General features: G+C 72.1%; 60 protein-coding genes and 2 pseudogenes. 26 read left to right on the forward strand and 36 right to left on the reverse strand.

Going from position 1 to position 53307, the window contains the following annotated elements:
- Window positions 1–124 precede the first annotated feature (124 nt).
- Entirely contained in the window at window positions 125–847 is a 723-nt protein-coding gene (locus ACIQIB_RS12695) for a GntR family transcriptional regulator (protein ID WP_400757877.1), read from the reverse strand.
- Window positions 848–1404: 557 nt separating this feature from the next.
- On the opposite strand from ACIQIB_RS12695, the gene ACIQIB_RS12700 reads away from it, so the two are divergent.
- From ACIQIB_RS12700 to ACIQIB_RS12730, 7 genes are all read left to right on the forward strand, one after another.
- On the forward strand, window positions 1405–2577 hold the full coding sequence (locus ACIQIB_RS12700; RefSeq protein ID WP_363615229.1) for an ABC transporter substrate-binding protein: 1173 nt from the start codon (window positions 1405–1407) through the stop codon (window positions 2575–2577).
- Window positions 2578–2615: 38 nt separating this feature from the next.
- The gene (locus ACIQIB_RS12705; RefSeq protein WP_400757790.1) at window positions 2616–3587 is read left to right on the forward strand and encodes an ABC transporter permease; all 972 of its coding nucleotides are present in this window, start codon (window positions 2616–2618) and stop codon (window positions 3585–3587) included.
- Entirely contained in the window at window positions 3575–4420 is an 846-nt protein-coding gene (locus ACIQIB_RS12710; RefSeq protein ID WP_363615233.1) for an ABC transporter permease subunit, read from the forward strand. Before ACIQIB_RS12705 ends, ACIQIB_RS12710 begins: the two co-directional genes overlap by 13 nt.
- 89 nt (window positions 4421–4509) lie before the next feature.
- Complete coding sequence (locus ACIQIB_RS12715) at window positions 4510–5589, forward strand: ABC transporter ATP-binding protein (RefSeq protein ID WP_363615235.1); 1080 nt, start codon at window positions 4510–4512, stop codon at window positions 5587–5589.
- Window positions 5590–5665: 76 nt separating this feature from the next.
- Window positions 5666–6340 (forward strand): HAD family phosphatase, encoded by a 675-nt coding sequence (locus ACIQIB_RS12720; protein WP_363615237.1) that lies wholly within the window; start codon window positions 5666–5668, stop codon window positions 6338–6340.
- A 5-nt stretch (window positions 6341–6345) separates the two neighbouring features.
- Window positions 6346–6666 (forward strand): multidrug efflux SMR transporter, encoded by a 321-nt coding sequence (locus tag ACIQIB_RS12725; RefSeq protein ID WP_363615239.1) that lies wholly within the window; start codon window positions 6346–6348, stop codon window positions 6664–6666.
- A gap of 38 nt (window positions 6667–6704) precedes the next feature.
- On the forward strand, window positions 6705–7154 hold the full coding sequence (locus tag ACIQIB_RS12730; protein ID WP_400757792.1) for a hypothetical protein: 450 nt from the start codon (window positions 6705–6707) through the stop codon (window positions 7152–7154).
- 96 nt (window positions 7155–7250) lie between these two features.
- Here the strand turns inward: ACIQIB_RS12730 and ACIQIB_RS12735 are convergent, their stop codons facing one another.
- From ACIQIB_RS12735 to ACIQIB_RS12765, 7 genes and pseudogenes are all read right to left on the reverse strand, one after another.
- The gene (locus ACIQIB_RS12735) at window positions 7251–7715 is read right to left on the reverse strand and encodes a hypothetical protein (protein WP_400757793.1); all 465 of its coding nucleotides are present in this window, start codon (window positions 7713–7715) and stop codon (window positions 7251–7253) included.
- A gap of 564 nt (window positions 7716–8279) precedes the next feature.
- Window positions 8280–8429 (reverse strand): GNAT family protein, encoded by a 150-nt coding sequence (locus tag ACIQIB_RS12740; protein ID WP_363613561.1) that lies wholly within the window; start codon window positions 8427–8429, stop codon window positions 8280–8282.
- 6 nt (window positions 8430–8435) lie between these two features.
- Window positions 8436–8654: pseudogene (locus ACIQIB_RS12745) on the reverse strand (GNAT family N-acetyltransferase); the annotation flags it as partial.
- 18 nt (window positions 8655–8672) lie between these two features.
- Window positions 8673–8867 carry a GNAT family N-acetyltransferase gene (locus tag ACIQIB_RS12750; RefSeq protein ID WP_400757795.1) on the reverse strand — a complete coding sequence of 65 codons (195 nt, stop codon included), beginning with the start codon at window positions 8865–8867 and terminating at the stop codon, window positions 8673–8675.
- A 169-nt stretch (window positions 8868–9036) separates the two neighbouring features.
- Window positions 9037–9717: a phosphonatase-like hydrolase gene (locus ACIQIB_RS12755; protein ID WP_363613557.1), complete on the reverse strand. Its 681-nt coding sequence runs from the start codon at window positions 9715–9717 to the stop codon at window positions 9037–9039.
- A 12-nt stretch (window positions 9718–9729) separates the two neighbouring features.
- Window positions 9730–10851: a TIGR03364 family FAD-dependent oxidoreductase gene (locus ACIQIB_RS12760; protein ID WP_363613555.1), complete on the reverse strand. Its 1122-nt coding sequence runs from the start codon at window positions 10849–10851 to the stop codon at window positions 9730–9732.
- A 146-nt stretch (window positions 10852–10997) separates the two neighbouring features.
- Window positions 10998–12239, reverse strand: coding sequence for an alpha/beta hydrolase (locus ACIQIB_RS12765; RefSeq protein WP_363613553.1), 1242 nt, complete (start codon window positions 12237–12239; stop codon window positions 10998–11000).
- Between the two features lie 96 nt (window positions 12240–12335).
- Between ACIQIB_RS12765 and ACIQIB_RS12770 the strand changes: the two genes are divergently transcribed.
- Entirely contained in the window at window positions 12336–12830 is a 495-nt protein-coding gene (locus tag ACIQIB_RS12770) for a MarR family transcriptional regulator (RefSeq protein WP_363613551.1), read from the forward strand.
- Window positions 12831–12956: 126 nt separating this feature from the next.
- On the opposite strand, the gene ACIQIB_RS12775 is transcribed toward ACIQIB_RS12770, so the two are convergent.
- From ACIQIB_RS12775 to ACIQIB_RS12785, 3 genes are all read right to left on the reverse strand, one after another.
- Entirely contained in the window at window positions 12957–13469 is a 513-nt protein-coding gene (locus tag ACIQIB_RS12775; RefSeq protein ID WP_363613549.1) for a pyridoxamine 5'-phosphate oxidase family protein, read from the reverse strand.
- A 144-nt stretch (window positions 13470–13613) separates the two neighbouring features.
- The gene (locus ACIQIB_RS12780) at window positions 13614–14279 is read right to left on the reverse strand and encodes a phosphatase PAP2 family protein (protein WP_363613547.1); all 666 of its coding nucleotides are present in this window, start codon (window positions 14277–14279) and stop codon (window positions 13614–13616) included.
- On the reverse strand, window positions 14279–14950 hold the full coding sequence (locus tag ACIQIB_RS12785; protein ID WP_363613545.1) for a DedA family protein: 672 nt from the start codon (window positions 14948–14950) through the stop codon (window positions 14279–14281). Before ACIQIB_RS12785 ends, ACIQIB_RS12780 begins: the two co-directional genes overlap by 1 nt.
- A gap of 114 nt (window positions 14951–15064) precedes the next feature.
- Between ACIQIB_RS12785 and ACIQIB_RS12790 the strand changes: the two genes are divergently transcribed.
- The 3 genes from ACIQIB_RS12790 to ACIQIB_RS12800 all read left to right on the forward strand — a co-directional run bounded on the left by ACIQIB_RS12790 (window position 15065) and on the right by ACIQIB_RS12800 (window position 18553).
- Complete coding sequence (locus ACIQIB_RS12790; protein WP_400653891.1) at window positions 15065–15541, forward strand: BlaI/MecI/CopY family transcriptional regulator; 477 nt, start codon at window positions 15065–15067, stop codon at window positions 15539–15541.
- Entirely contained in the window at window positions 15538–16719 is a 1182-nt protein-coding gene (locus tag ACIQIB_RS12795; protein WP_400757799.1) for a M56 family metallopeptidase, read from the forward strand. The genes ACIQIB_RS12790 and ACIQIB_RS12795 overlap by 4 nt, the downstream gene beginning before the upstream one ends.
- 253 nt (window positions 16720–16972) lie before the next feature.
- Complete coding sequence (locus tag ACIQIB_RS12800) at window positions 16973–18553, forward strand: GAF domain-containing protein (protein ID WP_363613539.1); 1581 nt, start codon at window positions 16973–16975, stop codon at window positions 18551–18553.
- On the opposite strand, the gene ACIQIB_RS12805 is transcribed toward ACIQIB_RS12800, so the two are convergent.
- The gene (locus ACIQIB_RS12805; RefSeq protein ID WP_363613537.1) at window positions 18475–18972 is read right to left on the reverse strand and encodes an SsgA family sporulation/cell division regulator; all 498 of its coding nucleotides are present in this window, start codon (window positions 18970–18972) and stop codon (window positions 18475–18477) included. The genes ACIQIB_RS12800 and ACIQIB_RS12805 overlap by 79 nt on opposite strands.
- Before the next feature lie 372 nt (window positions 18973–19344).
- Between ACIQIB_RS12805 and ACIQIB_RS12810 the strand changes: the two genes are divergently transcribed.
- The 4 genes and pseudogenes from ACIQIB_RS12810 to ACIQIB_RS12825 form a co-directional block, all read left to right on the forward strand.
- Window positions 19345–20571, forward strand: a complete 1227-nt coding sequence (locus tag ACIQIB_RS12810; protein WP_400757802.1) for a hypothetical protein — start codon at window positions 19345–19347, stop codon at window positions 20569–20571.
- 178 nt (window positions 20572–20749) lie between these two features.
- Window positions 20750–21991, forward strand: a complete 1242-nt coding sequence (locus ACIQIB_RS12815; RefSeq protein WP_400654044.1) for a TerD family protein — start codon at window positions 20750–20752, stop codon at window positions 21989–21991.
- Window positions 21992–22167: 176 nt separating this feature from the next.
- Window positions 22168–22656: a GNAT family N-acetyltransferase gene (locus tag ACIQIB_RS12820; protein WP_400653881.1), complete on the forward strand. Its 489-nt coding sequence runs from the start codon at window positions 22168–22170 to the stop codon at window positions 22654–22656.
- Window positions 22657–22687: 31 nt separating this feature from the next.
- A pseudogene (locus ACIQIB_RS12825) lies at window positions 22688–22885 on the forward strand (Uma2 family endonuclease); the annotation flags it as partial.
- A 74-nt stretch (window positions 22886–22959) separates the two neighbouring features.
- Here the strand turns inward: ACIQIB_RS12825 and ACIQIB_RS12830 are convergent.
- Both ACIQIB_RS12830 and pruA read right to left on the reverse strand, forming a co-directional pair.
- Window positions 22960–23889: a proline dehydrogenase family protein gene (locus ACIQIB_RS12830; protein WP_363613531.1), complete on the reverse strand. Its 930-nt coding sequence runs from the start codon at window positions 23887–23889 to the stop codon at window positions 22960–22962.
- Between the two features lie 92 nt (window positions 23890–23981).
- The gene (gene pruA / locus ACIQIB_RS12835) at window positions 23982–25610 is read right to left on the reverse strand and encodes an L-glutamate gamma-semialdehyde dehydrogenase (RefSeq protein WP_363613529.1); all 1629 of its coding nucleotides are present in this window, start codon (window positions 25608–25610) and stop codon (window positions 23982–23984) included.
- 300 nt (window positions 25611–25910) lie between these two features.
- Between pruA and ACIQIB_RS12840 the strand changes: the two genes are divergently transcribed.
- On the forward strand, window positions 25911–27515 hold the full coding sequence (locus ACIQIB_RS12840; protein ID WP_400757804.1) for a PucR family transcriptional regulator: 1605 nt from the start codon (window positions 25911–25913) through the stop codon (window positions 27513–27515).
- A gap of 61 nt (window positions 27516–27576) precedes the next feature.
- Here the strand turns inward: ACIQIB_RS12840 and ACIQIB_RS12845 are convergent, their stop codons facing one another.
- Window positions 27577–29058: an alkaline phosphatase PhoX gene (locus ACIQIB_RS12845; RefSeq protein ID WP_363613525.1), complete on the reverse strand. Its 1482-nt coding sequence runs from the start codon at window positions 29056–29058 to the stop codon at window positions 27577–27579.
- A 251-nt stretch (window positions 29059–29309) separates the two neighbouring features.
- A complete protein-coding gene (locus ACIQIB_RS12850) occupies window positions 29310–30461 on the reverse strand; it encodes a hypothetical protein (protein ID WP_363613523.1) in 1152 nt (383 codons plus the stop codon).
- A 351-nt stretch (window positions 30462–30812) separates the two neighbouring features.
- Here ACIQIB_RS12850 and ACIQIB_RS12855 point away from each other — a divergent pair, with 351 nt between their 5' ends.
- The gene (locus tag ACIQIB_RS12855; protein ID WP_400757806.1) at window positions 30813–31256 is read left to right on the forward strand and encodes a VOC family protein; all 444 of its coding nucleotides are present in this window, start codon (window positions 30813–30815) and stop codon (window positions 31254–31256) included.
- Between the two features lie 70 nt (window positions 31257–31326).
- Here ACIQIB_RS12855 and ACIQIB_RS12860 read toward each other — a convergent pair whose 3' ends face one another.
- Window positions 31327–32946, reverse strand: a complete 1620-nt coding sequence (locus ACIQIB_RS12860; RefSeq protein WP_400757808.1) for a hypothetical protein — start codon at window positions 32944–32946, stop codon at window positions 31327–31329.
- 365 nt (window positions 32947–33311) lie between these two features.
- On the opposite strand from ACIQIB_RS12860, the gene ACIQIB_RS12865 reads away from it, so the two are divergent.
- On the forward strand, window positions 33312–34634 hold the full coding sequence (locus ACIQIB_RS12865; protein WP_400757810.1) for an MFS transporter: 1323 nt from the start codon (window positions 33312–33314) through the stop codon (window positions 34632–34634).
- Here the strand turns inward: ACIQIB_RS12865 and ACIQIB_RS12870 are convergent.
- The 9 genes from ACIQIB_RS12870 to ACIQIB_RS12910 all read right to left on the reverse strand — a co-directional run bounded on the left by ACIQIB_RS12870 (window position 34631) and on the right by ACIQIB_RS12910 (window position 42241).
- A complete protein-coding gene (locus ACIQIB_RS12870) occupies window positions 34631–35290 on the reverse strand; it encodes a Uma2 family endonuclease (RefSeq protein ID WP_400757812.1) in 660 nt (219 codons plus the stop codon). The two genes, ACIQIB_RS12865 and ACIQIB_RS12870, sit on opposite strands and share 4 nt — an antisense overlap.
- A gap of 144 nt (window positions 35291–35434) precedes the next feature.
- On the reverse strand, window positions 35435–35845 hold the full coding sequence (locus ACIQIB_RS12875; protein ID WP_400757814.1) for a metal-sulfur cluster assembly factor: 411 nt from the start codon (window positions 35843–35845) through the stop codon (window positions 35435–35437).
- 22 nt (window positions 35846–35867) lie between these two features.
- On the reverse strand, window positions 35868–36320 hold the full coding sequence (gene sufU / locus ACIQIB_RS12880; RefSeq protein ID WP_363613511.1) for a Fe-S cluster assembly sulfur transfer protein SufU: 453 nt from the start codon (window positions 36318–36320) through the stop codon (window positions 35868–35870).
- Window positions 36321–36338: 18 nt separating this feature from the next.
- The gene (locus ACIQIB_RS12885; protein WP_363613509.1) at window positions 36339–37598 is read right to left on the reverse strand and encodes a cysteine desulfurase; all 1260 of its coding nucleotides are present in this window, start codon (window positions 37596–37598) and stop codon (window positions 36339–36341) included.
- Window positions 37595–38359: a Fe-S cluster assembly ATPase SufC gene (sufC, locus tag ACIQIB_RS12890; protein ID WP_363613507.1), complete on the reverse strand. Its 765-nt coding sequence runs from the start codon at window positions 38357–38359 to the stop codon at window positions 37595–37597. Before sufC ends, ACIQIB_RS12885 begins: the two co-directional genes overlap by 4 nt.
- Before the next feature lie 6 nt (window positions 38360–38365).
- Window positions 38366–38683, reverse strand: a complete 318-nt coding sequence (locus ACIQIB_RS12895; RefSeq protein ID WP_188303622.1) for a bifunctional 3-phenylpropionate/cinnamic acid dioxygenase ferredoxin subunit — start codon at window positions 38681–38683, stop codon at window positions 38366–38368.
- A complete protein-coding gene (sufD, locus tag ACIQIB_RS12900; protein WP_363613505.1) occupies window positions 38683–39915 on the reverse strand; it encodes a Fe-S cluster assembly protein SufD in 1233 nt (410 codons plus the stop codon). The genes ACIQIB_RS12895 and sufD overlap by 1 nt, the downstream gene beginning before the upstream one ends.
- Before the next feature lie 58 nt (window positions 39916–39973).
- The gene (sufB, locus tag ACIQIB_RS12905; protein ID WP_363613503.1) at window positions 39974–41389 is read right to left on the reverse strand and encodes a Fe-S cluster assembly protein SufB; all 1416 of its coding nucleotides are present in this window, start codon (window positions 41387–41389) and stop codon (window positions 39974–39976) included.
- 9 nt (window positions 41390–41398) lie between these two features.
- Window positions 41399–42241, reverse strand: a complete 843-nt coding sequence (locus tag ACIQIB_RS12910; RefSeq protein ID WP_400653863.1) for a helix-turn-helix transcriptional regulator — start codon at window positions 42239–42241, stop codon at window positions 41399–41401.
- A gap of 164 nt (window positions 42242–42405) precedes the next feature.
- Here ACIQIB_RS12910 and ACIQIB_RS12915 point away from each other — a divergent pair, with 164 nt between their 5' ends.
- Complete coding sequence (locus ACIQIB_RS12915; protein WP_400757817.1) at window positions 42406–43332, forward strand: ABC transporter ATP-binding protein; 927 nt, start codon at window positions 42406–42408, stop codon at window positions 43330–43332.
- Window positions 43333–43382: 50 nt separating this feature from the next.
- Window positions 43383–44102, forward strand: coding sequence for an ABC transporter permease (locus ACIQIB_RS12920; RefSeq protein WP_400757879.1), 720 nt, complete (start codon window positions 43383–43385; stop codon window positions 44100–44102).
- Between the two features lie 87 nt (window positions 44103–44189).
- On the opposite strand, the gene ACIQIB_RS12925 is transcribed toward ACIQIB_RS12920, so the two are convergent.
- The 4 genes from ACIQIB_RS12925 to ACIQIB_RS12940 are packed head-to-tail and all read right to left on the reverse strand — an operon-like array spanning window position 44190 to window position 45344.
- The gene (locus ACIQIB_RS12925; protein ID WP_400757819.1) at window positions 44190–44477 is read right to left on the reverse strand and encodes a hypothetical protein; all 288 of its coding nucleotides are present in this window, start codon (window positions 44475–44477) and stop codon (window positions 44190–44192) included.
- Window positions 44474–44713: a hypothetical protein gene (locus ACIQIB_RS12930; protein ID WP_400757821.1), complete on the reverse strand. Its 240-nt coding sequence runs from the start codon at window positions 44711–44713 to the stop codon at window positions 44474–44476. The genes ACIQIB_RS12925 and ACIQIB_RS12930 overlap by 4 nt, the downstream gene beginning before the upstream one ends.
- A complete protein-coding gene (locus ACIQIB_RS12935; protein ID WP_400756299.1) occupies window positions 44710–44970 on the reverse strand; it encodes a hypothetical protein in 261 nt (86 codons plus the stop codon). Before ACIQIB_RS12935 ends, ACIQIB_RS12930 begins: the two co-directional genes overlap by 4 nt.
- A complete protein-coding gene (locus tag ACIQIB_RS12940) occupies window positions 44967–45344 on the reverse strand; it encodes an ATP-binding protein (protein WP_400757823.1) in 378 nt (125 codons plus the stop codon). The genes ACIQIB_RS12935 and ACIQIB_RS12940 overlap by 4 nt, the downstream gene beginning before the upstream one ends.
- 329 nt (window positions 45345–45673) lie before the next feature.
- On the opposite strand from ACIQIB_RS12940, the gene ACIQIB_RS12945 reads away from it, so the two are divergent.
- Window positions 45674–46537: a helix-turn-helix domain-containing protein gene (locus ACIQIB_RS12945; protein ID WP_400757881.1), complete on the forward strand. Its 864-nt coding sequence runs from the start codon at window positions 45674–45676 to the stop codon at window positions 46535–46537.
- Window positions 46530–46733 (forward strand): DUF397 domain-containing protein, encoded by a 204-nt coding sequence (locus ACIQIB_RS12950; RefSeq protein WP_400757825.1) that lies wholly within the window; start codon window positions 46530–46532, stop codon window positions 46731–46733. Before ACIQIB_RS12945 ends, ACIQIB_RS12950 begins: the two co-directional genes overlap by 8 nt.
- A gap of 44 nt (window positions 46734–46777) precedes the next feature.
- Here ACIQIB_RS12950 and ACIQIB_RS12955 read toward each other — a convergent pair whose 3' ends face one another.
- Window positions 46778–46969, reverse strand: a complete 192-nt coding sequence (locus ACIQIB_RS12955) for a hypothetical protein (RefSeq protein WP_400757827.1) — start codon at window positions 46967–46969, stop codon at window positions 46778–46780.
- A 190-nt stretch (window positions 46970–47159) separates the two neighbouring features.
- Between ACIQIB_RS12955 and ACIQIB_RS12960 the strand changes: the two genes are divergently transcribed.
- The gene (locus ACIQIB_RS12960) at window positions 47160–47969 is read left to right on the forward strand and encodes a hypothetical protein (RefSeq protein WP_400757829.1); all 810 of its coding nucleotides are present in this window, start codon (window positions 47160–47162) and stop codon (window positions 47967–47969) included.
- Between the two features lie 196 nt (window positions 47970–48165).
- Here ACIQIB_RS12960 and ACIQIB_RS12965 read toward each other — a convergent pair whose 3' ends face one another.
- The 4 genes from ACIQIB_RS12965 to ACIQIB_RS12980 all read right to left on the reverse strand — a co-directional run bounded on the left by ACIQIB_RS12965 (window position 48166) and on the right by ACIQIB_RS12980 (window position 50298).
- Complete coding sequence (locus tag ACIQIB_RS12965) at window positions 48166–48441, reverse strand: hypothetical protein (protein ID WP_400653824.1); 276 nt, start codon at window positions 48439–48441, stop codon at window positions 48166–48168.
- Window positions 48442–48638: 197 nt separating this feature from the next.
- Window positions 48639–49184 carry a DUF6879 family protein gene (locus ACIQIB_RS12970; RefSeq protein WP_400757831.1) on the reverse strand — a complete coding sequence of 182 codons (546 nt, stop codon included), beginning with the start codon at window positions 49182–49184 and terminating at the stop codon, window positions 48639–48641.
- A gap of 87 nt (window positions 49185–49271) precedes the next feature.
- On the reverse strand, window positions 49272–49631 hold the full coding sequence (locus tag ACIQIB_RS12975) for a DoxX family protein (RefSeq protein WP_400757833.1): 360 nt from the start codon (window positions 49629–49631) through the stop codon (window positions 49272–49274).
- A gap of 172 nt (window positions 49632–49803) precedes the next feature.
- Entirely contained in the window at window positions 49804–50298 is a 495-nt protein-coding gene (locus ACIQIB_RS12980) for a cupin domain-containing protein (protein ID WP_400757835.1), read from the reverse strand.
- 81 nt (window positions 50299–50379) lie between these two features.
- On the opposite strand from ACIQIB_RS12980, the gene ACIQIB_RS12985 reads away from it, so the two are divergent.
- Window positions 50380–51231: a LysR substrate-binding domain-containing protein gene (locus ACIQIB_RS12985; protein WP_363612000.1), complete on the forward strand. Its 852-nt coding sequence runs from the start codon at window positions 50380–50382 to the stop codon at window positions 51229–51231.
- 216 nt (window positions 51232–51447) lie between these two features.
- On the opposite strand, the gene ACIQIB_RS12990 is transcribed toward ACIQIB_RS12985, so the two are convergent.
- Complete coding sequence (locus ACIQIB_RS12990) at window positions 51448–52005, reverse strand: DUF3291 domain-containing protein (RefSeq protein WP_400757838.1); 558 nt, start codon at window positions 52003–52005, stop codon at window positions 51448–51450.
- 279 nt (window positions 52006–52284) lie between these two features.
- Here ACIQIB_RS12990 and ACIQIB_RS12995 point away from each other — a divergent pair, with 279 nt between their 5' ends.
- Both ACIQIB_RS12995 and ACIQIB_RS13000 read left to right on the forward strand, forming a co-directional pair.
- On the forward strand, window positions 52285–52794 hold the full coding sequence (locus tag ACIQIB_RS12995; RefSeq protein WP_400757840.1) for a helix-turn-helix domain-containing protein: 510 nt from the start codon (window positions 52285–52287) through the stop codon (window positions 52792–52794).
- 9 nt (window positions 52795–52803) lie between these two features.
- Window positions 52804–53127, forward strand: a complete 324-nt coding sequence (locus tag ACIQIB_RS13000; protein ID WP_363611994.1) for a hypothetical protein — start codon at window positions 52804–52806, stop codon at window positions 53125–53127.
- Window positions 53128–53307 lie beyond the last annotated feature (180 nt).

Raw genomic sequence — 53307 nt, forward strand, 5'->3', positions numbered from 1 at the left:
GCTTGGCCGGGGGGGCCGGGCGTTTGTAAAAAAAACCCCGCCGGGGGGGGGGGGGGGGCGCGCGGGGGGGGGGGGGGGGGGGGGGGGGGGGGGGGGGGGGCGGGCCCCCCCCCGGCCCGGCCGCTCAGTCGGTCTCCCGCGCGTGCCGCGAAAGCGCCGACGTGGCCAGCGAGTTGTGCACGCTGAACGCCACCGTCCCGGGCAGGTAGCGGTCCTGGGACCACTCCACCGGCGTCCCCGTCGGGTCGGTGGTCCGGCGCCGCTCGCGCAGCAGCGGGCTGCCGCGCCGGCAGCCGAGCAGCCGGGCGTCCTCCGCGTTGGCGGCGACGATGTCGATGGTGTGGTCGGCGTCCGTGAACAGGATGCCGTGCTCGCGCAGCACTTCGGTGTGCGAGACCACGTCGGGCGGCAGCTGGGCGACGATCTCGCCGACCCGCGGCGGGTAGACGGTCCGCTCGACCATCACCGGCGCCCCGGACAGGGTGCGCAGACGGACCGTCAGATAGACCTCGGCGCCCGGCTCCAGGCGCAGCTGCTCACGCTCGGCGGCGTCGGCGGGGCGGTGGACCAGCGAGTCCAGGATGCCGCCGGGCTCCTCGCCCATCGAGTACGCCCAGTGCGTGAAGCTGAGCAGCTCGGAGAAGCTCTGCACCCGCGCGGTGCCCAGCACCACCCGCCGGGTGCCGCGCCGGGAGGTAACCAGCCCGTCCGAGCGCAGCACGGCCAGCGCCTGGCGGACGGTGCCGCGCGAGACGCCGTACTGCTCGGCCAGCGCGCCCTCGGCGGGCAGCCGGCCGGCCTCGCCGTACGCGCCGGTGGTGATCGCCTCGCGCAGGTCGGCGGCCACCTTGCGGTAGAGGGCGCCGGCGGCGCGGTCCTCGGCCGGTGCGGCGGCGGCACGGCCACGGCCCGGCGGCGGGGCGGGCTCCGAGGCCGTCGTGAGGTCCTCACCCGGCGCGGCCGAGCGGTCCTGGCCCGGCGCGGTTCCTGCGGCCGCGGGGCGGTCGGGCTCCAGTGCCACGTCAGTCAATGTCCCTCCTGGGGCGGTGTCCTGCGCAACCGTACCGGCGCGGACAGCCCGACCTTATCCCGCTGCGCCCTCGAAGCATCGCACTCGGCCGATCGCTCCCGGACGGCCCGATTCGACCGTTCCCGCAGCCGACCCCGGTTCTGGGCCGTCCGTTCACCTTCCCGTCACCGGGCTCCGGCGTACTTACCCCCGTCAGCGAAGTTGGCTAGTCAACTCGGCCCCGTCCGAACCTCCTCTCCGCCCGACTCCGCCCTCGCGAAGGCCACTCTCAGGACCCCCGGGCCCCCTGAGGCCCCTCGCGAAGGCAGCCCTCGCGAACCTCCCCCTCGCGACCGGCACCCCTCGCAGTACGCCCCCGATCAGGAGACTGACCCGTGACCGTGCACCGTGCCCGCGCCGCCGCCTTCGCGGCCGTACTGACCGCCGCCGCGCTCTCCCTCACCGCCTGCGGCTCCGCCGGTTCGACCACCGCGAAGTCCGGCGACGCCGCCAAGGCCGGCACCAAGGACGCCAAGGACGCCACCTCGCTCGCCGACTTCGGCGGCATGGACGGCCTGGTCGCCGCCGCCAAGAAGGAGGGCAAGCTGCACGCCATCACGCTGCCCCGGGACTGGGCGAACTACGGCAAGCTCATGGACTCGTTCAAGGCCAAGTACGGCATCGAGATCGAGGACGAGAACCCGGACGGCTCCAGCCAGGACGAGATCAACGCGATCACCTCCCGCAAGGGCCAGGACCGCGCCCCCGACGTGGTCGACCTCGGCAGCGCCTTCGCGCTCCAGGCGGTCAAGGACGGCCTGCTCGCCCCCTACAAGGTCGCCACCTTCGACAAGGTGCCGGACACCATGAAGGACGCGAACGGCGCCGCCGTCAACGACTACGGCGGCTACGTCTCCATCGGCTGCGACGCCAAGAAGATCGCCAACTGCCCGAAGACCTTCGCCGATCTGCTCAAGCCGGAGTACAAGGGCCAGGTCGCCCTCAACGGCAACCCGACCAAGTCCGGTTCCGCCTTCGGCGGCGTCTACGCGGCCGCGCTCGCCAACGGCGGCTCGCTGGACAACATCCAGCCCGGCATCGACTTCTTCGGCAAGCTGAAGCAGTCCGGCAACTTCAACCCGGTCGAGTCCACCCCGGCGACCGTCGAGAAGGGCGAGACCCCGATCTCGATCGACTGGTCCTACCTGAACGCCGGCTACACCGACGAGTTCAAGGAGAAGGGCGTCGACTGGAAGGTCTCCGTCCCCAGCGACGGCAGCTACGCCCAGTTCTACAACCAGGGCATCAACAAGTGGGCCCCGCATCCGGCGGCCGCCCGCCTGTGGCAGGAGTACCTGTTCAGCGCCGAGGGCCAGAACCTCTTCCTCGGCGGCTACGCCACCCCGTCCACCTTCGAGGCCCTGAAGAAGGACGGCACCCTGGACACCGCGGCCGCCGCCAAGCTGCCGGCCATCGAGAAGCCGTTCACCACCTTCCCGACCCAGGACCAGATCACGGCCGCCAAGAAGGTCGTCACCGAGAACTGGACCAAGGCCATCGCGGGCTGACATACCGTCACCTCACCTCGAACGGGCTGATCCCACTCATGACCACGGCTCCCACCCCGGTGCCGACCACCCCCGCCGCCACCGTTCCCGGTGGCGGCGCGGGGGCGTCCGCCACCGACACCGCCACGACCACCACCCCCACCCCGCGCCGCGGCCCGGCGCTGCGCCTCGGCGGCGGCTCCTGGCTCGCCACCGTGCCGCTCTTCGTCTTCTTCGCGATCGGCTTCGGCCTGCCGGCCGTCGCGATCGTGATCGGCGCCTTCACCACCTCCAGCGACGCGGAGGGCGGCGGCGGCCGGTTCACCCTCGACAACGTCACCGCCTCGGTCCAGGGGGCCTACTGGACGGCGATGGTCAGCAGCCTCAAGCTTTCCGCGCTCACCGCGCTGCTCTCCACCGTGATCGGCCTGCCGATCGCCCAGGCCGTGGTGACCTCCCGGTTCACCTGGCTGCGCCAGGCGGTGCTCACCGCCTCCGGCGTCCTGGCCAACTTCGGCGGACTGCCGCTGGCCTTCGCCTTCGTCGCCACCCTCGGCAACGCCGGCGAGATCACCAAGCTGCTCCACCTCACCGACCACGGCTGGTCGCTCTACTCCTTCACCGGCCTGACCGTCGTCTACCTGTACTTCCTCGTCCCGCTCATGGTGCTCACCATCACCCCGGCCCTGGACGGCCTGCGGGTGCAGTGGCGCGAGGCGGCCCACAACAACCGGGCCACCACCGTGCAGTACTGGCGCCACGTCGCGCTGCCGATCCTGCTGCCCTCGCTGCTCGGCGGGTTCGTCCTGCTCTTCGGCAGCGCCTTCGCCGCGTACGCCACCGCCGCCGCCATGGTCGGCGCCACCGTGCCGCTGGTCAGCCGCTCGATCGCCGACGCGCTCTCCGGCAACGTCCTGGTGGGCCAGGGCAACCTCGCCCTCGCCCTCAGCCTCAACATGATCGTGGTGGCCGTCCTGGTGATGGCCGTGTACCTCCCCCTCCAGCGCCGGAGTGCCCGATGGCTCAGCTGACCTCCGCCCGCACCTCGTCCGGGCGCCCGAAGGTGCGCTGGTGGCGCGGTGCCGTCCTGCTCCTCGCGGGCGTCTACTTCGTCGTCCCGCTCGCCGCCTCCGGATACTTCTCCATCGACGACCCGAAGGGCTACTCCTTCGAGGCGTACACCGGCCTGCTGAGCGCCCCCGGCTTCCTCGACAGTCTCTGGCTGACCCTCCAGCTCGCCGTCGTCACCGTCCTGGTGCTGCTGCTCCTGCTGGTGCCCGCGCTGATCGCGGTCCGGCTCGGCGCGCCCCGGCTGCGCCCGGTGATCGACGTGCTCTGCACGCTGCCGCTGGTCGTCCCGCCGGTCGCGCTCACCGCCGGCCTGATCGGCGTGCTGCGCTGGGGCCCGGACTACCTGATGGACACGCCGTTCTTCCAGACCTTCGTGTTCATCCAGGACCCGGACTTCCCGCTGGTCCTGGTCATCGCGTACGTGCTGATGTCGCTCCCGCTCGCCTACCGGGCGCTGGACGCGGGCCTGCGCGCGGTGGACGTCCGCACCCTGGTCGAGGCCGCCCGCAACTGCGGTGCGAGCTGGCCGCGCGCGGTGTTCACCGTCGTCCTGCCGAACCTGCGCGGCGCGCTGCTGAACGCCTCCTTCCTCACCCTGGCCCTGGTGCTCGGCGAGTTCACCGCCGCCTCGATCCTCGGCTACCAGCCCTTCCCCGTGTGGATCTACTCGGTCGGCAACAGCCAGGCCCACATGTCGGTCGCGGTCTCCATCCTGAGCCTGCTGATCACCTGGCTGCTGCTGCTCCTGCTGGCCGCCGTCGGCCGCGAGCGCCGGCACAGGACCACGTCCTGACGTCCGCACCGCTCGGCCGCACCGTTCGGCCTCACTGTTCGACCTCCCGACGTCCCGAGCTCCTGAATTCCACGGAGAAACGAACCCCCATGACTTCCCTCGCAGTTGAGAAGACCGCCACCGCCCCGGGCGGCGCCACCGTCGAGTTCCGCACCCTGCGCCGGGCGTTCGGCACCACCACCGCGCTGGACGGCCTGGATCTCACCGTCCGGCCGGGCGAACTCCTCGCCCTGCTCGGCCCGTCCGGCTGCGGCAAGACCACCGCGCTGCGCATCCTGGCCGGCTTCGAGCAGCACGACTCCGGCCAGGTGCTGGTGGACGGCGAGGACATCACCCGGATCCCCGCGCACCGGCGCGACGCCGGCATGGTGTTCCAGTCCTACAGCCTCTTCCCGCACCTTACCGCCGCCGACAACGTCGCCTTCGGCCTTCGGATGCGCGGCACCGGCAAGGCCGAACGGCGCGGTCGCGCCCAGGAGTTGCTGGAACTGGTCGGCCTGCCGCAGCACGCCGACCGCTACCCGCACCAGCTGTCCGGCGGCCAGCAGCAGCGCATCGCGCTCGCCCGCGCGCTCGCCCTGCAGCCGCGCGTCCTGCTGCTCGACGAGCCGCTGTCCGCGCTGGACGCCAAGGTCCGCCTCTCGCTGCGCGAGGAGATCCGGCGCCTCCAGCAGGAGTTGGGCATCACCACCCTGTTCGTCACCCACGACCAGGAGGAGGCGCTCTCGATGGCCGACCGGGTCGCCGTGCTGCGCGCGGGCCGGCTGGAGCAGTGCGCCACCCCGTCCGAGCTGTACGCCCGCCCGGCGACGGCCTTCGTGGCCGAGTTCGTCGGCACCATGAGCCGCATCCCGTGCACCCGGACGGCCGACGGCGTCGAGGTGCTCGGCCGCCGCCACGCCGTGGACGGCACCGCGCCCGCCGAGGGCGAACTGGAGGTCCTGGTCCGGCCCGAGAACGTGTCGCTGGCCCCGGCCGGGGACGGCCCGGCCCTGGTGGTCTCCGCGTCCTTCCTGGGCGCCGTCACCCGGCTGACCGTCCGCCTCGCCGACGGCACCGAGGTCAAGGCCGACCTGCCGACCGAGGCCGCCGCCACCCTGCCGATCGGCTCCCGCGCCGCGCTCACCCTGCCCGAGCGGCCGGTGCTGGTGGACCGCCGTACCGTCTGAACCGACCTGTCCGTCCCTACTGCACTGCCTCTGCCGCCTCTACTGCCTCTGCTGCTGAACCACCGAAGGTACCGCCATGCCTGAGACCCCCCTGCCCGCCGCCGTCCTCTTCGACATGGACGGCACCCTGGTCGACACCGAGCACCTCTGGTGGCAGGCCGCCGCCGAACTCGCCGAGGAACTCCAGCACCCGCTGACCGACCAGGACGCCCCCGAGGTGCTCGGCCAGGCGATCGAGCACACCGCCGCCCATCTGCACCAGGTCAGCGGCACCTCGCTCAGCGAGGCCGAACTCGCCCACCGCCTCGGCGAGTCCTTCTTCGGCAAGGTCTCCGCCGAGACCGTCCCGCGCCCCGGCGCCCTCGCGCTGCTCGCCGAACTGCGGGACGCCCGGGTGCCCACCGCACTGGTCTCCGCCTCGCCGCGCCGGGTGGTGGAGCTCGTCCTCTCCACCATCGGCCGCGACTGGTTCGCCGTCACCCTGGCCGCCGAGGACACCGAGCGCACCAAGCCCGCGCCGGACCCGTACCTCGCCGCCGCCGACCGCCTCGGCCTGGACCCGGCGGCCTGCGTGGCCGTCGAGGACACCCCGACCGGCGTCGCCTCCGCCACGGCCGCCGGCTGCGCGGTGCTCGCCGTGCCGTCCACCGCCACGCCCATCCCCGACGGCTCCCGGGTCACCCTGCTCGACAGCCTGGTCCACGCCGACCTCGCCCTGCTCGGAAAGCTCGGCGCCCGCCCGGCCGGCTGACCACCGTGCCCTACCTCCTGCTCGCCCTCGCCATCACCAGCGAGGTCTGCGCCACCAGCTGCCTCAAGCTCACCGAGGGCTTCACCCGCCTCTGGCCCAGCCTGGGCGTGGGCATCGGCTACGCCCTCTCCTTCCTGCTGCTCGGCCGGGCCCTGAAGCACATCCCGGTCTCCGTCGCCTACGCCGTCTGGTCGGGCGCGGGCACCGCCGCGGTGGCCGGCATCGGCGTCATCGCCTTCGGCGAGTCCCTGGGCCGCCTCCAGTGGCTGGGCATCGCCCTGGTGATCGTCGGCGTCATCGTCCTCAACCTCAAGGGCGGCCACTGACCGCCGGCGTGTCGGTGCCGGGTGCGAGCATCGGGCGCATGGGAGTTCTCTTCAACTACTACACCGCCGCCGACGACCGGGCCGCCGCCGGGGCGATCGTGCGCGACGACGACGAGCCGTTCGGCACCGGGTACGACGAATTCACGGTGAAGGGGATCGACCCGATGGTCGGCCTCCTTCCCGCCGAGTCCCTCCTCACCGGCAGGCCCGAGGCGCAGCTCGCGGCCGATCCCGGGCGCAACCGGCTGGTCGCGATGCTCGAGGACGGCGAGATCGTCGCCCTGACCATCCCGGACGCGCTCCGCGACGCCCTGACCGCCGCCGACCACCACACGCTGACCGCCGCCGGCCTGGCCTGGTCCCGGTCCGACACCTCCGACATGCTCCCGGACGAGGCCCACCTCACCGAGTTCCTGGAGCAGTTGGCCGCCCTGGCCCGCCGGGCGGCGTCCCGCGGCCACCACCTCTACTGCTGGATCTGCCCGTAGCCACGCACAGCCCCTTCCACCCAGGGCCGGCCCCACCCGTGTACAGGAAGTCGACGCGTCCGACTTCCTGTACACGGACTCCTGGTCGTACGACGGTCAGTTGGGGACGTCATCCAGGTCGAACACGCTGCCGAGCTCACCGGCGGCGGGCGTCTCGACCTTCGGAACGGTGCCCAGACCCGAGTACGTCACGGTGACGGACTGCTGCGCGCCGTTCTTCTCGCCGAACTCCCGGTACTGGACGAGCTCCTGTCCGGCGTTGAGCCAGAAGTCGACGGTGAGCGTCCGACCGCCCCTCACCATGGCCCGCTCCAGAGCGGTGCGGCGCTCCGGGGAGAGACCCGGGATCCCGGCGGCCACGGTGGCGATCTCCTCGACGGCGCGGTAGCGCGTGAGCCGGACGCCGTCGACCGTCTCGGTCCCGGCCTTCTGCATCACCAGAGCCGCCGCCGTCAGGGCCGCCTTCGGGTCAAGCTCGTCCGCCCCGGGGGCGGACGCACCGCCCCCGCAAGCGGTGAGCCCCGCGACCAGTACGGCCGATGTGACAGCGGCACGACGCACCCCGCCCATGGCAAGTCCCCCATGATCCTTTCCCGAACAACCCGGCGGACCTTAACGGATCACCAAACCCACCCGACAGCGAATTTCCACAGCCCGACGGGCGTGGCCACCACCGGAACGGCCCGCGCACACTTCGACCTCCTCCCCCGACTTGGCAGCGGTTCCAACGGCCACGACGGTGGCGGTGGCCGCCCTCCGACGCAGGACGCAGAACCGGTGCGGAGTGGGTCAGTTCACGGAATGTTCCCCTCTGGTGATGTGTGCGGCTTGGTGTGTGCCGGGGCTCCCGACGCCGTTTCGCGACATCACGCGGACGGAAGGGCCGACATCGCCGCCGAGGACGAGCACGGCGCCCGGACCGTACTCCTACCGACGTACACGCAACCCGGGTCCACCGCCGGCCGCAGTAGAGCCATCAGAAGCCGTCGACCCACTGGCCGCCATCACCGGTGGCGGGCGGGTCGGGCACGCCGCCGCGCGCGAACTCGGCGATGCCGGGGATCACCCTGCGCGGCACGGCCGGCTCGGCCGGCACGAACTCACCTCCCCGGTACGGTCTCGCCGCTAGGCGGGCCAACTGGCTTGTCGGGCCGCGCTCGTTGGGCCGAGCCCGCCGATCGGCGTCCACTCGTGCTCCAGGATCGAGTAGGTGATCGAGTCGCGCCAGGCGCCATGGACGAAGACGTGGTCGCGGATCCGCCCGTCCTCGGTCATCCCGGCCCGCGGCAGCGTGCGCGCCGATGCCTCGTTGAGCGGCGAGCGGGCGGCCCAGATCCGGTGCAGGCCGAGGACGTTGAAGCCGAGCGCGCACAGCAGGTGGACGGTCTCGGTGCCGAGGCCCTTGCCCCACGCGTCCGAGTGGAGGGCGAAGCCGATCGTGGCGGCCTGCTGCGGCTCGGTCGCCAGGCGGGCGTACCCGATCAGCTTCTGCTCGCCGCGATGGGTGACAGCGAGGCACTACTCGGTTCGCGGGGTGACGCTCGCGGAGGCGATGGACCGGGCCGTGATCGCCTGGACCTGCTCACGGGTGCGGGGCTCGAAGCTGAGGTGGCGGGTGGCCTCGGGGTCTCCGTAGATGGCCAGGAGGTCTTCGGTGTCCTCGGATTCGACTTCGCGCAGCGCCAGGCGCGGGCCGGCCGGGTAGAGGGTCATGGCTGCGGATCCTATCCGCCGGGTCACCGAACGAGGACGGAGTCGGGGCGGCGCAGGTAGGCTCCGCGGCCGGCGTTCGGGAGAACTGGAACGGTGCCCACGTGACAAGGTCCGCCGAGCCGTTCGACGACGGCTCGGCGGACCGGGTGGCTCTCGTGCCCGGGCTCGCTCAGCGGCCGGTCAGCAGGCCCGGCAGTTCGGCGATCGAGGCGAGGACGTGGGTCGCGCCGTCCGCCCGCAGGCGGGCCTCGTCGTGGGCGCCGGTCAGGACGCCGGCGACGACGGAGGCGCCCGCGCGGGTGCCGGTCAGCATGTCGTAGCCGGTGTCCCCGGCCACCGCGACCTGGCGGACGGAGTCCGTGGCCGTGCGCAGCAGGGCGGTGAGGGCGAGGTCGGGGTACGGGCGGCCGCGGCCGGCCTCGGCGGGGCAGAGGGTGAGGTCGGCGACGGACTGCCAGCCGAGGGCGGTCAGGATGCGGTCCTGGGTGGCCCGGGAGAAGCCGGTGGTGAGGACCACCTTCCGGCCCTGGCCGCGGAGTTCGGCGATCGCCTCGGCCGCGCCCGGCAGTGCGGCGCAGTGGCCCGCGTCGACCAGGTCGTGGTAGGCGGCCTCGAAGGCCGCGTTGGCCCGTTGGGCCTTGTCCTCCGCGCCGAACAGGTGGCGGAAGACGGAGATCTTGGACTCGCCCATGGTGGCCCGGACGTGCTCCAGCATGCGGGCGTGCTCGGGGCTGCCGGCCTCGACGCCGAGCGAGCCGGCGGCGGCCTGGAAGGCCTGCTCGACCAGGCCGTCGTCGGCGACGGTGGTGCCGGCCATGTCGAGCACGACCAGGCGGATGTCAAGCGACATGTTCGGTTCCTCCTACAGGTTGGCGAGGTCGGCGGTGGTCTCGGCGATGGCGGGCGAGCAGGTCATGCCGCGGCCGCCCGGGCCGGTGACCAGCCAGACGCCGTCGCGGACCCGTTCACGGTGGACGACCCGGGTGGTGTCCACGCACTGCGCGTACACCCCGGCCCAGCGGCGGCGCACCCGGGGCAGCGGGCGGCCGAGCAACTCCTCGGCCACGCCCACCAGGTGGTCGTACGGGTCCTCGACCACGTCGAAGCCGAACGGCTGGTCGTACTCGTGGGTGTCTCCGATGGTGAGGCCCCCGTCGCGGCGCTGGACCATCAGCAGCTGCATCCTGTGTTCGGCGGCGACCGACGGCTGCGGCTGGACGGCCTTCAGCCGCTCCAGCGCGGCGCCCGCGAAGGCGGGGTAGTAGCGGAAGCTGTCGCCGTCGGCGACCGAGGTGGTCAGCGTCTCGCCCAGTGGGTCGGTCTGCATCATCTGCAACCGCACCTTGCGGACGGGCAGTCGGGGCGCCAGCTCGCGGACCAGGCCGCCCAGCCAGGCGCCGGTGCAGAGGACGACCAGGTCGCCGGTGTGCACGTCGCCGTGGTCGTCGCGGACGGCGTTCTCGCCGATCACCTCGCGGACCTCGCGCCCGGGCAGGAAGGTGTAGCGGCCGCTGGCCAGCAGGGCGGCGCGCAGGGCGGGTTGGGCGGTGCGGGGTTCGACGGCGGCATCCCGTTCGCATGCCAGCGCGCCGAGCAGCCTGCCACGCAGCGCCGGGTTCTGCGCCCTCGTCTCGTCGGCGTCGAGCAGCCGGTAGCCGCGCGCCTCGGCGTCGGGGAGGGTCAACGCTTCTTCCGCGACGGCGAGTTCGGCCTCGGTGCGGATCGCGGTGAGCGATCCGTTGGCCCGGAAGCCGAGGTCGGGCACCCGGGCGCCGATCCGCTCCCACAGCTCGCGGGCGCGCAGCGCGGTGTCCAGTTCCTCGCCCTCCGCCCGGCCGCTGACCCAGACCAGGCCGAAGTTGCGCACGGAGGCGCCGCGCGCCTCGGCCTCGCGCTCCAGGTGGACGACCTCGTGGCCGCGTTCGACGGCCTGCCAGGCGTGCATGGTGCCGAGCACGCCCGCTCCTACGACGATGACTCTCATGCGGCCAGACTGGTGCGGCGAGGTGTCCGAGGGGAGTCCGAGCAGCGGCGCCGAGGTGAACCGGCCGAAAAGTTGTACAGACAACCCATGGCCGGTGCGCCGGGTGACACCGCGGCGGCCCGCGATGTCACCCACGGCCCGCCCGGTCAGGCGGCCCGGACCGGGTCGGTGCCGAGCCACCAGGCCGGGGCGGCGGTGCCGTCCGTGGTGCGGCCGTCCGCGTGCACGTAGTGCCGCACATCGCGGCCGGGCTCGCGCAGTTCACCGTCGAGGGCGCGCTCCAGCCACTCCGCACCGAAGCGGAACACCTCGGCGGCGGTGCCGCCCAGCGGGTGGAACTCGTTCTCGTAGACCCGCATCTCCTTGGGCGCGCGGATCCGGTCGTAGGTCGCCATCGCCTGCTCCAGCCGGGTCAGTTCGTCGAACTCGCCGATGCCCACGAGGACCGGACAGGTGATGTCCGCGACGAGGTCGCCGAGCGGCATCCGGGAGGCGAGCTCGCGGTCGAATGCCTCCTCGTCCTCATAGCCGGCCATGAACATGTAGTTGTTCTTGAAGGTCGGCTGCGCCCGGTTGAAGATCGTCTCGAAGTCGCCGCTGACGCCCTCGAAGCCGGCCAGCGCGGCCAGTCGCGGGTCGGTGGCCGCCGCCCGCATCCCCCAGTAGCCGCTCATGCTGATGCCGAACATGCCGATCCGCTGCGGGTCCACCTCGGGCAGGTCGGCCAGGTGGTCGATGTAACGGCCGATGGCACGCTCGTAGTTGGTGAGGTCGACGGTGAGCCCACCGGCCCGGGACTCGCCCTGGCCGGGCCCCTCGATCGAGAGCGCGACCACACCGCGGGAGGTGTAGTAGCGCTCCGCGGCGTAGATGTAGTCCTCCTTGATCATGTCCATCCCCGGGCCGAGGATGACCGCCGGCGCGCCCTCGACGGCCCCGGCCGGCAGGTGGAGCAGGGCGTGGATGTGCGAGCCCTCGAAGTCCAGCACCACCCGGCGCACCCGGCGGCCGCGCAGCTCGCCGAGCCGCGCCACGCAGTGGTTGGTCCGCTCCCGGAACGCCCGCTTGCGCGGGTCGGCGGCGTCGAAGACGGAGTACTGCGCCCGGCCCCACATCACGGCGGCACGCAGGTAGAGGTCGGCGGCGGTGCGGTCGTAGCCGCCGGCCTCGTGGTGGGCGGCCCGCTCCTCGGCCTGGCCGGCCACGGTGGCCCACGCCTTGGGCAGCATGGCGCCGCTCCGGACGAGGGCGAAGACCTTGTCGAAGTCGGTGTGGTCGTGGCCGAGCTGTTCCATCGTGCCCTTGGCCTGCGGGTGCAGGGCGTCGAAGCCGCCCTGCGCGAGGGCGATGTCCAGGGCCCAGCTCTGTCCGGTCGATCGCATGGTCATGGGAGGTACGCTCCGTTCGGCGCAATTACATAAGTACTTAATCATTAAGTGCTTACACTTGCTGTGCTGTCAACCCGCCGCCGAAGGAGCACCCTCATGACCGACCCGGAACACCCGCGACCCGGCGCCGACCACCGGCCCTCCGACCGGGGCGGCACCCGCGCCCTCGCGCTGGACGGGCTGGCCCGCGCCGCCTACAGCCTCAGCGCGGCGGACGCCCGGCTGCGCGGCCGGGCCACCCGCACCCGCGGCGCGCTCTCGCTCACCCACGCGCGGGCCCTGCGCGTGCTCGCCGACGAGGGGCCGCTGCCGGTCAGCCGACTGGCGGCGGGCACCGAGACCACCGCCGCGGCCGCGACTCAGCTGGTCAACGGCCTGGAGGAGGCCGGCTACGTCACCCGCGAGCGGCCGGAGCACGATCGCCGGTCCGTCGTGGTCACCCTCACCCCGGACGGCCGCGAGCGGCACCGCCTGCGCCAGCAGGCACTGGCGCAGGCCCTGGAACGGCTGACGGCCGGCCTCGACGCCGCCGAGGTCGACACCGTCACCACCGTCCTGCGCGGCCTGGCCGAGGTCTACGACGAGCTCTGAACGCCCGCGCCCACGGAGAAGAGCCGGGGCCACCGACGAGGACCGGCCGACGAAGCCCGACAGGACAGGCCCCCCGGGCCGGGAACCGCACCCCTCCCGGCCCGGGGGGCCACGCCCACCGCACCGCTACCGCAGCACGCCCGCCCGCAGGTAGTTGCGCCGCCCGAAGACCGGCTCGTCCACCGCCGTCAGCTCCTCCACCTGGAACCGGTACAGGGCCGCCGCGCCGCCGCCCGTCAGGAACTGCCGCCGCACCTCCGCGTCCTGGGCGAAGGACGGGAACCGGCCCTGGTACGCGGCCAGCGCCGCCTCCGCCTGCCGCCCCCACGCCTCGCCCGCGCTGCCGGACAGCTGGACACCGCGCAGCTGCTCGCCGAAGACCGGCGGCGGCAGGAAGACGGTGGCGGCGGCCCGGGCCTCCTCCGCGAGGTGGTGGCTGTGCCGGGTGGAGCGCTCGCTGACGAAGTACAGGACGAGGTCGTCGTCGTGCGCGAAGAAGGCGAGGTTGGCGTGCGGGCCGCGCTCGTGGCCGGCGGTGGCGAGGGTGAGCACCATGGCCTCGGCCAGCAGCCCCTCCACGCCCTTGCGCAGCTCCTCGGCGGGCCGGTCCCCCTGGGTGACGTCGAGTCGGTACGGCATTGGCACATCCCTCCCGCCGGCACGCCCACGGCGCGCCCCTGGCACGACTGAGCCGGGCGGGCGCCCCTCGGGAGGGGCCCCACGCCCGGCTCACATGCTCTCCCCGCCGCCCCGGCCGCACAAGGGCCGTGCGGGGCAAGGGAATCAGCGCCGCTGCGCCTCCAGCGGCGCACCGCGGCCACCCGTCGCCATGGCGCCCGCGCAGAGCAGCGGCCGCAGCGGGCCGCTGCGCGCCCGGTCCACCAGGGGCGCCGCGCGCCCGGCGGCCAGTGCCAGCGGGATCGCGACCAGGACGCCGACCAGCGCGCCGACCAGCACGTCGTGCGGGTAGTGCACACCGACCCAGACCCGGGAGGCGCCCATCAGCACGGCGGCGATCCCGGCGATCAGGCCCAGCCGCCGGTTCACGAACCAGAGCGCGGTCGCGGCGGAGAACGCGATCACCGTGTGGTTGCTCGGGAAGGACCAGTCACCGGCGCCCGGGCAGGCCTCCAGCGAGACGCTGCCGGCGATCTGCGCGCACGGCCGGACCTCCTCAACCGCCCCCTTGAACACCGAGTTGACGGCATAGGCGACGATCACGATCAGCGGCGAGGCCAGCACCTTGGCCATCAGCGCCGACTCGGTGCCGCGCGCCCGCCACCACGCGTAGACCATGAAGACCGCGAACAGGCCGAGCCCGAGCGCGGACCAGACCTTGACCAGCTCATCCAGCCAGTGCGGCGCGGCGTCCGCCCACCCGATCACCCGGGTGTAGAGGCCGCCGTCGATACCGCTGCCGTCGTACACGGCCAGCGCCCGGGAGGACATCACGCGTCACCTCCGTGACGCCGCGCCGTACGGGCGCGGAACAGTTCAAGAACAATCGGGATCACGGAGACAACTACTACCAGACCGATGATGGGGAGCAGATAACGGTCGATGCTGGGTACGGACGAGCCGAGCGCGTACCCGGCCAGCACCACTCCGACGGTCCAGACCGCCCCGCCCGTCACCTGCCAGAAGGTGAACGAGCGGACCGGCACCTCCAGCACGCCGCAGAGCGGATTCAGCACCGTTCGGACCACCGGGATGAACCGGGCGAGCACGATCGCCTTGCCGTAGCCGTACTTGGTGAGCAGTTCCTCGGCGCGCTCGACGCCCTGCCGGAGGCTCTGCCGCCTGGAGCGGCGCAGCAGCGCCCGCCCGCCGCGCCTGCCGATCACATAGCCCACCTGGGCGCCGGCCAGCGCCCCGATCAGGGCGGCCGGCAGCACCTGGTACAGCTCCAGCTGCGGCCCCTTGGTCGCGCCGGGCACACAGAGCAGGCCGGCGGTGAACAGCAGCGAGTCGCCGGGCAGGAAGAACCCGACCAGCAGGCCGGTCTCGGCGAAGAGCACGACGGCGATGCCGAGCGCGCCGAACGCGGCGAGCAGCGACGAGGCGTCCAGCAGGTTCACGGCGAGGGCGTGAACGGCCGGAACGGCGGGCGACTGGAGCAAGGCTGGCGGACCTCCCGTACGTTGGAGGGCGCGCCCGCGAGGCGCACCCTCGACCGTCTACAGTGACGTAGACGGTCTACATGACTGTAGACGAAACCTGGAGGAATCGCCGCCATGTCCGACGTACCGTCCGCCCGCCGGCCCGCCGGGGAGCTGGAGGCCGAGGTGCTGGCCGCCCTCTGGTCAGCGCGTCACCCGCTGACGCCGCAGGACGTCCAGGCGGCCCTCGGCGGTGACCTCGCCCGGACCACCATCGCCACGATCCTCGCCCGGCTGCACGACAAGGGCACCGTGGAGCGCACCCGGACGGGCCGCGCCTACGCGTACATCCCGACCGTCCAGGACCCGGCCGGCCTCGCCGCCCGCCGGATGCACACCGAGCTGGGCCGCGAACCGGACCGTTCGACCGTGCTGGCCCGCTTCGTCTCCGACCTCTCCGTCGAGGACGAGCGGCTCCTCCGCGAACTTCTCGGCGACGGCGACGGCGACGGCGACGGCGAGCCGACCGAAGCGGGCCACATGACCGGCACGGCCGGCCCGGCCGGCCCCGACCAGTACGGCGGGGGCGCGCCCGGAGCGGCCGCGTCATGATGATCGCCGTCTGGGCGCCGCTGCTGCTCCCCCTCCTCGCCGCCCCGCTGGCCCGCCGCCTCGCCGACGCGCTGTCGCCCCGGGCGGCCGCGTGGACGCTGGCCGGCACCGCCACCGTCCTGGCCGGCGGCACGCTCTGCTCGCTCGGCCTGCTCGCCGCCGCCGGACTGCTCCAGCTGCCGCCGGTCGCCGCGCTCGGCCACCTCTCACTGCCCTGGCTGACCTCGGCCGCGCCCGCCGCCGCGCTGTCGGCCGTGCCGGCCGGTCTGGCGCTGGTGGCCCTGGCGGCGCTGGCCGTCCGGACCGCGCGGCACCGCCGGCTCGACCTGCGCACCGCCCGGGCGGCACTGCCCGCCCCGGCCGCGCACCCCGGGGACCCGCGCCCCGACGACGCACACCGCGAGACCCCGCGCCCCGACCGGCATCCGGACATGCGCCCCCCACGCGCCTCCGTGCGCCGGGCGCGCACCGAGCACCCCCGGGGCCTCCGCGCCCTCCGCGCCCTCCGCGCCCTCCTCGCCCTCCTCGCCCTCCTCGACCGGGCCCGCGCCCTGCTCCGCCCGGACCACCACCCGCTCGCCGTCCTGGACGACGAGTGCGCCGACGCCTTCGCCCTCCCCGGACGGCTCCGCCGCCCCGGCCGGCCGGGCGAACCGGGCCGGATCGTGGTCACCTCCGGAATGCTGCGCGCCCTCACCGCCCCGGAACGGGCCGCGCTGCTCGCCCACGAGCGCGCCCACCTCGCCGGCCGCCACCACGTCTTCCTCGCCCTCGCCGAGCACGCCGCCGCCGTCCACCCCGCGCTGCGGCCGCTGCGCGCGCCGCTCGGCTACCACCTGGAGCGCTGGGCCGACGAGGTCGCCGCGGAACGGGTCGGCGACCGCACCGTCACCGCCCGCGCGGTCGGCCGCGCCGCCCTGGCGGCCAGCCGCTCACCCTGGCCGGCCCGGCCCCGGCTGGTCCCGGCCGCCCACTCCGGGCCGGTTCCGCGCCGGGTCGCGGCCCTGCTGCAGCCGACCACCGCCGCGCCCGCGGCCCGGTCCGGCACCGGCCGCCGCGCCGCCGCGTTCGCGCTCGCCGCCTGCCTGGCGCTCACCACCGCCGCGGCGCTGGACGCCACCGCCGACCTCCACCACACGGTCGAGGCCGCCCAGCAGGGCACCGCGACCGACCGGTAACCACCCGCCGGAAGCCCCCGCCCCAACCCCCGCCGCACCCCTACCGCATCCCCAGCGCGATCCTCACCGCGGTCCCCGCCCCCGCAGGTACCGCAGGCGCCACCAGCCGCCCCAGCAACACGACATGTCCATTTTCATACCGTCGGGTATGCCGACTTGGCAGACCCCATGCCCAGGATCGAACAGCCCCCGTACGCTTTCGTCAGCGCGTCGGCCCCGACGCGTCCTCGAACGGCGGCGAGGAGCAACCCGAGTGCGGCAGACCGGACGGCAGACCCGACGACCCGAGCGTCGAACTCCGCAGACCGCGGCGGAGCTGGCCAAGGTCCACGACCGCACCCTCGCCGAGGCCACCGCCAGGGACCTGGCCCCGGACGCCCCGCTCGACGACGACCCGGCCCGGCTCCAGCCCCGCCCCGAGATCGGCGACTCCTGGGCCCGGCTGCGCCGCCTGGGGCTCGACCCGGACGCCGGCGCCGCCGCCGTCCACCTCGGCCCCGCCGAGATCGAGCACCGCCGCCGCACCAGCGGCCTCGACGCCGTCCTGCCCGTCCTGCGCGACACCCTGCTCGAACCGGTCGGCCAGACCCCGCTGATCCTCGCCATCGCCGACGCCGAGGGCCACGTCCTCTGGCAGGAGGGCGAGCGCGGGCTGCGCCGCAGCGCCGACCGGATCGGCTTCCTCACCGGCGCCCGCTGGGTCGAGGAGAGCGTCGGCACCAACGGCATAGCCGCCGCCCTGCGCGCCCAGCGCCCCATGCACGTCCACTCCTCCGAGCACTACCTGCGCAGCCACCACTCCTGGACCTGCGTCGCCGCACCGGTGCGCGACCCGGGCACCGGGCGGCTGATCGGCGCCATCGACCTCAGCGGCCCGGCCCACAGCGTCCGGCCGTACCTGCTGCAGCTGACCGCCACCGCCGCCCGGCTCGCCGAGACCGAACTGCGCGCCCGCCGCCTGGAGTCGCTGCACCACCTGCGCACCCTGGCCGCCCCGCTGCTGGCCCGGGTGAACGGCCCGGCGCTGGTGGTGGACGCCGCCGGCTGGACCGCCGCCGCGGCCGGCCTGCCGCCGCCCACCCGGCTGCGACTGCCCGCCGAGGGCTGGGGCTCGGCCGCCGTGCACTGGCTGCCCAGCCTCGGCGAGTGCGTCATAGAGCCGCTGGCCGACGGCTGGCTGGTCCGCCCGGTCCGGCCGCAGGACGATGCCCGGGCGGAGGACGACGACGGCGCCGCCGAACAGGCCGAGGGCGCCCGGCTCCGGCTCGACCTGCGCCGGCCCGACCGGCCGGAGCTCTCGGTGCACGGCGCGGCCGGCGGCTGGTCCCACGCGCTCAGCCCGCGCCATGCCGAACTGCTGCTCCTGCTCGCCGCCGAGCGCGACGGCCACACCGCGGCCCAGCTCGCGGACGCCCTCTTCGGCGACCCGGGCCGGACGGTGACGGTTCGTGCCGAACTCTCCCGGCTCCGCCGCTACCTGGGCGGCCTCCTGGCCCACCGGCCGTACCGGTTCGCCGAATCGGTGCTGGTCAGCGTGGTCGGGCCGGACGACCCGTACGACCTGCTGCCGGTCTCCTCGGCGCCGGCCGTGCGCCGGCTGCGGGTGGGTCTGGCGAACGGGACGGTCCGGCTGCCGGGCACCCCGCCCTTACCCGGTCCGCGCACGCCGGACGATCTCCCGTTGCCGGACGACCTCCCACGAACGGGTGAGCTCCCACCACCCGGCGAACCCCCACGGCCGCCGGGGCCGCCCGCTCAGCCGCCGAGCAGCGCGGACAGCTGGGCGTCGGTCGGACCGCAGGCTCGCTCGGCCTCCTCCGAGACCAGCGCGTAGGTACGGTCCAGCCAGGCCTGCACCCGGGGCTTGGAGGCCTCCAACAGGGCGCTGCCGTGCGGGGATTCGAGGGCCAGGTGCAACGTCGAGCCGTGGCAGGGACAGTACGCGGGCCACAGCTTGACGTCGCCCTGGCCGCTCAAGGAGCGCAGGCCGTCGCGCAGAAGGTCACGCGAGAACACCCAGTCGGCCTCGTCCGGCCGCCCGAGATGGAACGTCAGCAGCACCTCGTACGGGCGCTCGGTGTCGAACCGGAACCTGGTCCGAACCTCCCCGACGACCTCCTCACCCAGCGAGATCCGCAGCGTCAGCACTTCCTCCACCGCCGCCGGAGCGGCGGTGGAGCCTGCCTCATCGCCGCCCGTGGGGGTAGCGGCGAGAGGGGCACTGGAAGGTGCGGGCAGCGGGTCGGACGGCATGACGGTCTCTCCGGGACGGCGTGGGATGTCACCAGGGTGCGCCACCGACGACCGCCGGGCAAGGGTTGCAAGGAGGTTGCAATAATCCCCGACCCGGCCGGGCGGCCCTTACCGGCCTTATCAGACGGATCGTCAATTTCCTTTCCCCAGAAGGCTGTCCACGTATTGGATCAATTCGGTCCAAGGTCTGGTCCGGGCCCGGCCACCCGCTGGTACGCTCGTCCCCCTGCCGGCGCGCGCGAGCGCGCGAACACCGGCGGACCCGCACGGGCGCGCCCGGCGGCAGTCCGCCCGTGACGGCGATTCGGGCCTTCCCGCAGCGCGTGGGAGGATACGGCGACCGCAACGCCGACTTCGGGGAGGGAGGGTCCGGTGGCTCTGCGCGAGGACACCGAGCGGGGCGTACGCCACGAGCGCGACCAGTGGCACGAGCGCCACGGCCGGCACGGCAGACGGAAGCCGTTCGGCGGCCGGCTCCGGCTGCCCACCCTCCGCTTCTCCGGGGCCGCGATGGCGATGTCCACCGTGGTCGGCATCAGCATCGCCACCACCTACCTGCTCAACGAGCAGCAGGGCGTCGGCCGCCGGGCCGGGGTCGCCCGGGTCGGCTCCAGCCCTCCCCCGCCCAGCCCGGCCCCCGATCAGGCCGCCACGGGCCAGGCCGCCGCCGATCAGTCCACCACCGATCAGGCCCACGGCGCCGCCGACCGGACCCCGGCCGCGCCCTCGTCGCGGCGGCCCTCGGCCGGCCCCTCGGGGACGGCCTCGCCCAGCGTCTCCACCGCGCCCCGCCCGGACGCGCCCCGCCCGGGCCCGTACGAGGCCGGCTCCCCCTCGCCCGGTACGCACGACGCCGACACCCACGGCAAGGGGACGGGCACACCCGGGGCCGCCGTCCACGGGCCCCTCGCCGCCCCCTCCGACACCGGCCAGGGCGCCTTCGCCGATCCGTCCGCCGAGGCCCTCGGCCCGGTCCGGGAGCGGCCCACCGCACCCCCTGCCGGCCCGGCCGCCGAACCGCCCGCCACCCCACGTCCGTTCACCAAGTCCTCGCCCGCGCCCGCCGCACCCGACAGCCGCTCGACCGACGAGGACCCCGCCGACCCGTCAGTCCCGGACGATCCCGTCGAGCCCGCCGATCCGGCCGATCCGGCCGACGACGGTGCCACCGACGCGGCCCTGACCGGCCGCGCCCTCGTGCAGCCGGTCGGCCGCGACGGCCTCCGGCACCTGCTCTCCCTGACCGTCGCCGAGCCGCTCACCGCGCTCCAGGCCGAGTTCCGGCTCGCCCCCGGCGAGTTGGCCCCCGGCACCGGCACCGCCTGGACCGATCTGCCCGGCACCGTGGTCACCGCCCACCAGGAACGCGGTGTGCTGGTCTACCGGTTCACCACCCCGGCCGGCACCGACGTCCGCCCCGGCCACTACACCTTCGGCGTGCGCGGTACCCGCCCGGCCGCCGCCCCGGAACGGACCGCCGGGCCGGAGCACCGGGCGGCCGGGAGCCGGAGCACCGAGAGCTGGAACGCCGCCGCGTTCGGCATCCACCGCCCCCGGGCCGTCGCCGCCCTCGGCACCTTCACCGCGCCGTCCCGCTGAGCCGCCGTCCACCGAACCAGCACCCGGCCGCGATCCGACAATCCGACAGGTCACGGCCCTTCTCGGGCTCGTCCCGGCAACCCCGTTCGTTACTGTGGGTACCAATCGGCACAGGGGCCCCGACTCGGGCCCCGAACGCCGTGCCACCGCATCCGAGGAGGAGTTCGTGTCCACGGTCCTGACCCAAGGCGGCAACGCCCCGCTGACCGCCGCGCGGGTGACCGTCGAGGTCACCGCGCCCAAGGCGCTGGACGTCTCCGGCCTGTTGCTGACCGACGCCGGAAAGGTCCGCTCGGACGCCGACTTCGTGTTCTTCAACGCCCCCGACGGCCCCGGTGTGACCCACCGCCCGGCCGGCGGCGGCACCCCGGACGCCATCACCATCGACACCGGCGCCGTCCCGGCCGGCATCACCAAGGTCGTGGTGACGGCCAGCCCCGACGAGGCCGGCGCCACCTTCGCGGGCATCGAGCCGACCGCGACCGTCCGCGACGCCGACACCGGCCAGGTGCTGGTCACCTTCACCCCGCCGGCGCTGGGCCGCGAGACCGCGCTGATCGTGGTCGAGGTCTACCAGCGGGGCGGCGCCTGGAAGGTCCGCGCGGTCGGCCAGGGTTACGCCAACGGCCTGGCCGGCATCGCCACCGACTTCGGCGTCAACGTCGAGGACGAGCCCGCGCCGGTCACCGCCGCGCCCGTCGCCGCACCGCCCGTCGCGCCCCCCGCACCGCCCGTCGCGCCGCCCATGGCCCCGCCGCCGGCCGCCCCGCCGATGCCGCAGACCGCTCCCCCGGTACCCCCGGCCCCGCCCGCGCCCCCGGCGCCCCCCGCGCCCTCGCTCACCAAGATCACCCTGGACAAGGGCCGGGTGAACCTCACCAAGGGCGGCTCGGTCTCCCTGGAGAAGAACGGCAAGCCCTTCCTCTCCTCCGTCCGGATGGGCCTCGGCTGGGAGCCCGCCGGCCGCGGCCGCAGCATCGACCTCGACGCCTCCTGCATCGCCTTCGACGGCAAGCGCGAGAAGCTGGAGACGGCCTGGTTCATGAAGCTGTCCGTCTTCAAGGGCGCCATCGCCCACTCCGGCGACAACCTCACCGGCGAGGGCGGCGGCGACGACGAGTCGATCACCGTCCACCTCGACGGCCTGCCGCCGGAGGTCTGCGGCCTGGTGTTCGTGGTGAACTCCTTCTCCGGCCAGAAGTTCACCGACGTCAAGAACGCCTACTGCCGCCTGGTGGACGCCGGTTCCGGCCAGGAGCTGGTCCGCTTCGACCTCACCCACGCCGAGCCGCACACCGGTGTGGTGATGTGCAAGCTGGTCCGCCAGTACTCCGGCGAATGGGTGATGACCGCCATCGGCGAGTACGTCGACGCCAAGACCGCCCGCGCCATGGTCAAGCCCGCCGCCGCGATGCTCTGAGCAGGCTCCCCCCGCGCGTCGTCCGGCCCGCCCCCGAAGCCCCTTTCCCGGGCACCGGGGGCGGGCCGCCGTCCAGGGCCGTCGTCCAGGACCACCGCCCAGGACCACCGCCCAGGGCCGCCGCGCCGGGCGCAAAACCGGTGGCGGCGCCGCCACCCGGCCGTCATCCTGTCCGGATGCTGATCAGGGAAGCCACCACCGAGGACTGGCCGGCCATCTGGCCCTTCTTCCACGCCATCGTGGCCGCCGGCGAGACCTTCACCTACCCGCTGGACCTCTCCTCCGACCAGGGCCGCGACTGGTGGCTGCTGGCCGCCCCGTACCGGACGGTGGTCGCCGTGGACGAGGCGGGCACCGTCCTCGGCACCGCCAAGATGAACCGCAACCACCTGGGCAACGGCTCGCACATCGCGAGCGCCGGCTACATGGTCGACCCGGCGCACGCCGGCCGGGGCGTCGGCCGCGCCCTCGCCGGGTACTCGCTGGAGTGGGCCCGCCGGGCCGGGTACCGGGCCATGCAGTTCAACGCGGTCGTGGCCTCGAACGAGCCCGCGGTGCGGCTGTACCGGTCCCTCGGCTTCGACATCCTCGGCACCCTCCCCGAGGGCTTCCGCCACCCGGTCCACGGCTACGTCGGCCTGCACATCATGCACCGCGCACTCTGAACCAGGCCCGAGGCCGGCCTACGACCGGGACCGGATCACCAAGCGGCACTGCTACGCCCGCGCCGCCGTCCCGCTCCACCTCCTGATCGACCGCGACAGGTCCCAGGTCAGCATCTTCAGCACGCCGCACGGCGACGAGTACACCGAAGTGCACCTCGCCCCGCTCGGCCGACCGCTCGCGCTGCCCGCCCCGTTCGGCTTCGAGCTGGACACCAAGCCGTTCCTCTGAGCACCGCCCCGCCACGCCGTACGGCCCGCACCCCCTTCCACCGGGGGTGCGGGCCGTACGAGCACGGGAGAGCCTCAGCCGCGCGTCGCCATGGCGCGCAGGAAGAAGGTCAGGTTGGCCGGGCGCTCGGCGAGCCTGCGCATGAAGTACCCGTACCACTCCTGGCCGTACGGCAGGTACACCCGCATGGTGTTGCCCTCGGCGGCCAGCCGCAGCTGCTCCTCGGGGCGGATGCCGAAGAGCATCTGGTACTCGAAGGAGTCGCGCTTGCGGCCGTTCCACTGGGCGAGCTGCCCGGCGATCTTGATCATGTTGGGGTCGTGCGAGGCGATCATCGGGTAACCCTCGCCGGCCATCAGGACCTTCAGCGCCCGGACGTACGCCAGGTCGACCTCGTGCTTGCCCTGGAAGGCGACCGACTCCGGCTCCTTGTAGGCGCCCTTGCAGAGGCGCACCCGCGAGCCGGGGCCGCTGAACTCGCGGCAGTCGGCCTCGGTGCGGCGCAGGTAGGCCTGGAGGACGACGCCCAGCCACGGGAAGTCGGCGCGCAGCTCACGCGCGATGGCCAGGGTGGAGTCCGTGGTGGTGTGGTCCTCCATGTCGAGCGTCACCGTGGTGCCGGCCGCGGCGGCCGCCTCGCAGATCCGGCGGGCGTTCTCCAGCGCGATCTTCTCGCCGTCCACCGGGAGGAACTGGCCGACGGCCGACAGCTTCACCGACACCTCGGCACCCGCCGCGAGGCCGGTCTCCTTGAGCGCCGTGAGCAGGTGCTCGTAGGCCTCGGCGGTGCCGGCGGCCTGGGCGGCGTCCTGGGTGTCCTCACCGAGGTGGTCCAGGGTGACCTTGCGGCCGGTGGCGACCAGGTCGTCGCAGGCGGTGACGGCGTCGTCGAGGGCCTCACCGGCGACGAAGCGTTCGACTATCGCGTGGGTCGGCGGGAACTTCTCGACGACGGTGCGGACCTGCGGGGAGCGGGAGGCCGCGAGGAGGGCGGAACGGAGCATCGTGACTCCTGGAGCTGGTGCTTCTAAGGGTGGCAGAAGGAAAGCGGCGGGCGGGCCTGTGGGGTGGGCCCGCCCGCCACGTGGGCGGGCGCTCAGCCCATGTGCGGGTAGCGGTAGTCCGTCGGCGGGACGAAGGTTTCCTTGACCGAGCGGGTCGAGGTCCAGCGCGCCAGGTTCTGCTTGGCGCCGGCCTTGTCGTTGGTGCCCGAGGCCCGGCCGCCGCCGAACGGCTGCTGGCCGACGACCGCGCCGGTCGGCTTGTCGTTGATGTAGAAGTTGCCGGCCGCGAACCGCAGCTTGTGCATGGCGTCCTGGGCGGCGGCCCGGTCCTGGGCGATGATCGCGCCGGTCAGCCCGTACGAGGACACCGACTCCATCTGCGCCAGCATCTCCTCGTACTTCTCGTCCTCGTAGACGTACACCGCGAGGACCGGGCCGAAGTACTCGTCCCGGAAGTACTCGCTCGCCGGGTCCTCGCAGACCAGCACGGTCGGGCGGACGAAGTAGCCGACCGAGTCGTCGTAGGTGCCGCCGGCCAGGACCTCGACCTTCGGGTCCGCCTGGGCCCGGTCGATCGCGGCCTTGTTCTTGGCGAAGGAGCGCTCGTCGATGACGGCGGACATGAAGTTCGCCAGGTCGGTGACGTCGCCCATGGTCAGGCCCTCGACCTCGTCGCGGAACGCGTCCTTGAGGCCGGCCCAGACCGACGCCGGGACGTAGGCCCGGGAGAGCGCCGAGCACTTCTGGCCCTGGAACTCGAAGGCGCCGCGGGTCATCGCGGTCTTCAGCACGGCCGGGTCGGCGGACGGGTGGGCGACCAGGAAGTCCTTGCCGCCGGTCTCGCCGACGATCCGCGGGTAGGTGCGGTAGCCGGAGATGTTGGTGCCGACCTCGCGCCACAGGTGCTGGAAGGTGGCGGTCGAGCCGGTGAAGTGGATGCCGGCCAGCGCGGGGTGCTTCAGCGCGACGTCCGAGACCGCCAGGCCGTCACCGGTCACCATGTTGATGACGCCCCTGGGCAGCCCGGCCTCCTCCAGCAGCTGCATCAGCAGGTGCGCGGAGAACTGCTGGGTCGGGGAGGGCTTCCAGAGCACCACGTTGCCCATCAGCGCGGGCGCGGTCGGCAGGTTGCCCGCGATGGCGGTGAAGTTGAACGGGGTGATCGCGTAGACGAAGCCCTCCAGCGGGCGGTGGTCGCTGCGGTTCCACACGCCCTCGGAGGAGAGCGGCTGCTCGGCCATGATCTGGCGGGCGAAGTGCACGTTGAAGCGCAGGAAGTCGACCAGTTCGCAGGGGGTGTCGATCTCGGCCTGCTGCGCGGTCTTGGACTGGCCGAGCATGGTGGCGGCGGCCAGGGTCTCGCGCCAGGGGCCGGCCAGCAGGTCGGCGGCCTTGAGGAAGATCGCGGCGCGGGAGTCGAAGGAGAGCGCCTGCCAGGCCGGGGCGGCGGCCAGGGCAGCGTCGATGGCGTCCTGCGCGTCGGCCTGGGTGGCGTTGCGCAGCGTACCGAGCCTCGCCGCGTGGTTGTGCGGCTGGACGACGTGGATCTCGGTGCCGCCGCCGAGGCGGCGCTCACCGTTGATCGTCATGGTCAGCTGGACCGGCTCCTGGCCGCCCAGCTCCTTCAGCCTGGCCTCCAGACGGGCCCGTTCGGGGCTGCCCGGGGCGTAGCTGTGGACCGGCTCGTTCACCGGCGCGGGGACCTGGGTCACAGCATCCATGAGCGCACGCTCTCCTTCGGTTCGCGGGGGGGGATGCCGACGCGGGTCGCGCGTCGGCCACAGCACGAACGCTATTCCTGCCCGGCGGCCCACTTGATTGGCCGGGCGGCTAAAGTCCCCCGTACGGCGTTGTCCGGCCCGACGAAGGGATCACGGGGCGGTCACGGTTGTCCCCTGGTCAGCGCCCCGGCCACCGCGTCGGCTGCCCGGCGCCGGCCGGTCCGGCGGCCCGGCTCCCGGTTTCGTCCGCCCGGCTAAAATCGTCCGTACACCGTTGTCCGCGTGGATGAAGGAGGCCCGGTGTCCCAGCCCCTCGGCCTCCCGCTCCGGCAACTGCTGATGTCCCTCGGCGAGCCGCTGGTCGAACTCCAGGCCGCCCCCCAGGGGTTGGACGTACCGGTCCGCGACGTGGCGATCCTCGACCCGGAGGACCCGCCGGTCGCCGCACCGGGCGAGCTGGTCCTCGCCATCGGCGCCCGCGGCCGGGCCGCGCTGCCGGCCCTGCGCGCGGCCGGCCGGGCCGGCGCGGCGGCGGTGGCCGTCAAGCTGGACGGCCCCGGCCAGGCGGACGCGCTGCGCGAGGCGGCCACCGAGGCGGGCGTCGCGCTGCTCTCGGTCCGCCGCGAGACCCGCTGGGAGCACCTGGACTCGCTCGCCCGCGCGATCATCGCCGGGCCGGACGCACCGGACGGGCCGGGCGCCCCCGAGCACAACGCGGGCGACCTCTTCTCGCTCGCCCAGACCGTCGCCGTGCTCACCAACGGCATCGTCTCGATCGAGGACACCTCCAGCCGGGTGCTGGCCTACTCCCGTTCCTCCGACTCCGACGAGGTGGACGACCTCCGGCGGCTCTCCATCCTCGGCTGGCAGGGGCCCGAGCCGTACCTCTCCAAGCTCCGCGAGTGGGGCATCTTCCAGCATCTGCGCAGCTCGGACACGGCGATCGCGGTCGACCCGCACCCGGAGCTGGGCCTGCGCCGCCGGCTCGCGATCGGCATCCGGGCCGGGGCGCAGCCGCTCGGCACCATCTGGGTGCAGGAGGGCGCCCAGCCGCTCGCGCCGCTCGCCGAGCAGGCGCTGGTCGGCGCGGCCCGGGTGGCGGCGGCGCAGTTGGTGCGACGGCGCCGGGAGCTGTCGGCGGACGTCCGGCTGACCCGGACCCTGCTCACCGGGCTGCTGGAGGGCTCGACCGGCCCGCAGTCCCTGGCCACCCATCTGGGCCTGGACCTGCGCCGCCCGGCCACCGTCCTGGCGTACAGCGCGCACACCACGGAGGCCCTCACCCGGGCCGAGGTGACCGGTCTGATCTCGGTGCACACCGCCGCCCGGCACCGGGCCGCGCTGCTCGCGCCGATCGAGTCCCGGGTGTACGTGCTGCTGCCCGAGCTGCCGGCCGGCCTGCCGATGACGACGGTCCGGGACTGGGCGCGGGGGGTGGTCGAGGCCGCCCGGGAGCACCTGGGCGTGCCGCTGCGGGCGGCGATCGGCTCGACGGTGGACGGCCTGGCCCAGGTGCCCGAGTCCCGTGCGCAGGCGGACCGCATCCTGGACGCGATGGGCCGCGGCGGGGTGGACCTGGAGGTCGCGGCGCTGATCGACGTCCAGGCGGAGGTGCTGGTCAGCGAGATGCTGGCGCTGCTGCAGGAGCGGAGCGGCCTGCGTGACCCGCGGCTGACCGCGCTGGCCGGGTACGACCGCCGGCACGGCACCCGGCTCGCCGAGTCGGTGCTGGCCTGGCTGGACGCGCTCGGCGAGGTCCGGGTCGCCGCGGACGCCCTGCACATCCACCCCAACACCCTGCGCTACCGGGTGCGCCGGGCCGAGCAGTTGACCGGCATCGACCTGACCCAGCCGCAGCAGCGGCTGCTGGCGATGCTGCAACTGCGGCTGCCCGCGGACGACTGAAGACAACTGAAGACGACTGAAGGGGCCCGCCGGAGCGGACCCCTTCCCGTCACACCTCGGGTCAGGCGCCGTAGCCCTGGCCGCGCTTGTGCTCGTTCAGCCGGTGCCAGGGGCCGGTGATGGCCAGCTGGATGCCCGGCACCTGGATGTTGGCGAACAGCGTCTTGCCGTCGTCCGAGAAGGTCACCCCGGTGAACTCGCTGAACTCGGGCTTCTCGGCGGTGCCGATGTTCAGCTCGTTGCGGGCGATCGGGTAGGTCAGCCCGTCCTCGGTGGCGCCGAACAGGTGCGAGACGCCCTCGCCGTCCTCGGCGATCACGATGCCGCCGTAGGGCGAGACGGTGATGTTGTCCGGGCCGTCGTAGTTGTCGTGGTCGCCGAACACGTCGGTGTTGACGCCGAGCAGCACCTTCAGGGTGATGGTGCGGCGGGCCGGGTTGAAGAACCAGACCTGGCCGTCGTGCTGGACGGGGCTCTCCGACCGGGCGAAGGAGGAGACGAAGTAGAAGCCGCCGTCACCCCACCACATGCCCTCCAGCTTGCGGGCACGGGTGACCTCGCCGTCCTTGAACTGCTTGCGGACGGAGACCGTACGGGCGTCGCGGTCCTCGACCTTGACCCAGTCCACGCCGTAGGTGGTGCCCACCTTGGTGGCGCGCGACAGGTCGTCGATGAACTTGCCCTGCGAGTCGAAGACCTTGAAGGCCTCCAGCACACCGGCGTCGGCGGCGAGCTTGCGCAGCTGGTAGCGGCCGTGCTTGAAGCCGGCCGGCGGGGTCCAGCGGAACAGCAGGCCGTTGGGGTTGGAGGCGTCCTCGGTCAGGTAGACCTGGCCGCGCTTGGGGTCGACGACGACGGCCTCGTGCGCGTAGCGGCCGAAGGCCTTCACCGGCTGCGGGTTCTGGTTGTACTCGTCGTCGAACGGGTCGACCTCGAAGATGTAGCCGTGGTCCTTGGTGAAGCCGTTCTTGCCGGCCTTGTCCTCGGTCTCCTCGCCCGACAGCCAGGTGCCCCACGGGGTCACGCCACCGGCGCAGTTGGTGGAGGTGCCGGCGATGCCGACCCACTGCTCGACCTTGCCGTTGGCCTTGGCGTGCACGATGGTGCAGCCGCCGGCCGCGCCCGGGTCGTAGACGTGGCCCTCGGTCAGCGGCACCGGGTACGGCCAGTTGGCGCGGGCGCCGCTCAGCTCGTGGTTGACGACCAGCAGGTTGCCGCCGCGCTCGTCCTCGAAGGCGGAGGTGCCGTCGTGGTTGCTGGGGGTGAACTCGCCGGTGCGCAGCTTGGTGACGCCGGTCCGGTTCACGACGGTGTACTTGAAGCCCTTGGGCAGCGAGAGCAGGTTCTGCGGGTCCTGGACCAGCGGACCGTAACCGACGGCGGCACGCTCGGCGTCGGCGGTCGCGGCGGCCTGCACCTCGCCGCCCACCGGGGCGGCGATCGCGCCGGGGGCGCTGGCCAGGGCCTCGGCGCTGCCGGCGATCAGAACGCCGGCCCCGACGAGGGTGGAACGGTTGACGAAGTCCCGGCGGGACAGCGACATGGCAGTCACTCCTGAGGGGTGGGCCGCCGACCGGGACGGTGCCCGGTGCGTGGCGTACGAGTTGTCGAGGCAGACCGTCGACGTCCAGCAGACTCCGCCGCCCCGGTGAACTCCCGGTGACGTGGACACCTCGTCGGGGTGGTCATTTGCGGACCGTATGCCAATCCATGACCGCCCCTTTGCCGTCCTGCCGCCGGGCATCCCGCCTGCCACACCTCCCGGCCGCACCGCCCGGCCGCACCACCCCCCGGCTACCTCCCCGCCCGCGCCGACCGCCACTGCTCCCAGGCCGACAGCCACAGCTGCTCCTCGATCCGCCGCTGCTCCTCCCGGTCGAACGGGTCTCCCCCGCCCGGCCGGTTCCGCCAGAGCTGCTCCCACGCCCGCTGCGCCGGCAGGCTCGCCACCTCGCTGGCGAACACCGTGTACCGGATGACCTCCTCGACGGCGGCCTGCCCCTCCGGCGTGCCGACCACCCACTGGGTCTGCCGGGAGAGCCGGTTGAGGTGGTTGACCATCGCCGTCACCGCCGCGACCGCCTCCTCCCGGGTCTCCGTGGCGAGCCGCATCTGCTGGCGCACCGCGGCCTCCCAGCGCAGCGCGCCGTTCTCCCCGCGCAGCCCGCGCGGCAGCCGCGGCGTACGCCCCGCCCGGACCTGCGCCTCGACGGCGGCGGACTCCCTGATGCTGTGCTCGATCACCGCCCGGTGCGCCTCCAGCCCGACGGCGGGGGCGAGGTCGCGCTCCTCCACCGGCACATGGCGGCCGCGCCGGGAGGCGAGGGCGCGCAGCAGCCCGGTCCGGCCGAGCAGGTACCGCTCGAAGTCCCCGATCCGGGCCAGTTCGACGCCGCCGGGCGGCACCCCCCGCCCGCAGACCGTGACGGTCAGCCCGTCCACCCGCAGCCGGGCCGCCCAGACCGGGCCGGTGCCGGGGGCGTCCGGGCGGTGCCAGAGTTCGCGCCGGTCCTCGTGCAGTTCGACCGCGCGGGGCTCGCCCTCCACGGTGATCCACTCGCGCAGCGCCCGGACCCGGCCCGGGCCCTCGCCCTCGTCGACGCCGAGCTGCTCGTAGACCCGGTCGCGCTCGTCCTCGACCACGTCCTCCAGCTCCGGCAGCCGGCCGCGGTTCTCGGCGCCGGGCCGGTAGGTGCGCACGGTGACGTACGGGCCGTCGGCGCTGGTCCGGTCGCCGGAGTGGACCTCGACCCAGCACAGCTCGCCGTCGGCGGTCTCGAACGCGGCCAGCGCGTCGCCGTCCCGGCCGGCCCCGGCCGCCACCCCGTACACCGGGAAGTCCGCCGCGGCGAGGGTGCGGCGCGCGAACTCCTCCTGGTCGGCGAGCCGCTCCTCCTGGCCGCGCGGGTCCGTCCCGCGCGGGCCGTGGCCGACCTGACCACCCACCGCAGGACCACCCACCGCAGGACCACCCGCCGCGGAACCGCCCATCGCGGAACCACCCGCCGCGGTCCCGCCCCCGAAGGGTCCGCCCCCGGCGGAGCCGTCCGCCCGGGGGCCGTTCTGCTCCTGGGGCCTGCCGCCGCTCTCCCGCATCATGCTGTGCCGCACCCCCGAGTCCTCGCCGCCCTCGCGCCGCCTCGGGAAACGATACGTGGCCGGTACCTGCCGGGTCATCAGCTCCCGCTGCACGCCCGGCTGATCGGCCCGGACGACCGGCCCGACCGGGGGCGGACGGGCAGGGCGGGGCCGTGTCAGGGCGGGCCCCTGTCAGTCGCCCTGCCTACGCTGTCGGGCATGACAGCGAACAGCAACGTTCCGGCCCGGATCAGCATCGTCACCCTCGGGGTGAGTGATCTCGACCGCAGCACCCGCTTCTACGAAGGCCTCGGCTGGAAGCGGTCGTCCGTCTCCAGCCCGGAGATCGTCTGGTTCCGTACCGCCGACTCCGTGCTCGGCCTCTTCCCGTACGACGAGCTGGCCGCCGACGCGGGCTTGCCCGCCACCGGCGAGCCGGCCTTCCGCGGCGTCACCCTCGCGGTGAACCTGGAGTCCCCCGAGCTGGTGGACGCCGCTCTGCGGACGGCCGTCGAGGCGGGCGCCGGCGTGGTCAAGCCGCCGGCCACGACCAGCTGGGGCGGCTACTCCGGCTACTTCGAGGACCCGGACGGGCACCTCTGGGAGCTGGCCCACAACCCGTTCTTCCCCTTCACCGAGGACGGCTCGCTCGACCTCCCGTAGGGCGTGTCCGACGGTTCCCGCCGCATGCGCGAACCGTCGGACACGTCCTGGGGCCCGTCCGGGCCCTGGCTCACTTCTTCGACCGCGCCTTGAAGGCCGCCTTGCGGGCCTCCTTGGCCACCGCCCGGTCGAGGTGCAGCTCGCCGACGGCCTCCAGCACGTCCGCCGTGTACGGGTGGTCGACCCGCCAGAGCTCGCCGAAGTAACTCGCCGGATTGTCCGTCACCGGCAGCCCGGCGATCAGCTCGCGCAGCAGCTCCGCGTCGCCGCCGCTGTCCAGCAGCTGGGCGGCGAAGGTGTCGACCACCGTCCACAGCACCATCGCCCGTTCCGGCGTCGGCACGTCCGCCGCCCCGATGGAGGCCAGCCAGGCGCGGGCTCCGCCGCCCAGCTCCGGGTCGTCCAGCACCTCCCGGACGGCGGGCTCGGCGGCCCCGCCGAGCATGGTCAGCGCCAGCTGGCAGAGCATCCGGCGCAGCGGAGCGTACGTGTCGTCGCCGCGCGCCGCCGCGAGCAGTTCGCGCGCCGCCTCGACCGGCTCCCGGCCGGTGACCCAGACCCGCAGCTCCTCCTCGGGCAGCACATTGGCCGCCTCGCAGACCGTCCGCAGCAGCTCGACGGCGTCGCCCTGGGCCAGCTCGCCGACCAGCGGCGCGTCGTACCCGTCCTCCAGCAGCCACTGCCGGATCCCGTACTGGCCGAGCGGGGTGAGCCGGACCAGGCCGAAGCGCGCGGACTCCTCCTCGTCCAGCGGCTCCTCCCCGGCCGGGGCGCCGCCCTCCGGCTCCTCCTCGTCGAACAGCTCCGGGTCGATCGGGCGGTAGTCCAGCAGGCCCAGCTCGGCGAGGTCGCCGAGCATCGGGTCCAGGGTGACCATCACATCGGTGATGTCGCCGAGCAGTTCCTCGCTCGGCTCCTCGCCCTCCGGCACGACCAGCAGCGCGGCCAGCACGCCCAGCGGCACGGTCTCACTGCCCGGGTCGGCGAAGGCGGTGGTCTCGTACAGCACCTGGAGCGCCTCGTCGAGCAGCTCGGCGGCCTCGTCCCGGGCCTCCTCGACCTGCGTCAGCCGGTCCTCGTCCTCCTCTGCCTCGCCCTCGGCCCCTTCCTCCTCCGGCAGCGAGTCCGCCTCCGCGGCCAGCTCCCGGACGATCCCGGCGGCCGTCAGCCAGAGCTCCAGGACGGTCTCCGCGTCCCCCTGCTCGGCGGGCTCCAGATCCGGCCCCGGGACGGCGACGTGCTCGCCCTCGGCGGTGGTGCCGATCTCGACCAGGTCCAGGTCGCACGCCAGCGACCAGGCCCGCATCGCCTCGACCACGGCCTCCTCCGGTACCTCCCCCTCCTCGGGGGCGAGGCCGAGCAGCCGGGCCGCCGGCGCCCGGTCCGGGCCGGTGAGGTCGCCGAACTCGTCCACCGCCCGGTGCGGGGCGGTCCAGCGGGCCAGCGTCAGCGCGTACCCGAACATCGGGACGGCCTTGGCCTGCTCGGCCAGCTCCTCCTCGGACGGCAGCTTCACCGGCGGTACCAGCACGGCAGCGTCGTCGAGGTCCTCGTCGTCCATCCCGTGCGCGGCGAACGCCCCATAGAGGTCCTCCAGCTCCAGGTCGGCGGGCAGTACCGCCTCGCCCGGCCCCTCACCCGGCGCACCCGCCGACGAAACCCCAGCGTTCTTACGACGTCGTCCGGCCATCGTTGCGCGTTCTCCCTACAGCCAGCAGTCGGTCGATCAGTGCCCGGCCCGAACGGATGAGCTCCGTGTGCCGGTCCATCACCTCAGCGTATAGGCCTGGCAGCGCCGACGCCCGGCCCCAAGGGGCGCGCGCCGCAACAGTGCGCCCACCCCTTATCCTTCGAATCAGTACCGCGCACACCCCGCGCGGACCACCGGGCGACGAAGCCCTTTCCCCTCCTCGCCCGGCACCGGGCAGGAGGGGCCCACGCTCACCCGCTCCACCAGGGAGCCCCGCACCGAGGCCACCACCACAGCGCCGCAGGACGGGCGCACCGGCACACCCAGCCGACCCCGGTGGTGCCCGGCCACAGGAGACCCCTGCCATGGCGGACCTCTCCCCCGCCGGCTCCGGCCTGCGCACCGCGCAGTTCGACGGACGCCGACTGTCGGAGGCCCTGCTTCCCCTGGAGCTCGCGCCCCGCACCCAGCTCCAGCTCTCCGCGATCAGCCGCTGGAACGCGCTGCGCGGGATACGCGTCGGCCTTGTCGCCGCCGCCCTGCTCCTCATGCTGATCGGCGCCAATCTGGCCACACCGATCTACCCCCTGCTCCAGCAGCGGCTCGCGCTGACCCCGCTCGACACCACCGTCCTGTTCACGGTGTACGTGTTCGCGCTGGTCCCGGTGCTCGCCGTGGTCGGCCACTGGTCGGACCACCTCGGCCGACGGGCGCTGATCCTGCCCGCCGTGACCCTGGCCGCCGCCGGTGACGTGGTCTTCGCCACCTCCGGCAGCTTCTGGCAGCTGGCCCTCGGCCGGGCCGTCCAGGGCATCGCGGTGGGCCTGTCCACCGGCGCCGCCGGAGCGGCCCTCGGCGACCTGATGCCCGACCGGCCGACCCTCGCCGCCAAACTCACCCTGGCCTGTTCCGCCGGCGGCGTCGCGCTCGGCCCGGTCGTCGGCGCACTGCTGGCCGACGGCTCCGACCCGCTGCTGACGCCCTTCCTGCTGCACGCCGTCGCCCTGCTGGCGCTCTGTGTGCCGCTCGCCCTCGTCCACCCCAGGATGCCCGGCCGCCGCCGCCCTCCGGCCTCCCCGCCGCGCATCACCACCCCGGCCCACCTACGCCCGCAGCGGCTCGCCCTGCCGGCCTCCGGCCGTCGCGAGTTCCTGCTGGCCTCCGGCGCCGGCTTCGTCTCGTACGCCGTCTTCGGTGTCTACCTCAGCCTGGCCCCGGCCTTCTCCGCCAAGCTGCTGCACACCGACTCGCACCTGGTCGGTGCCGTGGTGGCGGCCCTGCTGCTCGGCTCCTCGGCCGCCGCCCAGCTGCTCGTCCCGCCGACCGCCGACCGGCTGGTCGTCGCCCTCGGCATGGCCGGCCTCGCCGCCGGGCTCGGCCTGGTCGTCGCCGCCCAGTACACCGGCACCCCCGCGCTGCTCTTCATCGGCAGCGTCCTCGGCGGCGCCTGCCAGGGCATCGCCTTCCGCTCGCTCTTCACCACCGCCGTCGCCGCGATGAACCCCGAACGCCGGGGCTCCGAACTCAGCTCCCTCTGGGTCATCGTCTACCTCGGCAGCTCCCTCCCCATCGTCGCCGTCGGCGCCCTCGTCCAGCGCTACGGCCTTCTCCCCGCCACCAGCGGCTTCACCGCCCTGGCCGCCGCACTCTGCCTCGCCCTGGCCCTGGCGGTGGCCCGCAAACGCTAGTCGGACCAGGGACGCCGGCGGTCCGTCGGGATCTCGAACCGGAACGGCTCGGGCAATGAGACCGTTTCACCGAACTTCCAGGTCGCGAGCACACCGTACGTACCGGCCCCGCGGTCCGGCTCACCGAACAGCGTGATGCCGGGCCGCTCGGGGTCACGGTCGACCAGGAGGTAGTGCGGCACACCGCCCCGGGCGTACCCGTTCCACTTGGTGGCCTGCATCCGTCGGCTGAGCACCGGCTCCCGGTCGTTGTAGGCATTGGAGGGAGAGGTCACCTCCACCACCAGGTTCACCTGCTGCGGGTACAGGTGACGTACGTCCTCGGCGCAGCCGTGGTCGACGGTGTCCCGGTGCAGGACGACCAGGTCCGGGACATAGCCGTCGCCGATCTCGACCAGGTCGACGTTGACGCCCTGGACCACCCGCCAGGGGAACGAGGGGTCGGTGAACTCCGCGTAGTCCACCGCGCGCTGGATGTTGGAGAGAATCACCGCATGCGTGAACACCGGCGCAGGCGACACGACGAACTCCCCTCCGATCACCTCGACCCGTGTGCCGTCCTCCGGGATCCGCAGATACGCGGCAAGCTCGTCCCGGACCCACATGGCGTACGGCGAGTCGGGCAACGTCCACCGTCCGGACGCAACCACGGACATCACATCGCTCCCTTCACGGTCGCAGGGCCAGCATGACCACCCACTCGCAGATATACCACTGCCGCGTGACACATTCCCCCGAAGGGGAGCGTCACGCGGCAGTGGGTTGACGAGCGGCGTCCGTCAGACGTTGAAGCCCGTCCGTCAGACGTTGAAGCCGAGGGCGCGGAGCTGCTCGCGGCCGTCGTCGGTGATCTTGTCCGGGCCCCACGGCGGCATCCAGACCCAGTTGATGCGCAGGTCCTGGACGAGGCCGTCGGTGGCGGACTTGGCCTGGTCCTCGATGACGTCGGTCAGCGGGCAGGCCGCCGAGGTGAGCGTCATGTCGATGGTGGCCACGTCGGACTCGTCGATGTGGATCCCGTAGATCAGGCCCAGGTTGACGACGTCGATGCCCAGTTCGGGGTCGACGACGTCCATCAGGGCCTCGGTCAGGTCCTCGACGGAGACGGTGCCGGCGGTGGTGCCGGCGATGAGGCCCTGGCCCTCCTCCGCAGCGGGGGAAGCGGGTGCGCCGGTGGTGCCGGCGATGTCGGTGGTGTCGGTGTCACTCATGGTTCTGTCCTCCTCTGCGGTGTCAGTCGTTGACGGCGGGTTGCCCGGCGAGCGCCTTGGCGGTGGCGTCCTTCCAGGCCATCCAGCTGAGCAGGGCGCACTTGACCCGGGCCGGGTACTTGGAGACACCGGCGAACGCGACCGCGTCCTCCAGCACCTCCTCGTCGCCCTCGCCCTGGCCCTTGCTCTGCATCAGCTCCAGGAACGCCTCCTGGACGGCCTGCGCCTCGCCGACGGTCTTGCCGACCACCAGGTCGTTCAGCACCGAGGCGCTGGCCTGGCTGATGGAACAGCCCTGTGACTCGTAGGAGACGTCCGCGACCGTGGCGCCGTCGAGCCGCACCCGCAGGGTGATCTCGTCACCGCAGGTCGGGTTGACGTGGTGCACCTCGGCGTCGCCGTCCCGCAGCCCCTTGCCGTGGGGGTTGCGGTAGTGGTCCAGGATGATGTCCTGGTACATCGAGTCGAGCTTCATGTGGTGGGCCCAGTCCCGTCAGCCGAAGAAGTTCCGGACGTGGTGCAGACCGTCGATCAGCGCGTCGACCTCGCCCGGCGTCGAGTACAGATAGAACGACGCCCGCGTGGTCGCCGGAATTCCGTACCGCAGGCAGACCGGCCGCGCGCAGTGGTGGCCGACGCGCACGGCGATGCCCTGCTCGTCCAGCACCTGGCCCACGTCGTGCGGGTGGATGTCGCCGAGCGTGAAGGAGATCGCGGCGCCCCGGTCCACGGCCGTGCGCGGACCGATGATCCGCAGGTCGGGGACCTCCAGCAGGCGCTCCACCGCGTACTCGGTGATGGCGTGCTCGTGCGCGGCGATCTTCTCCATGCCGATGCCCGACAGGTAGTCGATGGCCGCCCCGAGCCCGACCGCCTGCGCGATCGGCGGGGTGCCCGCCTCGAACTTGTGCGGCGCCGGGGCATAGGTGGACGAGCCCATCGTGACGGTCTCGATCATCTCGCCGCCGCCCAGGAACGGCGGGAGGTCCTCCAGCAGCTCCTGGCGGCCCCAGAGCACGCCGATGCCGGTCGGGGCCAGCATCTTGTGGCCGGTGAAGGCGACGAAGTCGGCCTCCAGCGCCTGCACGTCCAGCACCATGTGCGGCGCGGCCTGCGAGGCGTCGATGACGACCAGCGCGCCGACCGACTGGGCCTTGCGCACGATGGTCTCGACCGGATTGACGGTGCCCAGCAGGTTGGAGACCAGGGTGAACGAGACCACCTTGGTCTTCTCGGTGATCAGCTCGTCGATGTTCGACAGGTCGAGCCGGCCCTCGTCGGTCAGCCCGAACCACTTCAGCTTCGCGCCGGTGCGCTGCGAGAGCAGCTGCCACGGGACGATGTTGGAGTGGTGCTCCATCTCCGTGATGACGATCTCGGAGTCGGCGTCCACCCGGTAGGGCTCGTCGGCCCAGCCGAGCATGTTGGCGACCAGGTTGAGCGACTCCGAGGCGTTCTTGGTGAAGATCACCTCGTTGCGGCTGGGCGCGTTGACGAACGCCGCGACCTTGTCGCGGGCGCCCTCGTACAGCGCCGTGGCCTCCTCGGCCAGCACGTGCACCCCGCGGTGCACATTGGCGTTGTGCTGCTCGTAGTAGGCGGTCAGGGCTTCCAGCACCTGGCGCGGCTTCTGCGAGGTGGCCGCGTTGTCCAGGTAGACCAGCGGCTTGTCGCCGTGCAGCACGCGCTGCAGGACCGGGAAGTCCTTGCGGATCGCGTCGGTGTCGAGCAGGCCCGACAGGGGGTTGGTCACTCGGAAGCGCCGCCCTTCACATAAGCCTCGTAGCCCTCGTTCTCCAGCTTGTCGGCCAGCTCCGCGCCGCCGGACTCGACGATGCGGCCGGCCGCGAAGACGTGGACGTAGTCGGGCTTGATGTACCGCAGGATGCGGGTGTAGTGCGTGACCAGCAGGGTGCCGACCTCGCCGGTCGAGCGGACCCGGTTGATGCCCTCGGAGACGACCCGCAGCGCGTCGACGTCCAGGCCGGAGTCGGTCTCGTCGAGGATCGCGATCTTCGGCTTGAGCAGCTCCAGCTGGAGGATCTCGTGGCGCTTCTTCTCGCCGCCGGAGAAGCCCTCGTTGACGTTGCGCTCGGCGAAGGCCGGGTCCATCTGGAGGGCGGCCATCGCCTCCTTGACCTCCTTCACCCAGGTGCGCAGCTTCGGGGCCTCGCCGCGGACGGCGGTGGCGGCGGTCCGCAGGAAGTTGCTGACCGAGACGCCCGGGACCTCGACCGGGTACTGCATGGCCAGGAAGACGCCGGCCCGGGCGCGCTCGTCGACGGACATCTCCAGGACGTCCTCGCCGTCCAGCAGCACCGAGCCGCTGGTGACGGTGTACTTCGGGTGACCGGCCAGCGAGTACGCGAGGGTGGACTTGCCGGAGCCGTTCGGACCCATGATCGCGTGGGTCTCGCCCTGCTTCACGGTCAGGTCCACGCCCTTCAGGATCTCCCGGGGGCCGTTCTCGGCCTCGACGGAGACGTGCAGGTCGCGGATTTCAAGGGTTGCCATGTGTACTCAGGACTCCTGGTTGACGGAGACGAGCACATCGTCCCCTTCGATCTTTACGGGGTAGACAGCGACCGGCTTGGTGGCGGGCAGGCCGGAGGGCTTGCCGGTGCGCAGGTCGAAGCTGGAGCCGTGCAGCCAGCACTCGATCATGCAGTCCTCGACCTCGCCCTCCGAGAGCGAGACGTTCGCGTGCGAGCAGGTGTCGTTGATCGCGAACACCCCCTCGTCGGTACGGACGATGGAGACCGGCACACCGTTGAGGTCGACGCGCTTGGGCACGTCCTCCTGCAGGTCGCTCAGCGCGCAGGCACGCAGGAAACTCATCAGACCGCCGCTTCCAGCTCGGCCTCGATCTTCTCCATCAGCTGGTCCTGGATCTCGGCGACGCCGATCTGCTGGACCAGCTCGGCGAAGAAGCCGCGGACGACCAGGCGGCGGGCCTCGCCGGCCGGGATGCCGCGGGCCTGCAGGTAGAAGAGCTGCTCGTCGTCGAAGCGGCCGGTCGCGGAGGCGTGGCCGGCGCCGACGATCTCGCCGGTCTCGATCTCCAGGTTGGGGATGGAGTCGACCCGGGCGCCGTCGGTGAGCACCAGGTTGCGGTTGTGCTCGTAGGTGTCGGTGCCCTCGGCGGCGGCGCGGATCAGCACGTCGCCGACCCAGACGGCGTGCGCGTCCTGGCCCTGCAGCGCGCCCTTGTACACCACGTTGGAGCGGCAGTGCGGGGTGTCGTGGTCGATGACCAGACGGTGCTCCAGGTGCTGGCCGGCGTCGGCGAAGTAGAGGCCGAAGAGTTCGGCCTCGCCGCCGGGCGCGGCGTACCTGACCCGCGGGTGGATGCGGACCAGGTCGCCGCCGAAGGTGACGACCACGGACTTCAGCGAGGCGTCCCGGCCGATCAGGGCGGTCTGCTGGGCGGCGTGCACCGCGTCCCGGTCCCAGTCCTGGACGGAGACGAAGGTGAGCTTGGCGCCGTCGCCGACCAGCAGCTCGACGTTGGCCGCGCGGGTGCCGGTGCCGGTGTGGTTGATCACGACCACGGCCTCGGCGAACGGCTTGACGTCGATCACCACGTGGGCGAAGCGGGTGCCGCCCTCGCCGTGCACGTCGATCTTCACCGGCTCGGTGAGCACCGTCTCCTTGGGGACGGTGACCACGAGCGCCTGCTCGAAGCCGCTGAACGCCTGCGCCGCGACCCGGTCGACCGGCTTGCCCGCCTTGCCCAGGCGGGCGTCGTCGCGGCCGACGGTCTCGGCGGTGACGCCGTCCGGCAGGCTCAGCTCGACCTTGTCCTCGCCCTGGGCGGCCTGCGCCGCGGAGCCGTCGTGCAGGCCGCCCAGCCGGTGCAGCGGGGTGAAGCGCCAGTCCTCCTCGCGGCCGGTCGGCACCGGGAAGTCGCCGACCTCGTACGAGGGCTCGACGGCGACGCGGGCGTCGATCGGCTGCTGGACGGTGGCGCGGCCGGTGCCGGGGCCGGCGAGCTGCGCGCCCGCGCCGGCCGTACCGACCTCGATCGAACCGGCGGTGGTGGAGCCGGTGGGGGTGTTGACGTCAGCCATGGCTGTCGTGGTGCTCTCTTCCTCAAAAAGTGCGGACTGGACTGCGTGCGGCCGTTCGTCAGCCGACGGAGCCCTCCATCTGCAGCTCGATCAGCCGGTTCAGCTCCAGCGCGTACTCCATCGGCAGCTCGCGGGCGATCGGCTCGACGAAGCCGCGGACGATCATCGCCATCGCCTCGAACTCGGTCATGCCCCGGCTCATCAGGTAGAACAGCTGGTCCTCGCTGACCTTGGAGACCGTCGCCTCGTGGCCCATGGACACGTCGTCCTCGCGGACGTCCACGTACGGGTAGGTGTCCGAGCGGGAGATGGTGTCGACCAGCAGCGCGTCGCAGAGCACGTTGGACTTGGCGCCCTTGGAGCCCTCGCCGATCTCGATCAGGCCGCGGTAGGAGGTGCGGCCGCCGCCTCGCGCCACCGACTTGGAGACGATGTTGGAGGAGGTGTTCGGCGCCATGTGGACCATCTTGGCGCCGGCGTCCTGGTGCTGGCCCTCGCCGGCGAAGGCGATCGACAGGGTCTCGCCCTTGGCGTGCTCGCCCATCAGGTAGACGGCCGGGTACTTCATGGTGACCTTGGAGCCGATGTTGCCGTCGACCCACTCCATGGTCGCGCCCTCGTACGCCACGGCGCGCTTGGTGACCAGGTTGTAGACGTTGTTCGACCAGTTCTGGATGGTCGTGTAGCGGCAGCGGCCGCCCTTCTTGACGATGATCTCGACGACCGCGGAGTGCAGCGAGTCGGAGGAGTAGATCGGCGCGGTGCAGCCCTCGACGTAGTGGACGTAGGCGTCCTCGTCGACGATGATCAGCGTCCGCTCGAACTGGCCCATGTTCTCGGTGTTGATCCGGAAGTAGGCCTGGAGCGGGATGTCGACGTGGACACCCTTCGGCACGTAGATGAAGGACCCGCCGGACCAGACCGCCGTGTTCAGCGCGGCGAACTTGTTGTCACCGGCCGGGATGACGGTGCCGAAGTACTCCTTGAAGATCTCCGGGTGCTCGCGCAGCGCGGTGTCGGTGTCCAGGAAGATGACGCCCTGCTGCTCCAGGTCCTCGCGGATCTGGTGGTAGACGACCTCGGACTCGTACTGCGCGGCGACACCGGCGACCAGGCGCTGCTTCTCCGCCTCCGGGATGCCCAGCCTGTCGTAGGTCGCCTTGATGTCCGCGGGCAGATCCTCCCAGGACTCGGCCTGCTTCTCGGTGGAGCGGACGAAGTACTTGATGTTGTCGAAGTCGATGCCGGAGAGGTCGGAGCCCCAGGTCGGCATGGGCTTCTTGCCGAACAGCTTCAGGCCCTTGAGACGCAGGTTGAGCATCCACTCGGACTCGTTCTTCTTCGCCGAGATGTCGCGGACGACGTCCTCGCTGAGCCCTCGCTTGGCGGTGGCACCGGCGGTGTCCGGGTCCGCCCAGCCGTACTCGTAGGTGCCCAGGCCTTCGAGCTCCGGGTGCGAAACGGTGTCAGTCATGCGAGCTTCCTAACGCGCGGACGCTGAATCTTCGGTGGACGTACCGGCAGTCGGCACTGCATCGGAGTCCTCGCCCGCGGTACGCGGGGTGGACGACGATGCGGCACCGGGTGCCGGCACATAGGTGGTGCAGACCCCGTCGCCGTGGGCGATGGTGGCCAGTCGTTGCACATGGGTGCCCAGGAGCCGGGAGAAGACCTCGGTCTCCGCCTCGCAGAGCTGGGGGAACTGCTCGGCGATGTGCGCGACCGGGCAGTGGTGCTGGCAGAGCTGGGCGCCCGCCGGGGCCTTGGCCGCGGCCGACGGGACCCGCCGCACCGTGGCAGCGTACCCGTCCGCGCTCAGCGCCTGGGCGAGCGCCTCGGTGCGCTCGCCGGCCGCCGCCTGCCGCAGGGCTTCGAGATACTTCTCGCCCTGCTTGCCGAACCGGGCCCGGGCGAAGGCGGCGACCGCCTCCTCGCCCGCCTTGCCGCCGCCCACCGAGTCGGCGATCCAGCGCAGCGCGTCGGCCGCGAGCTGGTCGTACGCCTGGTAGAAGGCGTCCCGCCCGCCGTCGGTGAGGGCGAAGACCTTGGCCGGGCGGCCCCGGCCGCGGCTGCCGTAGACCCGCTGCTCGCGGGACTCGACCAGGCCGGCGACGGTCAGGCCGTCCAGGTGGCGGCGGACGGCGGCGGTGGTCAGACCGAGCCGGTTCGCCAGGTCGGCGGCGGAGGAGGGGCCGTGGTCGAGGATCGACCGCGCGACCCGGTCCCGGGTGGCGCGGTGGCCGTCCAGCAGCACCTCGGCCGCCGTCGCGGGCACGGCGCAGCCGGGGGCCGTCTCGGCCTCCTGGTGCGTGGTGTGCTCGCGCATGTTTTTCACAACACCAGTGTTGCGTAATTACTTCCGTCGGGACAAGCCGTGACCGATACCTCATCGGTGGCATCTGTCACGCAGGCAAGCCTTACCTGGCCTGGAAAAACGATCAAAGAGGCCGCCGTCGGGGTGCGGCGTGCGCGCCTCTTACACTCGCCGGTATGCACTCCGGACCCGCGGTCCAGATCACCGGGCTGGTCAAGCGCTACGGCGCGAAGACCGCGGTGGACGGTCTCGACCTCACCCTCGCACGCGGCGCCATCACCGCCGTCCTCGGCCCCAACGGCGCCGGCAAGACCACCACCATCGAGACCTGCGAGGGCTACCGCCGCCCGGACGCCGGCACCGTCCGCGTCCTCGGCCTCGACCCGGTCGCCCAGAGCGCGCGGCTGCGGCCCCGGATCGGCGTGATGCTGCAGTCCGGCGGCGTCTACGCGGGCGCGCGCGCCGTCGAGATGCTCCGGCACACCGCGAAGCTGCACGCCCACCCGCTGGACGTGGACGCCCTGGTCGAACGCCTCGGCCTCGACTCCTGCGGCCGCACCACCTACCGCCGGCTCTCCGGCGGCCAGCAGCAGCGCCTCGCCCTCGCCATGGCCGTGGTCGGCCGCCCCGAACTCGTCTTCCTGGACGAGCCCACCGCGGGCCTCGACCCGCAGGCCCGCCGCGCCACCTGGGACCTGGTCCGCGACCTGCGCCGGGACGGCGTGACCGTGGTCGTCACCACGCACCACATGGACGAGGCCGAGCAGCTCGCCGACCAGGTCGCGATCGTCGACCGGGGCCGGGTCATCGCCACCGGCACCCCCGACGAGCTCTGCCGCGGCGGCGCCGAGAGCAGCCTGCGCTTCGACGGCCCGCCCGGCCTCGACCTCGCCACCCTGCTCAAGGAGCTGCCGGACGGCGCGACCGCCGCCGAGACCGCCCCCGGCAGCTACCGCGTGGAGGCCCCCGTCGATCCGCAGCTACTGGCCACCGTCACCGGCTGGTGCGCCGCCACCGGCATCCTCCCCGAGCGCCTCACCGTGCAGCGGCGCAGCCTCGAAGACGTCTTCCTCGACCTGACCGGACGGGACCTCCGCTCGTGACCACGACCACCGACTACTCGCCGCGGCCGGGCGCCGCCCCCGTCGGCCGGATGCTGCTCGCCCAGACCGCCTTCGAGACGAAGATGCTGCTGCGCAACGGTGAGCAGCTGCTGCTCACCGTGATCATCCCGACCGTGCTGCTGGTGCTGTTCTCCTCGGTGGACATCGTCGCCGTGGACGGCCCCGGCAAGCGGGTCGACTTCCTGGCACCCGGGCTGCTCGCGCTCGCCGTGATGTCCACCGCCTTCACCGGGCAGGCCATCGCCACCGGGTTCGAACGGCGCTACGGGGTGCTGAAGCGGCTCGGCGCCAGCCCGCTCCCCCGCTGGGCGCTGCTCACCGCCAAGACGGGCTGTGTGCTGGTCACCGAGGCGCTGCAGGTAGCGCTGCTCTCGGTGATCGCCCTCGCCCTCGGCTGGTCCCCGCAGGGCAACCCCCTCGCCGTTCTCGCCATCCTCGTCCTCGGCACCGCCGCCTTCTCCGGGCTCGGCCTGCTGATGGCCGGCACCCTGCGGGCCGAGGCCACGCTGGCCGCCGCCAACCTGGTCTTCATCCTGCTGCTGCTGGCCGGCGGGGTGATCGTCCCGCTGAGCAAGTTCCCGTCCGCCGTCCAGTCGGTGCTGGAACTCCTCCCGATCGCCGCCCTCTCCGACGGCCTGCGCTCGGTGCTCCAGACCGGCGCCGGCGTCCCCTGGGCCGACCTCGGCATCCTGACCGGCTGGGCCGTCCTCGCCCTGGCCGCGGCCGCCCGCTTCTTCCGCTGGGAGTGAGCGGGGCGACGACGGGCAACCGGTCGCCGGACACAGAGCAGACGGGCCCTCGCCGCTTCGGCGAGGGCCCGTTCGCTGTGTAAGGGGTCAGGCGGGTATGCGGTGACGCCCCTGGGGGGTGGGGTTGTGGGTTTCGGGGCCGTAGTGGCCGGCCTGGCGGGCGATCCAGGCGTATTCGGCGGTGCCGTCGGGGAGTTGGCGCAGTTCCCAGCGGCCGTGGCGGGTGATCGGGGGCGGTGGCGGGGTGGTTGCCCGTTCGCCGGGGTGCGGCATCCTCAGGGTCGCGAGGACGCCGAGGACGACGGTGGCGATCGCGAGGGCGAGGAGGGCCACGAACGCCGCGCCGATCAGGAAGTTGACGGTGCCGGGTGTCATCGGCGGATCCCGGTCACGCGGGTGCCGAGGTGGGCGGCGAGGCCGTGGAGGAGTTCCTCGGCCTGTTCGCGGGTGAGGGGGAAGGCGAGCTGTTCGCCGGGGCCGGCGGCCACGTCGAGGTCGACGGCGAGGCGGAGCTGGACGGTGGCGTCGGGGACGTGTTCGACGGTGAGGTAGGGGACGGTGGTGCGCTCGACGTGGGCCGGCTGGGTGGAGCTGGTGGCGAGGGGGATCACGACTCCCACGGGTCACCGCCCCGCCCGGCTTCGTGGAGCAGGTGGAGGAGGTTGAGGAGCGTGCTGACGGGCGCGTTGCCGAAGTCGATCAGGACGCGGCCGTCGACGGTGCCGTTGTGGGTGGTGGCGGAGCCCCAGAGGATGCCGTGGGGGCGGCCTCGCTCGCGGAGTTCGCCGAGGAGGGCGGTGACCTGGGCGTCGGTGTAGTCGCGCATCCGGGGGTCGTCCGGGGCGAGGGGCCGGTGGCGGGCGTTCACGCGGCCGCGTCCAGCTCGAACCATACGATTTTACCGTTTTTGCGGGGCGTGGTGCCGAAGCGGTGGGTGAGCTCGCGGACCAGGTGCAGGCCCCGGCCGGACTGCGCGTAGGGGTCGGCGCACTCGTGCGGCTCGGGCAGCACGGGGTTGTCGTCGCTGACGCAGACGCGCAGGCTGCGGCCTTCGAGGAGGAGAATCACGACGGTCGGCGCGGGGCTCCCGCCGTGCTTCCACGCGTTGAAGTACAGCTCATGGAGGGCGAGTTCGGCGTCGTAGATGGCGTCGTCCGGCCATCCGGCGAGGGACATCGCGTCACTCAGCTCCGCACGGGCAGCGGACCAGTCGGGGATTTCGGGCAGGCTGAAGGCACACATAAGGGGAACCTCCGTGAGGGTGCGGGTGTGGGGTTCGTCGTTCACCGGCGGAAACATCGCCGTGAGCCAGGCCAGAACGGGACTGGTGACGCCACGCATGGCTGCTCTGCGGTGCGGGGGCAGCAGGCGCCTACTGCCTGGGAAACAGGCGTTACTGACGATCCGTCGGATCGACCTGGCGACGACCATAACGCACATCGATGGTAACTTTTACATGGATTCGCGATGTTCCCTCTAACGTGGCAACGACAGCCCGAACACCGGCTCCGAATGGACCGATGTCCAGCCAGCACGGCAGACTGAGAACACCCCTGGCCCGGAAGGAACCCATGGCTCGACCGAATCCAACGCTCCGTCAACGAAGGCTGGGCGCAGAGCTGCGAAGGATGCGCGAGCAAGCCGGCTTCGGCGGAAGCCAGCTCGGCCGCGCGGTCGGAATGAACCCCGCCCAGGTGACGCAGATGGAGTCAGGGAAGATCGGCATCAGCGTGGAACGCCTGCGTACGATCGCCGCAGCGTGCATGTGCGTCAATCAGCCTCTGATCGACGCTCTCGCCGACATCATCACGGAGCGCGAGAAGCCCGGCTGGTGGGAGGAGTACCGCGGAACCCTGGCCACGGACTTCCTTGAGGTCGCGGAGCTCGAAGGCCACGCGCGGAGGCTCTCGACCTACACGATCACGTTCGTCCCTGGACTACTTCAAGCCAGCGTCTACGCCTCTGCGGTATTTTCCCAAGCCTTCCCACCCCCGCCACGCCATGAGGTCGACCTCAGGACAGCCTTCCGCATACAACGGCAACGGGTTGTCCGCTCTGGCGGAACTTCATACTCTGCGTTCATCCATGAGGCGGCACTGCGCATGCAGTTCAGCGGACCAAAAGTCCTCACTGAACAACTCGACGCGCTACTTGAGGATTCAGAGCACCCGGGAATCTCGATTCGAGCGGTACCTTTCGACATCGGTTCCCTACCTGGCCCCAGCGAAAACTTCACCTACGCTGAGGGTCCGATCCCTGAACTGGATGTCGCACAGATGGACACGGGACATGGAAGCCAGCTCTACGACTCCCCGGCCCACCTGGCAAGCTTCCGAGAGATCCTCACTCGGACGGCGTCCGTCGCCCTCTCGGAAGACGAGTCCCGAGACTTCATTCGCTCCATCAAGAAGGAAATGGAAAGCAAGCGTGGCTAGCTCCGTTTGGCAGAAGTCCAGCTACTCCGCCGCAAACGACACGTGTGTCGAAGTCCGCACCGTCAACGGGCTGGTCGAGCTTCGCGAATCCGACACCGGCGACATCATCGTCCGCACCACCCCCACCAAGTTCGCCAAGTTCCTCCAAGGCATCAAGGCCGGCGAGTTCGACCACTTCGGCGGCGGCGCGCAGTGAATCGTTCCGGCGGCCCCTTGCGCCTCGCAAGGGGCCGCCGACAACTACACCCCACAGACCAGAATCCCGCCGAGGCAGGTCATCCCGAACGACCCCCGCACCTCGATGACATCAGCAACGATCTCGCCCGCACGGGCGACGGTCTCCCGAAACGGCACACCACACTGCTCGGCCCAGGCCTCGTACGAACCGAGGTGGGCAACGGCAGCTGCCTGACGCCCGGTGTCGCTCGTCATTTGTCCGGCTCCGGTGGGTTCGTGAGTGCGGGTCGAGAGCATGCTTCCCGCACCGAGCCGCGTCAACTGGCCAGGGCTTCGCCGAGCTGTGTGTGAGCCGGGCCGGCGAGGGTACGGTGCAGGGCCTCGGCGCGAGACCGGACGGACAGCTGTGGCAGCCTGCGGACATGCTGCGTTACCGGCGTCCGAGTTGGACTTCTTCGAAGCCGGCGAGCGCCATCCCGCTTCGGCAAGGAGCCCATCGGCCTGGTTAGATCTCGGCATGACGGATTGGTCGCAACTCAGCCATGCCTACGGTGCCGCCGAGGACATACCGCCCCTGCTGGACCGGATCGCAGCAGAGCCGAGCGCCGAGCTCTGGCACGACCTGTGGTCGGCCTTGTGTCACCAGGGCAGCGTTTACTCGGCCAGCTTCGCAGCGCTGCCCTGGCTGGCCGGCACGGCGGAGAGCAGGAACCGGGAACAAGCGGTCAACGCCCTCGTCCTGGCGGGTGCGATCACGGCCGGCGCCGGTCAGCTGCACGGGGCCGGCGACATCCGCTCAGAGCATGCGGCGGAGATCGCGGCACTGCTGAGAACTGTGAATCAGTACCGTCGAACCGCTTCGGACCGCACCGAGTACATCCACCTCATGGAAGCCATGCTGGGCTTCGAAGGTGTCGTGGGCTGGAGTGAAGACCTGGCCTGGGGGCTCGGGAACGAGGAATACGAGATCTCATGCCCAGGCTGCGAGGCGAGCTTGTTCATCGTCCTCGGCGAGCGTGGCTTCTTCTCCACCAGCGACGACTATGCACTCTCGGACGGCGACATCGAGACAAGAGCCCTACGACCAGCGGCTCCCGCAGACCTGGACAGCATCGGCCAACGACTCCATGACATCGCGCTCGCGGACGGGCAACGCGAGGTCGCGCAGACGCTGACCTACGTCTTCGGAAACGCAACCTGCCCTGACTGCGAGACCGACTTCTCGGTCGCTGATCAGATCAGCGCCGATTGGTGAGCCAGTTGGTCGGATCGACTGTCGTCGACCGCAGGCCTTGGACCGCACACTCCTAAATATTGACCAACTCAGGTGAAATGCATCCTCCGATGCACCACCGCGCGACCGCCCTCACCCCGGGCCGTCGCCGGATAGTTGGCCGCGCTGGCTTCGACCTCCTCCGCAAGCGGGTGCTGCTCCGCTCATAGAGCCCAGGTCACCCCGCATCCTCCACAAGCCCGCAACCTTCTGGGAAGCCCTCCAGGAACTCGCGGCGCGAAGGATTGGCCTCTTCTTCAGCCATCGTCCCGAGTAGGTGGATGAACTCGCTGCGCTGATCACTCGACAACCGGCTCACAAGGTGGGCAACGCCCTCCAGGACTTTGACAGCGTCGTCCGGATCCATCTGCTCGTCTTCGCAGCCCTCGATGAACCAGAGAACATCGATCAACGCCTCCGCCAGAGCACGGGTAAGCGACGGGTACACGGGCATCGGAATCTCCCACCAGGCGGCCTTCAGAGTGCGGCCATCCCACCACCTGCCACCGACATCACGGCTGGTGGGCCCGCCACAGAAGTTGAGCCGGAACCGCTTGAAATGAGTGCCTTCCGTGCGGCTTGAGCGCTGGATGACGGGGAAGCTGACGGCATGAGCTGGCTGTCCGGTGTTCGTAGCTGCTGCGGCGAGGGTCAGACGTTGTACTGGTCGTGCGGGGTGGCCCGCTCCCAGACCGATTCGAAGGCGTCCACGCACAGCTTCGCCACAGCCGGTTCGGTCCGGAGCTCCTTCGGAGGTTCAGCCCAGTCCCCGTCACCGGTGAAGTGGTTGAAGACAACCGTCCCCCCGTCGAAGACCCAGAAGTCGTTCCCCGGAAGTGCCAGGTCCGACGCCTGACGCCTCGGCAACCACCGGACCTGTTCCCCGGACGCGAGGTTGACAACGGTGCCGCCGTACTCGTACCGGATGTAGTCGGTCACAGGCTCCGACACGATCCGGGCGCGGCGGATCACCACGCCACGGGCAACAGTCGCCGCGATCTGCTCGACCCACGGCCGCCAGTAGTCCGAGCTCGGGTCGTTGTCCCGCTCGCCGGTCTTCTGCCACCGCCTGAAACCGGAGGACTCGCCACCCACGCCGTAGGCGTCTCGCATCTCCAGATGCACCGCCGACCGTTGAGCCCCGGCCAGCAGGTCATCAAAGCCGGGCACCACCGGCTGCCCTGCGTTCTGCGACACAACACGCCTCCCTGATGATCGGCACCAACAGCGCCCCGTGGGCGGCCACACTTGTAGTCGCGTCCGCCGGTCGAGGACCGTGCTCGATCACAGCCTGGTGGCCAGCCAGATGGTCACGGCTGCGGTGACGGTGAGCCCGGCGTTGAGTGCGATCCGGCGGTCTTGGCCCATCAGGTGCACGGCGATCGCGCCGGTCTGGAGGAGTACGAAGCCGACGGCCGCGGCTGGCGCCGACAAGACAGCGATGCCGGTCAGCGGTGGCAGGATCAGGCCGGTCGCACCGAGTATCTCGACCGCCCCCAGCGCCCTGAGGGCAGGCAGGGGTACGCGATCGACCCAGGCCATCATCGGTCGGAGTTGATCGCGGCTGCGGATCACCTTCAGCGTGCCTGCATAGAAGTAGAAGAGCGCGAGCAGCCCCGCGACGATCCAATAGGCGATGTTCATGGTTCCCGTTCATGGGCCACCGGTTCACGGGGACCCGTCGATCGCGTCGCTTGCCAGAAGAGCCCTGGTGAAGGCCCGGTCCGTCGTCCGAGGGACTCGGACGACAGAACGTGGAAGCGCCACCGCCCTGCCGGTCGAAGGAAGGTGGCCGGTCCGGACCATGCCGTCGGCTTCAGGCGAGGTCGGCAGCGGGCTCGGTTGCGTAGCGGCTCATCGCGTCGATGTTGGCCGGCGGCGTCAGCGGTCGGCCGCTGCCGAGCACCTCCTGGAGGTCCCGGAAGTACTGCACGTACAGGTCGGGGGTGAAGGTGCTGAGCATGACGGCGGGTAGGTCGGTCAGGTTGGCGAAGGTGTGCGGGGTACCGGGCGGAACCATCACGAGCGTGCCCACGGCGGCGTCGTAGTCCTCGTCCCCGACGGTGAACCGCACGGTGCCGGAGAGGATGTAGAAGCCCTCGTCGTGCAGGCCATGGCGGTGCTGCGGCGGCCCCTGGGTGTGCGGGGCGAGGACGGACTCGGCGATCGCGAGGCGGTGCCCGGTGTGGCTGCCGTCCTCCAGAACGCGCATGCGCGTGGTGCCCAGAACAATCGTCTCGCCGTCACCGGGACCCACCACTGACACGACGGGATCAGTCTGTGACGCGCTGGTCTTCGCTTCTTCGGTCATGCTCACAAGTGCACCGCCGAGAACCTGCCCGCGTCCAAGACCCATCCCGTGGCGCCGATACCCGGTGGGTATCGTTGCAGTGTGGAGCTAAGGACCTTGCGCTACTTCGTGGCGGTCGCCGAGGAACTCCATTTCGGCCGGGCCGCCACCCGACTGCACATGAGTCAGCCGCCGCTGAGCCGGGCGATCAAGCAGTTGGAGGCCGATGTCGGGGCCCTGCTGTTGACCCGCTCGCCCACGGGGGTCACGCTCACCCCGGCGGGCTCGGTGCTGCTCGACGAGGCGCGGGCCCTGCTCGACCATGCCGACCGCGTCCGGGGACTCGTGAGCGAGGCGGCCGGCGTCGCGACCATCACCATCGGCATCCTGGGCGACAGCACCGACCCGGGAGTGGGCAGGCTGGCCGCCGCCTACCGCCGAAGCCACCCCGGCATCGACATCCGCATCCGCGACACCGACCTGACCGACCCAACCTGCGGGCTGCGCGCCGGACTGGTCGACATCGCATTGACTCGGGCACCATTCGACGAGACCGCCCTGACGATGCGGGCACTGCGGACCGATCCGGTCGGCGTGGTCCTGCGCGCCGACGATCCGCTGGCCCGCCGCGACGGGCTGCGCCTGGCCGAGCTGAACGACCGCCGCTGGTTCCAGTTCCCGCAGGGTACCGACCCCGTCTGGCAGTCGTACTGGAACGGCGGCAGGCCGCGCGAAGGCCCAGTGGTGCGCGCCGTCCAGGAATGCCTGCAGACCGTGCTGTGGAACGGCACGGTCGGCCTGGCCCCGCTCGGACACGACCTGCCCTCGGAACTGGCCGTGGTGCCGCTGATCGACATGCCGCCGAGCCAAGTGGTGGCGGTGTGGAACGAAGGCGACACCAACCCGTTGATCCGATCCTTCGTCAGGACCGCGACGGCCTCGTACCGTCACTGAGCACCAACAACCGGTGCCGCAGGCGCAGTCGAGGGCGTCTTCGGGGGTGCCGGCGAAGCCGCTGGTGGGCAGGATGGCGTCTTGGTGCTCGTCGGTGCTCGCAAGGTAGAGGGCGAAGCCCCAGGTACTGGCGGATCCGCCGTAGCGCAGACGCATCTGTTCGCCGTCATTCAATCGAGGCGTTTGACAGCGAACCCAGTCGTTCAGGCTTCCTTGTCAGCGAACCTGGTCGCTCTTCGGCCCGATGCCTTCGATCCTGGTCGGAGTTCCGTCCGGGGCGAACGAGTGGTGGAAGGTGAAGGCGTGCGGCGCGGAGCCGTGGTCGTGGAGGTGTTCCAGCCTGCAAACCCCGTCCTGCCAGGTGGGTGTCACGCCGTCGGAGACCCACCAGAACACGTAAGCCGGGTGTCCTGTCCTCTCGAACCAGTCATAACGCCTGTTCAGCGCCTCACGGTGCAGACCGGTGTAGATGGCGTCGAAGGCGGGGCGCAGGTCGGTCCAGAGTGAGAGTGTCGCGGCCAGGGCGATGGTTTCCACCGTCTGGCCCTTGCCGTACCAGGTCGGTACGACGAACTCTCCCCACGCACCCCAGTCCAGGTCGAAGTGTGTGCCCTGGCCGCCGTCCGCCGCTTCGGCATGAGCGAGGTATCCGGGGTGCCGGCTGATCTTCCGGTAGATGGCCTCGCCGCTGTCGTGGAGTTCGCGTGTGAGAGGTGCGGGATCGGCGAGAGGTGACTGCAGGACGCCGAATGTGTACAGCGCAAGACGGGGCATGCGTCTCTCCCTGGTCGGGGGGTGCCTGGTGTGGACCTGGTTCGGTGGCTTGGGCATGGGGGCGAGGATTCGCGGGGCGTGACCGACTCGTCCCGTCGCGGGTGGCTCGGCCTGAAGGAACTCCTGTGCGGCCGTGGGCGATCGCCGAAGACCAGGTGAAGATAGCTGCCTCTGCGGCCCATGTCGAAGTTGCGTTTTTCCTGCCCAAGTGGCCTCTTGCACCGGTCATTACGGGGGCTGGGGCGGTGACGGGCGGGGCAGGCTGCGGGTGCGGGCACAGTGGTGCTGCACGCCGCGCGTGGACGCTCCAACGCATGCATCGCCCGGGAGACGGGGCTGCATTTGGACACCGTGCGCCGCTGGCGTGGCCGGTTCGCCCAGGCGGGCCTGCCCGGGCTCGAAGACCGTCAACGCTGCGGCCGTCCCGCCTCGTTCACACCGCTGCAGGCCGCTGAGGTCAGGGCGCCGACCTGCCGGCTGCCTGCCGAGAGTGAAGTACCGCTCTCACGCTGGTCGTGCCCGGAACTGGCCCGCGAGGCCGCCCGGCGGGGCATCGCCCCGTTCATGTCGGCGTCGACCGTGCGCCGCCGGCTCGCCCAGGACGCGCTCAAACCCTGGCAGCACCGCTCCTGGATCTTCATCCCGGAGGTAATCGCACTGCCGATCCTGTCCGGGCCGCTGCCGTACCTTGAGTGGATCACCCGGGAGACCCGGCCCGCTGAGGGCCAGTGCTCTGACCGCATGGACGCCGGGTTGATTCAGTCGGGACAGGTCCAGCAGTCCGAGTAGCCTCGCCCTGTGGTGGATCAAGAGGAGTACGTCCGGTATCGGGAAGACTCGAAGGTGCTGGCAGCGATCGGGGAGCATGTCGACGCCCAGGTCGGCCGTGTCACGGTGCGACTGCCCAGGGCTGTGGCCGAGGCCGCGGTGGCCGCTTGGGAGCGTGACGAGTTGGGTGACCTCGGTGAGGAGACCCATGAGCAGTACGAGCTGCGGGGCCAGGCTGGTGATCTGGCACTGATCGGCCTTGAGATCTCGGAGCGCGGCCGCTGGGAGGGCGAGGAGGTCGTCATCGACCTGCATGTCGCCTTCGCGGGGGCAGCCTCGCGGGCGTCGCTGTAGTCAGGCCGCAGCGGCCACCGGTCTCCGCCCTGCGGATAGCCGCTCATCCCTGGCTGCGTCAACGGCACGCAGCGGCCGCGTCCGGCTCCGTTTGTGTACCGACCGATGGCCGGGGCCGCGCGGGTGAGTGCGCGCTGAGACACGCTGCTGCGGCTTGACGATCGTGGTGATGACCACCGA

Origin of the sequence: Kitasatospora sp. NPDC092286 (genome assembly GCF_044755565.1) — a bacterium.
Taxonomy (GTDB): Bacteria; Actinomycetota; Actinomycetes; order Streptomycetales; family Streptomycetaceae; genus Kitasatospora.

What these genes read in the sequence shown, in the direction of transcription:
- ACIQIB_RS12705 (WP_400757790.1), top strand. Translation starts at nt 2,616, where the DNA reads ATGACCACGGCTCCCACCCCGGTGCCGACCACCCCCGCCGCCACCGTT.
- ACIQIB_RS12710 (WP_363615233.1), top strand. Translation starts at nt 3,575, where the DNA reads ATGGCTCAGCTGACCTCCGCCCGCACCTCGTCCGGGCGCCCGAAGGTG.
- ACIQIB_RS12715 (WP_363615235.1), top strand. Translation starts at nt 4,510, where the DNA reads ATGACTTCCCTCGCAGTTGAGAAGACCGCCACCGCCCCGGGCGGCGCC.
- ACIQIB_RS12720 (WP_363615237.1), top strand. Translation starts at nt 5,666, where the DNA reads ATGCCTGAGACCCCCCTGCCCGCCGCCGTCCTCTTCGACATGGACGGC.
- ACIQIB_RS12730 (WP_400757792.1), top strand. Translation starts at nt 6,705, where the DNA reads ATGGGAGTTCTCTTCAACTACTACACCGCCGCCGACGACCGGGCCGCC.
- ACIQIB_RS12740 (WP_363613561.1), bottom strand. Translation starts at nt 8,429, where the DNA reads ATGACCGAGGACGGGCGGATCCGCGACCACGTCTTCGTCCATGGCGCC.
- ACIQIB_RS12750 (WP_400757795.1), bottom strand. Translation starts at nt 8,867, where the DNA reads ATGACCCTCTACCCGGCCGGCCCGCGCCTGGCGCTGCGCGAAGTCGAA.
- ACIQIB_RS12755 (WP_363613557.1), bottom strand. Translation starts at nt 9,717, where the DNA reads ATGTCGCTTGACATCCGCCTGGTCGTGCTCGACATGGCCGGCACCACC.
- ACIQIB_RS12760 (WP_363613555.1), bottom strand. Translation starts at nt 10,851, where the DNA reads ATGAGAGTCATCGTCGTAGGAGCGGGCGTGCTCGGCACCATGCACGCC.
- ACIQIB_RS12765 (WP_363613553.1), bottom strand. Translation starts at nt 12,239, where the DNA reads ATGACCATGCGATCGACCGGACAGAGCTGGGCCCTGGACATCGCCCTC.
- ACIQIB_RS12770 (WP_363613551.1), top strand. Translation starts at nt 12,336, where the DNA reads ATGACCGACCCGGAACACCCGCGACCCGGCGCCGACCACCGGCCCTCC.
- ACIQIB_RS12775 (WP_363613549.1), bottom strand. Translation starts at nt 13,469, where the DNA reads ATGCCGTACCGACTCGACGTCACCCAGGGGGACCGGCCCGCCGAGGAG.
- ACIQIB_RS12780 (WP_363613547.1), bottom strand. Translation starts at nt 14,279, where the DNA reads ATGTCCTCCCGGGCGCTGGCCGTGTACGACGGCAGCGGTATCGACGGC.
- ACIQIB_RS12790 (WP_400653891.1), top strand. Translation starts at nt 15,065, where the DNA reads ATGTCCGACGTACCGTCCGCCCGCCGGCCCGCCGGGGAGCTGGAGGCC.
- ACIQIB_RS12795 (WP_400757799.1), top strand. Translation starts at nt 15,538, where the DNA reads ATGATGATCGCCGTCTGGGCGCCGCTGCTGCTCCCCCTCCTCGCCGCC.
- ACIQIB_RS12805 (WP_363613537.1), bottom strand. Translation starts at nt 18,972, where the DNA reads ATGCCGTCCGACCCGCTGCCCGCACCTTCCAGTGCCCCTCTCGCCGCT.
- ACIQIB_RS12820 (WP_400653881.1), top strand. Translation starts at nt 22,168, where the DNA reads ATGCTGATCAGGGAAGCCACCACCGAGGACTGGCCGGCCATCTGGCCC.
- ACIQIB_RS12830 (WP_363613531.1), bottom strand. Translation starts at nt 23,889, where the DNA reads ATGCTCCGTTCCGCCCTCCTCGCGGCCTCCCGCTCCCCGCAGGTCCGC.
- pruA (WP_363613529.1), bottom strand. Translation starts at nt 25,610, where the DNA reads ATGGATGCTGTGACCCAGGTCCCCGCGCCGGTGAACGAGCCGGTCCAC.
- ACIQIB_RS12845 (WP_363613525.1), bottom strand. Translation starts at nt 29,058, where the DNA reads ATGTCGCTGTCCCGCCGGGACTTCGTCAACCGTTCCACCCTCGTCGGG.
- ACIQIB_RS12855 (WP_400757806.1), top strand. Translation starts at nt 30,813, where the DNA reads ATGACAGCGAACAGCAACGTTCCGGCCCGGATCAGCATCGTCACCCTC.
- ACIQIB_RS12860 (WP_400757808.1), bottom strand. Translation starts at nt 32,946, where the DNA reads ATGGCCGGACGACGTCGTAAGAACGCTGGGGTTTCGTCGGCGGGTGCG.
- ACIQIB_RS12865 (WP_400757810.1), top strand. Translation starts at nt 33,312, where the DNA reads ATGGCGGACCTCTCCCCCGCCGGCTCCGGCCTGCGCACCGCGCAGTTC.
- ACIQIB_RS12870 (WP_400757812.1), bottom strand. Translation starts at nt 35,290, where the DNA reads ATGTCCGTGGTTGCGTCCGGACGGTGGACGTTGCCCGACTCGCCGTAC.
- ACIQIB_RS12875 (WP_400757814.1), bottom strand. Translation starts at nt 35,845, where the DNA reads ATGAGTGACACCGACACCACCGACATCGCCGGCACCACCGGCGCACCC.
- sufU (WP_363613511.1), bottom strand. Translation starts at nt 36,320, where the DNA reads ATGAAGCTCGACTCGATGTACCAGGACATCATCCTGGACCACTACCGC.
- sufC (WP_363613507.1), bottom strand. Translation starts at nt 38,359, where the DNA reads ATGGCAACCCTTGAAATCCGCGACCTGCACGTCTCCGTCGAGGCCGAG.
- ACIQIB_RS12895 (WP_188303622.1), bottom strand. Translation starts at nt 38,683, where the DNA reads ATGAGTTTCCTGCGTGCCTGCGCGCTGAGCGACCTGCAGGAGGACGTG.
- sufD (WP_363613505.1), bottom strand. Translation starts at nt 39,915, where the DNA reads ATGGCTGACGTCAACACCCCCACCGGCTCCACCACCGCCGGTTCGATC.
- sufB (WP_363613503.1), bottom strand. Translation starts at nt 41,389, where the DNA reads ATGACTGACACCGTTTCGCACCCGGAGCTCGAAGGCCTGGGCACCTAC.
- ACIQIB_RS12910 (WP_400653863.1), bottom strand. Translation starts at nt 42,241, where the DNA reads ATGCGCGAGCACACCACGCACCAGGAGGCCGAGACGGCCCCCGGCTGC.
- ACIQIB_RS12915 (WP_400757817.1), top strand. Translation starts at nt 42,406, where the DNA reads ATGCACTCCGGACCCGCGGTCCAGATCACCGGGCTGGTCAAGCGCTAC.
- ACIQIB_RS12920 (WP_400757879.1), top strand. Translation starts at nt 43,383, where the DNA reads ATGCTGCTCGCCCAGACCGCCTTCGAGACGAAGATGCTGCTGCGCAAC.
- ACIQIB_RS12925 (WP_400757819.1), bottom strand. Translation starts at nt 44,477, where the DNA reads ATGACACCCGGCACCGTCAACTTCCTGATCGGCGCGGCGTTCGTGGCC.
- ACIQIB_RS12940 (WP_400757823.1), bottom strand. Translation starts at nt 45,344, where the DNA reads ATGTGTGCCTTCAGCCTGCCCGAAATCCCCGACTGGTCCGCTGCCCGT.
- ACIQIB_RS12945 (WP_400757881.1), top strand. Translation starts at nt 45,674, where the DNA reads ATGGCTCGACCGAATCCAACGCTCCGTCAACGAAGGCTGGGCGCAGAG.
- ACIQIB_RS12955 (WP_400757827.1), bottom strand. Translation starts at nt 46,969, where the DNA reads ATGACGAGCGACACCGGGCGTCAGGCAGCTGCCGTTGCCCACCTCGGT.
- ACIQIB_RS12965 (WP_400653824.1), bottom strand. Translation starts at nt 48,441, where the DNA reads ATGCCCGTGTACCCGTCGCTTACCCGTGCTCTGGCGGAGGCGTTGATC.
- ACIQIB_RS12975 (WP_400757833.1), bottom strand. Translation starts at nt 49,631, where the DNA reads ATGAACATCGCCTATTGGATCGTCGCGGGGCTGCTCGCGCTCTTCTAC.
- ACIQIB_RS12980 (WP_400757835.1), bottom strand. Translation starts at nt 50,298, where the DNA reads ATGACCGAAGAAGCGAAGACCAGCGCGTCACAGACTGATCCCGTCGTG.
- ACIQIB_RS12990 (WP_400757838.1), bottom strand. Translation starts at nt 52,005, where the DNA reads ATGCCCCGTCTTGCGCTGTACACATTCGGCGTCCTGCAGTCACCTCTC.